55 protein-coding genes, 1 tRNA gene and 1 other RNA gene (1 of these 57 running past the window's edge) are annotated in these 57671 nt (G+C 37.9%); 6 read left to right on the top strand and 51 right to left on the bottom strand.

Translation table 11 applies throughout. The features are described from left to right. Together HU235_RS02955 and HU235_RS02950 are read left to right on the top strand one after the other, a co-directional pair. Positions 1–1630: the 3' portion of a class I SAM-dependent methyltransferase gene (locus HU235_RS02955; RefSeq protein WP_233452119.1), read on the top strand. Its footprint begins 464 nt before the window's first position; the window shows 1630 of its 2094 coding nt (coding positions 465–2094); its start codon lies off the left edge, out of view; its stop codon occupies positions 1628–1630. A gap of 76 nt (positions 1631–1706) precedes the next feature. Further along, positions 1707–2147 (top strand): hypothetical protein, encoded by a 441-nt coding sequence (locus tag HU235_RS02950; protein WP_233452118.1) that lies wholly within the window; start codon positions 1707–1709, stop codon positions 2145–2147. A 166-nt stretch (positions 2148–2313) separates the two neighbouring features. On the opposite strand, the gene HU235_RS02945 is transcribed toward HU235_RS02950, so the two are convergent. The 3 genes from HU235_RS02945 to HU235_RS02935 form a co-directional block, all read right to left on the bottom strand. Beyond that, positions 2314–2820 carry a CBO0543 family protein gene (locus HU235_RS02945; protein WP_174879287.1) on the bottom strand — a complete coding sequence of 169 codons (507 nt, stop codon included), beginning with the start codon at positions 2818–2820 and terminating at the stop codon, positions 2314–2316. A 192-nt stretch (positions 2821–3012) separates the two neighbouring features. Further along, positions 3013–4047, bottom strand: a complete 1035-nt coding sequence (locus tag HU235_RS02940; protein ID WP_174879286.1) for a DUF3231 family protein — start codon at positions 4045–4047, stop codon at positions 3013–3015. A 178-nt stretch (positions 4048–4225) separates the two neighbouring features. After that, positions 4226–4822, bottom strand: a complete 597-nt coding sequence (locus HU235_RS02935) for a CBO0543 family protein (protein ID WP_174879285.1) — start codon at positions 4820–4822, stop codon at positions 4226–4228. A 474-nt stretch (positions 4823–5296) separates the two neighbouring features. On the opposite strand from HU235_RS02935, the gene HU235_RS02930 reads away from it, so the two are divergent. Further along, the gene (locus HU235_RS02930) at positions 5297–6337 is read left to right on the top strand and encodes an NAD(P)-dependent alcohol dehydrogenase (protein WP_174879284.1); all 1041 of its coding nucleotides are present in this window, start codon (positions 5297–5299) and stop codon (positions 6335–6337) included. 353 nt (positions 6338–6690) lie between these two features. Here HU235_RS02930 and HU235_RS02925 read toward each other — a convergent pair whose 3' ends face one another. The 19 genes from HU235_RS02925 to HU235_RS02835 all read right to left on the bottom strand — a co-directional run bounded on the left by HU235_RS02925 (position 6691) and on the right by HU235_RS02835 (position 24328). Continuing rightward, the gene (locus HU235_RS02925; protein WP_095297204.1) at positions 6691–7440 is read right to left on the bottom strand and encodes an ABC transporter permease; all 750 of its coding nucleotides are present in this window, start codon (positions 7438–7440) and stop codon (positions 6691–6693) included. 1 nt (position 7441) lies between these two features. Continuing rightward, positions 7442–8203 (bottom strand): ABC transporter ATP-binding protein, encoded by a 762-nt coding sequence (locus HU235_RS02920; protein WP_174879283.1) that lies wholly within the window; start codon positions 8201–8203, stop codon positions 7442–7444. 166 nt (positions 8204–8369) lie between these two features. After that, the gene (locus HU235_RS02915) at positions 8370–8714 is read right to left on the bottom strand and encodes a DUF1048 domain-containing protein (RefSeq protein WP_095297200.1); all 345 of its coding nucleotides are present in this window, start codon (positions 8712–8714) and stop codon (positions 8370–8372) included. 72 nt (positions 8715–8786) lie between these two features. Then, positions 8787–9107 carry a PadR family transcriptional regulator gene (locus HU235_RS02910; RefSeq protein ID WP_095297199.1) on the bottom strand — a complete coding sequence of 107 codons (321 nt, stop codon included), beginning with the start codon at positions 9105–9107 and terminating at the stop codon, positions 8787–8789. 538 nt (positions 9108–9645) lie between these two features. Then, positions 9646–10008, bottom strand: a transfer-messenger RNA (tmRNA) gene (gene ssrA, locus HU235_RS02905). 148 nt (positions 10009–10156) lie between these two features. Continuing rightward, a complete protein-coding gene (smpB, locus tag HU235_RS02900; protein ID WP_095297197.1) occupies positions 10157–10627 on the bottom strand; it encodes an SsrA-binding protein SmpB in 471 nt (156 codons plus the stop codon). A 138-nt stretch (positions 10628–10765) separates the two neighbouring features. Then, the gene (gene rnr, locus HU235_RS02895) at positions 10766–13105 is read right to left on the bottom strand and encodes a ribonuclease R (RefSeq protein ID WP_095297195.1); all 2340 of its coding nucleotides are present in this window, start codon (positions 13103–13105) and stop codon (positions 10766–10768) included. 12 nt (positions 13106–13117) lie between these two features. Continuing rightward, positions 13118–13858 (bottom strand): alpha/beta hydrolase, encoded by a 741-nt coding sequence (locus HU235_RS02890; protein ID WP_174879282.1) that lies wholly within the window; start codon positions 13856–13858, stop codon positions 13118–13120. 267 nt (positions 13859–14125) lie between these two features. Continuing rightward, on the bottom strand, positions 14126–14359 hold the full coding sequence (gene secG / locus HU235_RS02885) for a preprotein translocase subunit SecG (RefSeq protein WP_095297191.1): 234 nt from the start codon (positions 14357–14359) through the stop codon (positions 14126–14128). 250 nt (positions 14360–14609) lie between these two features. Beyond that, positions 14610–15902 carry a phosphopyruvate hydratase gene (gene eno, locus HU235_RS02880; protein WP_095297188.1) on the bottom strand — a complete coding sequence of 431 codons (1293 nt, stop codon included), beginning with the start codon at positions 15900–15902 and terminating at the stop codon, positions 14610–14612. Between the two features lie 75 nt (positions 15903–15977). Beyond that, on the bottom strand, positions 15978–17513 hold the full coding sequence (gpmI, locus tag HU235_RS02875; RefSeq protein WP_145582091.1) for a 2,3-bisphosphoglycerate-independent phosphoglycerate mutase: 1536 nt from the start codon (positions 17511–17513) through the stop codon (positions 15978–15980). Next, complete coding sequence (gene tpiA, locus HU235_RS02870; RefSeq protein ID WP_095297184.1) at positions 17506–18267, bottom strand: triose-phosphate isomerase; 762 nt, start codon at positions 18265–18267, stop codon at positions 17506–17508. Before tpiA ends, gpmI begins: the two co-directional genes overlap by 8 nt. Before the next feature lie 100 nt (positions 18268–18367). Further along, a complete protein-coding gene (locus HU235_RS02865; protein WP_174879281.1) occupies positions 18368–19552 on the bottom strand; it encodes a phosphoglycerate kinase in 1185 nt (394 codons plus the stop codon). A gap of 160 nt (positions 19553–19712) precedes the next feature. After that, positions 19713–20720 carry a type I glyceraldehyde-3-phosphate dehydrogenase gene (gene gap / locus HU235_RS02860; protein WP_095297180.1) on the bottom strand — a complete coding sequence of 336 codons (1008 nt, stop codon included), beginning with the start codon at positions 20718–20720 and terminating at the stop codon, positions 19713–19715. Between the two features lie 120 nt (positions 20721–20840). Then, positions 20841–21860, bottom strand: a complete 1020-nt coding sequence (locus HU235_RS02855) for a sugar-binding transcriptional regulator (RefSeq protein ID WP_095297177.1) — start codon at positions 21858–21860, stop codon at positions 20841–20843. Positions 21861–22005: 145 nt separating this feature from the next. Then, positions 22006–22242, bottom strand: a complete 237-nt coding sequence (locus HU235_RS02850; RefSeq protein ID WP_095297281.1) for a glutaredoxin family protein — start codon at positions 22240–22242, stop codon at positions 22006–22008. 29 nt (positions 22243–22271) lie between these two features. Beyond that, positions 22272–23537 (bottom strand): RNA polymerase factor sigma-54, encoded by a 1266-nt coding sequence (rpoN, locus tag HU235_RS02845; protein ID WP_174879280.1) that lies wholly within the window; start codon positions 23535–23537, stop codon positions 22272–22274. A 338-nt stretch (positions 23538–23875) separates the two neighbouring features. Next, positions 23876–23951 (bottom strand) — tRNA-Arg (locus HU235_RS02840). 122 nt (positions 23952–24073) lie between these two features. Further along, positions 24074–24328, bottom strand: coding sequence for a hypothetical protein (locus HU235_RS02835; protein ID WP_095297173.1), 255 nt, complete (start codon positions 24326–24328; stop codon positions 24074–24076). A gap of 283 nt (positions 24329–24611) precedes the next feature. Between HU235_RS02835 and clpP the strand changes: the two genes are divergently transcribed. Further along, a complete protein-coding gene (gene clpP / locus HU235_RS02830) occupies positions 24612–25208 on the top strand; it encodes an ATP-dependent Clp endopeptidase proteolytic subunit ClpP (protein WP_095297171.1) in 597 nt (198 codons plus the stop codon). 111 nt (positions 25209–25319) lie between these two features. Here clpP and HU235_RS02825 read toward each other — a convergent pair whose 3' ends face one another. The 19 genes from HU235_RS02825 to hprK all read right to left on the bottom strand — a co-directional run bounded on the left by HU235_RS02825 (position 25320) and on the right by hprK (position 42891). Next, entirely contained in the window at positions 25320–25577 is a 258-nt protein-coding gene (locus HU235_RS02825) for an HPr family phosphocarrier protein (RefSeq protein ID WP_095297169.1), read from the bottom strand. A gap of 208 nt (positions 25578–25785) precedes the next feature. Continuing rightward, a complete protein-coding gene (gene whiA / locus HU235_RS02820; RefSeq protein WP_095297167.1) occupies positions 25786–26736 on the bottom strand; it encodes a DNA-binding protein WhiA in 951 nt (316 codons plus the stop codon). 30 nt (positions 26737–26766) lie between these two features. Beyond that, positions 26767–27735 (bottom strand): gluconeogenesis factor YvcK family protein, encoded by a 969-nt coding sequence (locus HU235_RS02815; protein ID WP_174879279.1) that lies wholly within the window; start codon positions 27733–27735, stop codon positions 26767–26769. A gap of 3 nt (positions 27736–27738) precedes the next feature. Beyond that, complete coding sequence (gene rapZ, locus HU235_RS02810) at positions 27739–28647, bottom strand: RNase adapter RapZ (RefSeq protein ID WP_095297163.1); 909 nt, start codon at positions 28645–28647, stop codon at positions 27739–27741. Positions 28648–28794: 147 nt separating this feature from the next. After that, positions 28795–29253, bottom strand: coding sequence for an 8-oxo-dGTP diphosphatase (locus HU235_RS02805; RefSeq protein WP_095297161.1), 459 nt, complete (start codon positions 29251–29253; stop codon positions 28795–28797). Between the two features lie 816 nt (positions 29254–30069). Then, positions 30070–31020 carry a thioredoxin-disulfide reductase gene (gene trxB / locus HU235_RS02800; RefSeq protein ID WP_095297159.1) on the bottom strand — a complete coding sequence of 317 codons (951 nt, stop codon included), beginning with the start codon at positions 31018–31020 and terminating at the stop codon, positions 30070–30072. A 172-nt stretch (positions 31021–31192) separates the two neighbouring features. Then, on the bottom strand, positions 31193–32653 hold the full coding sequence (locus HU235_RS02795) for a tetratricopeptide repeat protein (RefSeq protein ID WP_095297157.1): 1461 nt from the start codon (positions 32651–32653) through the stop codon (positions 31193–31195). A gap of 237 nt (positions 32654–32890) precedes the next feature. Then, positions 32891–33520: a bifunctional phosphoribosyl-AMP cyclohydrolase/phosphoribosyl-ATP diphosphatase HisIE gene (gene hisIE / locus HU235_RS02790; protein WP_174879278.1), complete on the bottom strand. Its 630-nt coding sequence runs from the start codon at positions 33518–33520 to the stop codon at positions 32891–32893. Then, positions 33517–34275 (bottom strand): imidazole glycerol phosphate synthase subunit HisF, encoded by a 759-nt coding sequence (gene hisF / locus HU235_RS02785; protein WP_174879277.1) that lies wholly within the window; start codon positions 34273–34275, stop codon positions 33517–33519. Before hisF ends, hisIE begins: the two co-directional genes overlap by 4 nt. A 32-nt stretch (positions 34276–34307) precedes the next feature. Beyond that, a complete protein-coding gene (gene hisH, locus HU235_RS02780; protein WP_095297152.1) occupies positions 34308–34931 on the bottom strand; it encodes an imidazole glycerol phosphate synthase subunit HisH in 624 nt (207 codons plus the stop codon). Further along, positions 34932–35519: an imidazoleglycerol-phosphate dehydratase HisB gene (gene hisB, locus HU235_RS02775; RefSeq protein ID WP_174879276.1), complete on the bottom strand. Its 588-nt coding sequence runs from the start codon at positions 35517–35519 to the stop codon at positions 34932–34934. A 13-nt stretch (positions 35520–35532) separates the two neighbouring features. Next, a complete protein-coding gene (hisD, locus tag HU235_RS02770) occupies positions 35533–36801 on the bottom strand; it encodes a histidinol dehydrogenase (protein ID WP_174879275.1) in 1269 nt (422 codons plus the stop codon). 1 nt (position 36802) lies between these two features. Then, a complete protein-coding gene (gene hisG / locus HU235_RS02765) occupies positions 36803–37435 on the bottom strand; it encodes an ATP phosphoribosyltransferase (protein WP_174879274.1) in 633 nt (210 codons plus the stop codon). After that, entirely contained in the window at positions 37436–38602 is a 1167-nt protein-coding gene (locus HU235_RS02760) for an ATP phosphoribosyltransferase regulatory subunit (protein WP_174879273.1), read from the bottom strand. Positions 38603–38830: 228 nt separating this feature from the next. Next, a complete protein-coding gene (locus HU235_RS02755) occupies positions 38831–39367 on the bottom strand; it encodes an acyltransferase (protein ID WP_095297143.1) in 537 nt (178 codons plus the stop codon). After that, on the bottom strand, positions 39367–40008 hold the full coding sequence (gene ppaX / locus HU235_RS02750; RefSeq protein ID WP_095297141.1) for a pyrophosphatase PpaX: 642 nt from the start codon (positions 40006–40008) through the stop codon (positions 39367–39369). The genes HU235_RS02755 and ppaX overlap by 1 nt, the downstream gene beginning before the upstream one ends. Beyond that, the gene (locus tag HU235_RS02745; protein ID WP_174879272.1) at positions 39998–40945 is read right to left on the bottom strand and encodes a nucleoside recognition domain-containing protein; all 948 of its coding nucleotides are present in this window, start codon (positions 40943–40945) and stop codon (positions 39998–40000) included. The genes ppaX and HU235_RS02745 overlap by 11 nt, the downstream gene beginning before the upstream one ends. Before the next feature lie 49 nt (positions 40946–40994). Beyond that, positions 40995–41813: a prolipoprotein diacylglyceryl transferase gene (gene lgt / locus HU235_RS02740; protein ID WP_145582075.1), complete on the bottom strand. Its 819-nt coding sequence runs from the start codon at positions 41811–41813 to the stop codon at positions 40995–40997. Positions 41814–41955: 142 nt separating this feature from the next. Continuing rightward, complete coding sequence (hprK, locus tag HU235_RS02735; RefSeq protein WP_095297136.1) at positions 41956–42891, bottom strand: HPr(Ser) kinase/phosphatase; 936 nt, start codon at positions 42889–42891, stop codon at positions 41956–41958. Between the two features lie 459 nt (positions 42892–43350). Between hprK and HU235_RS02730 the strand changes: the two genes are divergently transcribed. Together HU235_RS02730 and HU235_RS02725 are read left to right on the top strand one after the other, a co-directional pair. Next, positions 43351–44247: a macrolide 2'-phosphotransferase gene (locus HU235_RS02730; protein ID WP_174879271.1), complete on the top strand. Its 897-nt coding sequence runs from the start codon at positions 43351–43353 to the stop codon at positions 44245–44247. A 113-nt stretch (positions 44248–44360) separates the two neighbouring features. After that, positions 44361–45050 (top strand): N-acetylmuramoyl-L-alanine amidase, encoded by a 690-nt coding sequence (locus tag HU235_RS02725; protein WP_095297132.1) that lies wholly within the window; start codon positions 44361–44363, stop codon positions 45048–45050. A 38-nt stretch (positions 45051–45088) separates the two neighbouring features. Here HU235_RS02725 and HU235_RS02720 read toward each other — a convergent pair whose 3' ends face one another. The 10 genes from HU235_RS02720 to uvrB form a co-directional block, all read right to left on the bottom strand. After that, complete coding sequence (locus HU235_RS02720) at positions 45089–46573, bottom strand: metallophosphoesterase (RefSeq protein WP_174879270.1); 1485 nt, start codon at positions 46571–46573, stop codon at positions 45089–45091. A gap of 196 nt (positions 46574–46769) precedes the next feature. Continuing rightward, complete coding sequence (locus HU235_RS02715; protein ID WP_095297128.1) at positions 46770–47135, bottom strand: phage holin family protein; 366 nt, start codon at positions 47133–47135, stop codon at positions 46770–46772. After that, positions 47136–47333, bottom strand: a complete 198-nt coding sequence (locus tag HU235_RS02710; RefSeq protein WP_095297126.1) for a PspC domain-containing protein — start codon at positions 47331–47333, stop codon at positions 47136–47138. A 13-nt stretch (positions 47334–47346) separates the two neighbouring features. Next, positions 47347–48432 (bottom strand): DUF4097 family beta strand repeat-containing protein, encoded by a 1086-nt coding sequence (locus HU235_RS02705; RefSeq protein ID WP_174879269.1) that lies wholly within the window; start codon positions 48430–48432, stop codon positions 47347–47349. Positions 48433–48448: 16 nt separating this feature from the next. Beyond that, complete coding sequence (locus tag HU235_RS02700; RefSeq protein ID WP_095297279.1) at positions 48449–48775, bottom strand: DUF4870 domain-containing protein; 327 nt, start codon at positions 48773–48775, stop codon at positions 48449–48451. 83 nt (positions 48776–48858) lie between these two features. Beyond that, complete coding sequence (locus HU235_RS02695) at positions 48859–49050, bottom strand: aspartyl-phosphate phosphatase Spo0E family protein (protein ID WP_170944187.1); 192 nt, start codon at positions 49048–49050, stop codon at positions 48859–48861. 87 nt (positions 49051–49137) lie between these two features. Further along, positions 49138–51231 carry an SA1320 family protein gene (locus tag HU235_RS02690; protein WP_174879268.1) on the bottom strand — a complete coding sequence of 698 codons (2094 nt, stop codon included), beginning with the start codon at positions 51229–51231 and terminating at the stop codon, positions 49138–49140. Positions 51232–51250: 19 nt separating this feature from the next. Then, positions 51251–52192, bottom strand: coding sequence for a DUF1672 family protein (locus HU235_RS02685; protein ID WP_233452117.1), 942 nt, complete (start codon positions 52190–52192; stop codon positions 51251–51253). 304 nt (positions 52193–52496) lie between these two features. After that, complete coding sequence (uvrA, locus tag HU235_RS02680; RefSeq protein ID WP_095297118.1) at positions 52497–55370, bottom strand: excinuclease ABC subunit UvrA; 2874 nt, start codon at positions 55368–55370, stop codon at positions 52497–52499. Positions 55371–55377: 7 nt separating this feature from the next. Continuing rightward, entirely contained in the window at positions 55378–57360 is a 1983-nt protein-coding gene (gene uvrB / locus HU235_RS02675) for an excinuclease ABC subunit UvrB (RefSeq protein WP_174879267.1), read from the bottom strand. Between the last annotated feature and the right edge of the window lie 311 nt (positions 57361–57671).

Below are 57671 nucleotides of genomic sequence, written 5' to 3'. Positions count from 1 at the left end.
CCAGCAATTTTCACCGCTTATTGATTGGATTGAACACAATGAAAATTCTGCGCTCTGTAATATTGAACGAGTTCTTTTAAAGCTTAATCAATGTATTATTGAGGCTGTTTCAAAGGAATTATGGGCATCGATTCACTCTGAGGTAGAAGAGGTTATTTCGCTTATTGTAAAGAAAAAGCGGCATGCTGAACAAAGCTTCAACGATAGACTTAAGAGATTAAGAGAAAGCTCGATTAAAAACGGTGAGGATTTTAACGCTTTGTTTGATAGGCTATTAACGGGTGACAATGAATATACTATAACGTTAGCAAACTTCTTTAAGAAAACCGATTTATGGTATGTGGAATCTGCCTTACAGGACTTTACGTTTGAAGAGTTTCTTAAAATCTTTCTTTTCATCAACCAAAGGATTAATCCGCTATCATTGCAACAGGTTAGTTTTGAGCCATTGATGCGAGATATTTATTATGACTATAAAGGGAAAAAAGCAATTAATTTATATAAGAAGCGGATTATTGAATCTTATTTAGCGGAATTTTCCTTAGAGGAAATTGCAAAAGGAAAGGCTCCGGAAAACGAGCATGTGACATTGTCTGTTCTCCCTTTAGACCAGTTAGGGCAAATTGTCGGTGTTCAATTTACCTATTCTAAGGCAGGGCAGAAATTGATTGAATTTTGCCAGGAAGCAGAAAAATCACCGCTATATGAAAGAGCGATCATTATGCTGTATGACTTCTTTGGATTTAGAAAGGATGCGTTTGACAGGCTGCAAAATGAGCAAACGTATTTAACTGACATGAATAATGGCCAAGACGAAAAGAAAATCATTTCTGATTATGCTACAGGAAACTTAATGCTAGATATTGGGGCTGGCGGAGGCGTGATGCTCGATTTATTAACAGAGCACCATCCAGATGCAACGGTCGTAGGCATTGATGTCTCAACAAATGTCATTGAGGAATTGAATCGGAAAAAGATTCGTGAAAATAAAAGATGGCTAGTAAAACAAGCTGATGCATTAGATTTAAAAACATATTATAAACCTAATAGTGTCGATACGATTGTCTTTTCCTCAATTCTCCATGAGCTCTATTCATATATTCCGTATAATGGCCGCAAATTTAATCATGAGGTTGTCGTTCAGGCATTGAAAAGCTCATTTGAAGTATTAAGTCCTGGTGGGCGAATTATTATCCGCGATGGCATAATGACCGAACCGAAAGACGAAATGCGACTGCTTGAGTTTAAGGAGCCAAGTGGAATGGACTTTTTCAAACGGTATGTGAATGATTTTAAAGGGAGAAAGATTGAATACAAGGAAGTAGATAAAAGAACGATTCAACTTCCTGTTAACGATTTAATGGAATTTTGCTACACCTATACTTGGGGAGAAGAAGCCTACCCACACGAAGTTCAGGAGCAATTTGGCTATTTCACACCAACAGAATACAAACAGGCTATCACCCAAGCACTCGGAAAAAACGCAAGCATTATCAAGTTCGAGCACTACCTCCAAGAAGGCTACGAAGAATTTCTCTTGCCAAAAGTAAAAATAATGAACAAAGCCGGAGACATCGTTCGATTGCCTGATAGTACATGCTTTATTGTAATTGAAAAAATAAGAGATTGATGGTGGAAATTGGGGACAGTCCCCTCTTTCTATTTGGGGACTGTCCCCAACCTTTAAAATGAAGAGTAATTTTCAATTGTTAGTATCGTACTTAATTACCCTCCTTATTATCCTTTTTATGCCTAAACGATTAAACCGTCATGAGTTTTATTTTGCATTTCTTGCAGTCTCTTTTCATACGATTTTTGCTGACCTACTCTTCGCTGACATATTGGATTTGTATGACTTAATGAAACAAAATGGTCCATCTTTTTCAGATTTAATGGTCCAAATAACATTACCTTTTCTTTTTGGGATATTGTATTTGAACTTTATGCCGATTGAGAAAAAGAAATTTTTACTCTATTTAACTTTTTGGGTTGTTTTCTCAGTCCTCTACGAGCAGCTTTCACGATATTTCGGCTACATTGAATATAAAGGGTGGAAAATAGTTTATTCGATACTCTTCTATATATACGCATGCATCTTTATGCGTTGGCATTATATGTTCATTAAGGAGGCTCTAAATAAAAAGTAGAGTCATTTCTATTTAGCATTTTTTTGTTAGAGGTCATTGTTCAACTGAGTACTTGAGGATTCATGATAAATGCTTTAAATTATAATAGCGAAGGTTGGGATTAAAGCTTATTTGCGATTCCACAAATCATCTTTAATAAATTGTTCAAAGTGTATAAACTATACACTTATTTCATATCCGTCAATTTCACATCAAATATACTTAACAGCGCTCCTATAATGATGATTGATATAAGCCAAGCTAATAAAGGCCTTTTATGGTGAATCGGCAAAATAAAGAAAATGATTGCGGTAAATAAAACAGACCACCAAAAGTTCCACCCATTATGATATGTAATGAAGCCTAGCTTACTGTTAAAGTATTCAGCACTTATATAGATTCCAACCCATAATAAAAACCATAATAACCGTTTTAACCATCCATGAGGAAATCTCCCTAGATAAATTAATACCGTTGCAGAGTATGTTACGACCATAGCTAAAACCGTAATTGTTGTATGATTAGGTAAAACTAAATCATGAAATAACCACATCGTTTTTTTATAGAGGAGAAAATTATATAAAAAATCTCCAATGATAAAAAAAAGAATTGTCGAATAATACTTTTTCCAATTTCTCCAATCTCCCCATTTAAAACCCGCTATTATATAAAAAAAATTAATTAAAATATACATCGGATCAATCCTTTAAAATTAGTATTACTATACTCTATAGATTCCATGAAATTGTATCTATAAATGTCACAAGCTTATCATTAGGTCATTTTCATTAATGAAAATAGCCTTAATCCTCCTGCTTGGATTAACGCTATTTTTTCATTAAAACAAAGAGAATTTGCTACCAAATTATAAATAACACCCGAAGATCTAATCAGATGCTAATTTTTCTCTATCGACAGCTAACGGAGGTTGTTCAAACCAGCCGTTCTTAATCATAATTTTTGCTGCATCTTGGACGAAAGCAGAGTTTTTTATTAAAGCATTTGTATAGATTAGCCCAATATCATGCCGTCCATTTACAGCAAGTGCATTTCCAAACGTTCTTAATTTAATTGTGAACATATCCATTTTATGAAATAGCATAATCTTGTCCGAAAAAGGCGAAAAAGTAGATGAAGTGACTAAATCATCAAGAGAAGATGGTGATGGTAAATTTTCTTCATGAAGCTTTTTTATATAGTCATCGTTATTTTTTATGATAATGTCTTTTCCTCTTTCAAACAATTTGCGAATCGTTTGATCCTTTACTACTTGAGAAAATGCCATAATCAGTGCTTTACTCGTTGCATTATTTTCTAAAACATCGTATAGATGAGCAATTTCTAATGCGTGTAATGGTCGAACATGCCCAAAATATCCATTTAAAAAATCCTCATGAACAAATTCCCCCCTTTCAGGTACTGGAATCAATGGCGGCTTATTAATAAGACCTTTATTCATTAATATCTCTTTAATCTGTTCCATTAAATCCATTGTGGATTCCATACAATACCTAAAAAAATCTTGGACATCCTTTCTGAAGACTAACGGAATAGCTATATTATAAATACTCATTCCTGCCTTTGATGTATATTTTAAATAATGGACATAAAATTCATCTTGGAATAAACGAGGTGCACCTAAATTGACATCTTCTTCTGAAAACCCTTTAGGTATTGGGAAATTTTCTCTATTAAAAATATCAGTAGTTGTTTTTAGAAATTGTTCGCTTAATTTTAATGCATTTTCTAATAATGTTTTAATATCCTTATCCTCAACATGTTGTAGATAGTAGCTTATGATGCATTTTGCCATACTATTTCCCATGTATGTCGCCCAAAGCTTACCCATTTCAGCAGAGGTTAATTTTTCTGTTATTTCTGTCTTATTTGATCCTAATTTAATTGGTTTCATCATATCCATAGTAACTTCCTTCATCTCATTTTTTTATAGTATCATCCTTTCTTAAAATTTATATTCTCTTCATTAAAGGTATAGATGTTTTAATTGTATTTAAGTAATCTGCATAACTAAATAACGATCCTTCGGTACCTGAAGCATCGCTACTCTATTGTTAAAAAGTCATTTAGCCAATCTCAATTTATTTAAAGTATTTATGATAGAAACTCCATTTCTTTGTTTTAAGAAGCACTCCAAATACATCACTTATCCATTTTGCTATAAGCCCTACAGCAACATACCCCCAAAATAGCATTAAAAAGTTCTCATTACCCCCAAAACGAAATAAACCAAATCCTACCATAAGTGGTTTAACAAAAAAGGCAAAGGCCACACAGAGAAGCAGCATCCAAATATAATAATTCTTCTCTTTGTTAATCGTATATTGGTAAAGAAGAATATAGGCTACAGGAACAAATGAGGAATCAAGGGCAACACTAGCTGGAAGGGATGGAAGCATTTTATAAGGATATGTCCATAATCCCCTTAAGACTCCAAATGAATCGATAATAGCGAAGAATACATGAACACTGTATCCATAAAACCCTAGTTGGAACATTTTCCTTCTATCGATAAAGAGAATTAATAGTACTAAAGGAAGTAGAAACATCGCAAGGACAACCCAGAATTGCCAAGTAGATATATTAGAATAATCGTGCCAATAATTTATCCACCGATCGCTTTGTTCAATCTCTGCCTTTCTAAGCTGCTCAATTACTTTTATTTGGTCTCCGTCCACAATATTTCCTCCTGTTTTTGATAGTATTCATTTATTCTTGAACGTTTATTCCTATTTAAAGCGGAGGAAATCTATCTATTCAAACAATTAGATGTAATCTCTAAAATTCAATTTCAATTATTACTTTTTTCCTTTATAACCATTTTCCTATTATCATTTTAGAAATGGGGCTATAACGGGCATTAGCAATGAGCAAGAAATTAACAAGACAGTATCTGTTCTTGGAAGTTTCACCCTTCCACCCCCATTATAAAAGCCAGAAAATTGAAGCTTGTTTCGATACAATACAATGAGAAAAATTCAAAAAAATTCAAGCCAACCTCTTGACTTAGAGTTAACTATAAGGATTAACATTGTATTACAAGAGAAAAAAAGGGATAGAAATGACTAAAAGAAATACAACCTGAGGTTTTAAAGCTATCCCCTGTACAAACGCATTCTCTTGAAAGATATAAACTATAGGAGGTTTTATGAATGATAACTGCTAAAGCACGAGCTGTGGACGGACCAGACAAACCGTTTAGAGCTGCAGAAATTAAACGACGCGATCTTGATTCACATGATGTTCTGATTGAAATTAAATATGCCGGCATATGCCATTCTGATATTCACACTGCCCATGGAGAATGGGGTGCCGTAAACTATCCACTCGTACCTGGACATGAAATTGCAGGAATTGTCACAGAAATTGGTAAAGAGGTTACAAAGTACAAGGTCGGTGACCGAGTCGGGGTCGGATGTATGGTTGATTCCTGTGGTGAGTGCGAAAATTGCCGTAAAGGAGAAGAACAATATTGTCTTAAAGGAAATATCCCTACATACGCTGGTGTTGACAAATACGGCGAGCCTACTCAAGGTGGCTATTCTACCCACATTGTCGTAACAGAGGATTTCGTAGTTAGAATTCCAGATAGCATTGAGCTTGATGTCGCAGCACCATTACTTTGTGCAGGTATTACGACCTATTCGCCACTAAACCATTGGGGTGCTGGTCCAGGTAAGAAGGTAGCGGTCGTTGGTATGGGCGGTCTTGGTCATATGGCAGTCAAAATTGCCCATGCAATGGGTGCTGATGTCACTGTACTGTCACAATCATTGAAGAAAAAGGAGGATGGTTTGCAATTTGGCGCAAACAACTATTATGCCACAAGCGATCCAGAAACCTTCAAGAAACTTGCCGGAACTTTTGATTTAATTATTAACACGGTAAGTGCAAAGATTGACATCGATGCATATTTCTCATTACTCACTCTTGACGGAACACTTGTTAATGTCGGTGCTCCTGGCGAACCGTTGTCACTAAATGTAATGTCTCTCATCGGTCATCGCCGTTCATTTGCGGGGTCAATGATAGGAGGAATCCGTGAGACTCAGGAAATGTTAGACTTCTGTGCAAAACATAACATTACCCCTAAAATTGAAGTCATTTCGGCAGATCAAATTGACGAAGCTTACAAACGCGTGCTAGCTTCTGATGTGAAGTATCGATTCGTAATTGACACAAGTACAATGTAACCTTCGCAAATGATATTTTCTAATAGTCATTTTGAGGATGTCCAAATGCTTAGCTTTTGAGACATCCTTTTTATCTGTTTGCTGTAAACTTAAAAAGTCCAAGATCATTTCAGCACAATAATTTGTTAAGTTTTCCGATGAAAAGCCTACCATTAAAAAATTTAAAATTATCTCTTCCATTTCCTCTAAAATTGTTTCGTTACTTTTATTTAGTAAACCTCTTGTACCTATTTCTATTCATGATTTTTTTAACTTAAATCGAGCATATCTAACTTTAGTATTTTCCTTCAATTAAAAAACTATGAATCACATTCCAACTGACATGTAATCCATAGTTTCTTATGTTATAGACTTTATCCTAACTGGCGTTTAAAGACTTTACTTGCGAAGAAGTAAGCAATTATCATGATGCCGACGCACCAGACAAGAGCGATCCAGATACCATTGCCAACTGACCCTTCATACAAGAGAGCACGAATCGAGTTCACGATTGAAGTCACAGGCTGGTTCTCTGCGAACACACGGACAATTTTTGGCATCGTTTCTGTAGGGACAAATGCCGAACTGATAAACGGTAAGAAAATCAGCGGGTACGAGTAAGCTGTTGCCCCTTCCATAGACTTCGCTGTCAATCCAGGAATGACCGCTAACCATGTCAATGCCAGCGTAAACAGACCGAGTATCCCAGCTACAGCGAGCCAATCAAGGATATCCGCGCTAGAACGGAATCCCATCAAGAGTGCGACGAGGATAACCACTACAACCGTAAGCGCATTGGAAACAAGCGAGGTCAACACGTGAGCCCACAATACCGATGAGCGCTTAATAGGCATTGTAATGAAACGTGCCATCAGCCCGCTCTTTACATCATTAAACAGCCTCAGCGACGTGTATGCGACACCAGATGCGATAGCCATTAGCAATATTCCTGGCAATAAATAATTGACATAGTTATCTGTCCCTGTCTCGATTGCGCCGCCAAATACGTAGACAAATAGTAGCATCATCATAATCGGTGTAATCGCCACCGTAATAATTGTATCTGGGCTGCGCATGATATTGCGCATTAAACGTCCTAATAATACACCTGTTTTGCTTTTCATTTTATATCTCCTCCTTATTGCCGATAATTGCGAGAAAAATTTCTTCCAACGTCGGCTGCTTCTCGATATACTCCACTTTCGCCTGTGGGAACATCTTTTTGAGTTCAGTAAGTGTACCAGTCGTGATGATTTTTCCGCCATGCAGAATGGCGATACGATCCGCTAGTTGTTCCGCTTCCTCTAAGTACTGGGTCGTCAGCAAGATCGTTGTACCGCCGTCGGCAAGCTCCTTGACAGTATCCCAGACTTCAATCCGCGCTTCTGGGTCAAGCCCTGTCGTCGGTTCGTCGAGAAAAATGACTGATGGCGTCCCAATTAGACTCATGGCGATATCAAGCCGGCGCTTCATCCCGCCAGAATACTGGTCCGCTCTGCGGTTAGCCGCATCGGTAAGACTGAATCTTGCAAGCAGATTGTCGGCAACCTGAGCGGGATTAGAAACTCCCCGCAACTTGGCGATCATGATTAGGTTTTCTCGCCCGCTAAGCATGCCATCTAAAGCCGAAAACTGCCCTGTCAGGCTGATGCTCTGACGAACATGGTCCGGTTGACGCTGTACATCAAATCCGCTAATTCCTACTTCACCGCCATCGGGCTTCATCAACGTCGAAAGGATGTTGACCGTTGTCGTCTTGCCGGCTCCATTAGAGCCAAGGAGTGCGAAAATTTCGCCACGTCGCACCTCAAAATCTACTCCCTTTAAAACTTCCTTGTCTTTAAATGATTTTTTTAACCCTATTACAGAAATCACTGCATTACTCATGCTTTTTTCCTCCTTATAAATACGTAATTAGCTTGCTTATACTCCCCTATTTAGTCTCACTGATAATCTGTATTACTTAGTACTAGATTTAAAATATAACTGAATAACGAAGGTAGTAATACATTTGTAACCAGCTATTCAGTCAGTATTATCTATTGATTTTATTTCATTTATTTTTTCCCAAACGTTTCATGATGCTCTGATTCAAATCTTCACGATACTTTGCGACATACGTTTTAGCGTTTGCTACTAGTTCGTCAGCAAAGGCAGCCACATCGTCTCCGGTAATTTCTAGCACTTGTCTGCCTTCTGCCGCACCTGCCTCGAACAAATCGATTAGTTCATACTGCATGTGTAGCATATCCATCCCATTTCCAGATGAGAAATTCCACATGTAGTTTTGAATTTTTTTAAATACATACTGGTAATCCTCTGGAAGGGCTTCAACCCGTGCCATCATCATTTTGTACTCTTTTTTATCACCAATCATTTTTTTGAACATTTCCAACATATCATTTTTCCTCCTTTTTTTATTAAACTGAACAAGACACTCGATTAATATCTGACGGAATATCTTATGCAGTTAACTTGACTTCAAGACATTGATTTTTGATGATACATAATCCCATTTTTCCCAAAACAATTCAAGCTCCTTGCGGCCAGCCTCATTAAGTGTGTAAAACTTGCGAGGTGGTCCCATATCTGACGGTTTTTTTTCAATATTCACTAGTTTTTTCTTTTCTAATCGCACGAGGATTGTGTAAACCGTCCCTTCCACAACTTCGGTAAACCCAAGATCGTTCAGTCTGCGGGTAATCTCATAGCCATAGGTTTCATGGCGGCTGATGATTTCTAGAACGCAGCCTTCTAACGAACCCTTCAGCATTTCCGTTAAATTTTCCATATTCTGTGCCTCCTCTATTCTGTCTGACTTATATTCAGTATCACTTAGTACCGAGGAATATTTAATGAATAGCTTTTTCAAGATATCCCGCTATTAAGTATTGCTTACTACAAGTACATTGTATCACCGAGTAGCAAGAGTGTCAACTTGATATTCTAAAAAATTTTCAAAAACAGCTATAGCTGGTTTTCTTATTGAGCTTTTACAATTGAATACACTAATTGCTCTAACTCTCCTGTGAAATTTTCATTTCACTCATATTGATTAATGCAAAATATTCCTAAAACGTTTTGTATTTAGCAAAAGGGTTATTTGGTAGTAGCTCAAGCGGCAAAAGTTGAGTGGAATATGTCCGAGAAGTTGCGATAGATTTTTTCACTTTAACATCTTTCGTGTTACAAAGCATTGGGATTTGTCATTCTTAAAAATTATTTTGCACAGAAACATTTAATTGTATACGGAAAAAGCAACCCAATGGGAAAAACAAATAAATTGAGCTAAATATGCCTAAAATAAAAAAACCACCAAATTATGTATTTGGTGGAGACGGTGGGAATCGAACCCACGTCCAGAAATATCGCCACTTAAGCGTCTACGAGCGTAGTCGATATATTTGCGGATTCGCTAACTCTTATGCCTATCGACAGGCGTCGGAGCAGCTAGTCTGATTGGTCTCTTCCCTCATCCCCAGACGGAGGAATTAGGCGTAGTCCACTAAGAGTGAGTCCCTTACCCTACCACATGGACGATGGAGGGAGGAACAGCTAAGCAGTTATTAAGCTGCTAAAGCTAAGTTATTGTTAGATTTGCCAGTTATTATTGGCGTGACGTTTTTACGAAGACGATCCCTTCGGCCCGCAACCTAAGCTCGATCTACCCCTGTCGAATCCGTAACGTCCCCATGATAAGCCGTATATACCAGCTAGGGAATACGGGAGTAAAAAGAGTAAATAAGCTTAATTGCTTATGAAGTTTTTATGTTTGTAAGTGACTGTCTTACAAAATCTATTATAACAAACATGGACAAAAATGCAATTGTAAGGTTTTTCCTAATAATCTTTTTGACGTTCTCTAAAGGCACGTTCGATGTCACGTTTAGCTTCTTTTTTCTTTAAGTCCTCACGCTTATCGTATTTCTTTTTCCCTTTACCAAGACCGATTAATACCTTTGCATAACCGTTCTTAATATACATTTTTAATGGGACGAGTGTATAGCCTTCTTCCTTCGTTACCCCAATAAGTTTTGCTATTTCCTTTTTATGCAACAGCAATTTTCTAGTTCGTAACGGATCGTGATTATATCGGTTCCCTTGTTCATACGGACTAACGTGCATATTGTATAAGAATACTTCACCACGTTCAATTCGAGCATAGGAATCCTTTAAATTCGCGCGGCCATTACGAATTGATTTAATTTCAGTACCTTGAAGGACAATGCCAGCTTCATATGTTTCTTCAATTGCAAAATCATGATTCGCTTTTTTGTTTTGAGCGACGGTTTTTCCCATTCCTTTAGGCATTGTTATTCCTCCCTTCATTACGAAGTCTTGTGCGATAGCTTCTATTTTAACAAAAAATGGGCGGATACTCAATATTTATGCAATTTCTCAAATCACTAAACAAAGCTGACACTTATCTGTGCCAGCTTTGGATTCAAACTAACGCTTCTTCTTTTTCCGCTTCGCTTTTGGTGCGTTTTCAAAATGCTTTTTCTTCTTTTTCCGAGGTGGCCGTGTTGACCATTCCTCATTCTCAGAGGTCTTGCCACCGCCACGGCTTTTGCTTTGGCTTCCGTTACGTCCACCCTTGCCTGCGATAATCACCTTTTTTATTTCCTTCTCAGGTCGTCTTCTCGTACCCTTCATGCCAACTATTTCAAAATCAATCGAACGTTCATCCTTGTTGACATTCACAACGCGGACTGTAATTTCATCGCCAATTCTGTAGACATTACCTGTGCGTTCACCAATCATCGCGTAATGCTTTTCATCATAGCGATAATAATCGTCTGTCATATAGCTAACGTGGACTAGTCCCTCGATTGTATTAGGCAGCTCAACAAACATTCCGAAGTTTGTCACTGAACTGATCATTCCATCATATTCCTCACCAATTTTATCAAGCATGAATTCAGCCTTTTTCAGCTCATCTGTCTCACGCTCTGCTTCAACCGCTCTTCGTTCCATATTGGAAGCATGCTCAGCAATATTCGGAAGACTTTCTGCCCATTTTGAACGAGTTTCCTCATCAACCTTTCCTTCAATTAAATAAGTTCGAATTAAACGATGAACGATTAAGTCTGGATAACGGCGAATTGGTGATGTAAAATGCGTGTAAAATTCAGTTGATAATCCGAAGTGACCAAGACTTGCTGGGTCATATTTAGCTTGCTTCATTGAACGAAGCATCACCGTTGAAATTACCGTTTCCTCTGGTGTCCCTTGTACTTCCTCTAAAATATTTTGGAGGGCACGTGGATGAATGTCATTTGCCGTTCCTTTGACTGTATAGCCAAAATTCGTAATAAACTCAAGGAATCGTTGTAGCTTTTCCATATTCGGATCCTCATGGATACGATAAATAAATGGAACATTCATCCAATGGAAATGCTCGGCAACAGTTTCATTTGCAAGAAGCATAAATTCTTCAATAAGACGCTCAGCAACTGAACGTTCGCGAATGACAACATCATAAGGATTTCCTTCCTTATCAACTAATACCTTTGCTTCTTTAAAATCAAAGTCAATCGCTCCACGATTCATCCGTTTTGTGCGAAGAATTTGCGCAAGCTCTCCCATTTGCTCAAACATTGGGACAAGCGCTTCATACTTTTTCATAACCTCTTCATCACGATCTTCTAGGATTTTTCTCACATCTGAATAGGTCATTCTTTCTGTCGTTTTTATGACACTTTGGAAAATATCATGCTTTACGACAGTCCCAGTTTCATCAATTTCCATTTCACATGATAATGTTAAACGATCGACCTTAGGATTTAATGAACAAATGCCATTAGAAAGGCGATGTGGAATCATTGGAATAACACGGTCTACAAGATAGACACTTGTCCCACGCTCTAATGCTTCCCTGTCAATTGGTGAGTTTTCTGTCACATAGTGACTAACATCAGCAATGTGAACTCCTAGCTTATAGTGGCCATTTTCTAGTTTTTGTACGGTTACAGCATCATCTAAATCCTTTGCATCAGCGCCATCGATCGTTACAATGACTTCATTTCGCAAATCTCGACGTCCCTTTAAATCATCCTCATGAATTGTATCAGGTACATCATTTGCCTGCTGTAGCGCTTCTTCAGGAAAAAGTCCAGGTAGGCCATGCTTATGAATTACCGATAAGATATCAACACCTGGATCATTTTTATGACCTAAAATTTGAATAACTTCTCCTTCAGCACTCATACGTCCTTCTGGATATGTCGTTAGTTTCACAACAACTTTATGCCCTTCAATCGCACCATTTGCTGCATTTTTCGGGATGAAGATATCATTGATGATCTTTTTATCATCTGGAATGACAAATCCGAAGTTTTTACTTTCTGTATATGTCCCAACGACTTCCTTCACACCACGTTCGATAATCCGGATGACGGTTCCTTCCTGTCTTGAGCCTGACGTTTCCGCACTTACTCTAACAAGAACGGTATCTCCATGCATCGCTGTTTTCAGCTCAGTTGGTGGTATAAATACATCATCAAGACTCGGATCCTCCGGATCTAAAAACGCAAAGCCCTTCGCATGACCTATCAGCTTTCCTTTTAATAAGTTCATTTTCTCCGGTAAGCCGTAACGATTGCTTCTTGTTCTTACAACAAGCCCTTGGTCTTCCATCGCAACTAACGCTTTGACAAAATCTTTAAATTCCGCCGAATCTTCTATTCCGAAGGCTTCTTCAAGCTCCTGAACAGTTAACGGTTTATACGCTTCTTCCTTCATGAATGCAAGAAGCTTATCTATATGTACTTTAATTTCCGACTCCATTAAAATCCTCCTTTACCAGTTAAGTTTTTCTAAAAATTGATACACATCCTCGTGTAACAAGTCACGTTCCTTATCTAATGTAATAACATGGCCTGATTCCTCATACCACTTTAGTTCCTTTTGGATTGTTTCGACTTCATTATAAATAATATTTGCACTATCTGTATTAATCATGTGGTCATGTCGTGCTTGCGCTACAAATGTCGGTGCATAAATCATATCAACATTTTTCCGAACATCTGCAATAAGCTCCTGTAAAGCTTTTAATGTATTCATCGGAGTTTTTGCAAATTCCTTCATTTCTTCCTCGATTACTTCAGGTGATTTCCCTTCAAACTTCTTATAATTTCTCGCATAATCAAGGACACCTTGGTACATCACTTCTTCACTTTTGATGTACATCGGTGCACACATTGGAATAACCGCCTTTACAGGTACAGTGTAGCCTAATTTTAGCGAAAACACACCGCCTAATGATAAGCCACACACTGCAATTTGTTCAAACCCTAGATTTTTTAAATGCTCATAGCCTTCCATCACATCCTGCCACCAAACTTCCGGACCTGTATGAACTAGCTCCTCAGGTGGAACACCATGTCCTTTATATTGTGGGGCATGACAAGTATAGCCACGTTCATTTAAGAAGCGTGCAAGCATCCGAACGTCTGCTGTATTTCCTGTAAAGCCGTGTAATAATAATATTGCCTTTTCTCCGCCTTCAAATGTAAATGGTTTTGGTAAAACTCTTTTCATCACCTGTAACTCCTTTTACTAATTTCATTTAGTTTATCCTTTACATGCTTGGAATAGTCGATTTCGTATTATGTATCCTCTTATTATTTAAGCAAATGTTTTCCGGTTGTACCAAATTAATGCTTGAAAGATGCATGAAGCTCCCTTCTTAGCTTAATGAGAATTCTTCAACGCTTTAAGCAGCATATGACAATCGGAGCAAAACACATTCCCTGCTTCTTAGCTATTAAAAAAAGAGTCTGATACTTCAGACCCTTTGTTCGACCATTATCCAACGATATATGCTACTAGTATTGTTAATACAAAAAATAGCACAGCTAAAACAATCGTAATACGGTGTAAAATCAAATCAAGACCACGAGCCTTTTGTTTTCCAAAAAGCTGTTCTGCACCACCTGAGATGGCACCTGATAACCCAGCGCTTTTACCTGATTGTAATAAAACAACGGTAATGAGTGCAATTGAGACTAAAACAAGTAGGATAATTAATGCTGTATGCATGAAAAGACACCTCCTGATATACGCACAAGTAGATAGTTTAAATGTATCATAAATGGAAGAGCTTCACAATAGAAGTTTATTTTCCTAATGCGAATTCGCATGAACTTCAAAGAGAGTAAAATTAATTTTTGCGCATTTTTAATGGATCCATTGATTTGAACTATCAATTTATATCCTAACTGTTAAGAGCTCTTATTTACGCATAAAAAAACGGAACTACTTTAAGCAGTTCCGTTTTTCATATCTCAACTTATTTTTTTAAGTTATAGAAAGTTTTGATGCCATCATATTTTGCAGAATCAGCCAATTGATCTTCGATGCGAAGAAGTTGGTTGTATTTTGCAACACGGTCTGTACGTGATGGAGCACCAGTTTTGATTTGACCAGCGTTTGTTGCTACAGCGATGTCAGCGATTGTGCTGTCTTCAGTTTCACCAGAGCGGTGAGAGATAACTGCTGTGTAGCCAGCGCGTTTTGCCATTTCGATTGCATCGAAAGTTTCAGTAAGTGTACCGATTTGGTTCACTTTGATTAGGATTGAATTACCAATTCCTTTTTCGATACCTTCAGAAAGTTTCTTAGTGTTTGTAACGAATAAGTCGTCACCAACAAGTTGAACCTTTCCACCAATACGTTCAGTTAATAATTTATGACCTTCCCAGTCGTTTTCATCTAAACCGTCTTCGATAGAGATGATTGGGTATTTGTTCGCCATTTCTTCATACCAGTCAACCATTTCAGCAGATGTTTTAACAACACCTTCACCTGAAAGATGGTATTTACCGTCTTCTTTGTTATAGAACTCAGAAGATGCAGCATCCATTGCAAGCATAACTTGTTCGCCTGGCTTGTAACCAGCTTTTTCGATTGCTTCGATGATTGTTTGGAAAGCTTCTTCGTTTGATCCTAGGTTAGGAGCGAAACCACCTTCATCACCTACAGCAGTGTTAAGACCTTTTTCTTTAAGAACTGATTTTAAAGTATGGAAAATTTCTGCTCCCATACGTAGTGCTTCACGGAAGTTTTCAGCACCAACAGGCATGATCATGAATTCTTGGATATCAACGTTGTTATCCGCATGCTCTCCACCGTTTACGATGTTCATCATTGGAACTGGTAGAGTTTTTGAGTTGAATCCACCAAGGTATTGATATAAAGGAACTTGTAGGTAATCTGCAGCTGCACGAGCACATGCGATTGAAACACCAAGAATTGCGTTTGCACCTAATTTTCCTTTGTTTTCTGTACCGTCAAGCTCGATTAAAGCTTGGTCAATTGCGTTTTGTTCTGTTACTTCGAAACCGATTAATTCTGGAGCGATTAATTCGTTAACGTTTTTAACAGCAGTTAAAACACCTTTTCCTAAATAACGGCTTTTGTCACCGTCACGAAGCTCAACTGCTTCATATTCACCAGTTGATGCACCAGATGGTACTAATGCGCGACCAAATGCGCCTGATTCAGTGTGTACTTCAACTTCAACTGTTGGGTTACCGCGAGAGTCTAATACTTCACGAGCATATACGTCTACAATGTATGGCATATTGTTTAATCTCCTTTTTTATTATAAATTTTTGTTTTTTCTGCATTCGGCGGCCGACCGTTTGCTTTGTTTCAATTACTTTTTAATAAGTGATGTTCCAGTCATTTCAACTGGTTTTTCAACATTTAGTAAATCTAGCATTGTTGGTGCTAAATCTCCTAAAATTCCGCCGTCACGAAGGGTAACGCCCTCTTCTGTTACGATGACAGGAACAGGGTTTGTTGTATGAGCTGTCATTGGCTCACCTTCTAATGTGACAACTTCATCAGAGTTACCATGGTCAGCTGTAATAATGGCTTTACCGCCTTTCGCAAGTATCGCATCTACAACCTTTCCAAGGCATTCATCAACTGTTTCGATTGCTTTAATCGTTGGCTCGAGCATTCCCGAGTGTCCAACCATATCTGGATTAGCAAAGTTTAGAAGGATTGCATCAAACTTGTCTGAAGCAATTGCTTCAAGTAACGCGTCCGTTACTTCATAAGCGCTCATTTCAGGCTTCAAGTCATAAGTTGCAACCTTTGGTGAATCGATAAGGATTCGCTCTTCACCAGGGAATTTTTCTTCACGTCCACCACTCATGAAGAATGTAACGTGAGGATACTTTTCCGTTTCCGCAATACGAAGTTGAGTTAAGTTATTTTGTGATAATACCTCACCAATTGTATTATCTAAGTTTGTTGGCTTAAACGCAACATATCCGTTTACTGTTTCACTAAAATGTGTAAGACAAACGAAATGCAAATGTTTTGGATGTTTTTCACCACGGTCAAATGAACGGAAATCTTCATTTGTAAACGTGTTTGAAATTTGAATTGCTCTATCAGGACGGAAATTATAGAAAATAACCGCATCGTTATCACTGATTGTAGCAACTGGTGATCCGTCTTCTTTTGTAATAACAGAAGGAAGAACGAATTCATCGTAGATACCGTTGTTATAAGAGTCTTCCACACATTCCAGTGCTGTTTTGTATGAAGGACCTTCACCGTATACCATTGCACGGTATGACTTTTCTACACGATCCCAGCGCTTATCACGGTCCATAGAGTAATAACGGCCTGATAATGTCGCAATTTCACCGACACCATATTCTTTGATTTTTTCTTGAAGCTCATTCAAATAAATTTTCGCAGTTTTTGGACCTACATCACGGCCATCAAGGAAGCCATGGATATAGACATTTTCTACACCCTCTTTTGCAGCAAGGCGAAGAAGGGCATATAAATGATGAATATGACTATGTACTCCACCATCTGATAGTAAGCCAAAAATATGAAGGTTTGTCCCATTTTGCTTCACATGGTTAATAGCAGCTGTGAACGTTTCATTCTTTTCGAATTCACCTTCACGGATTGCCACGTTTACACGAGTTAAGCTTTGATAGACAACGCGTCCTGCTCCAATATTTAAATGACCTACTTCTGAGTTCCCCATTTGACCTTCTGGAAGTCCTACCGCTTCACCAGATGCTGTTAATTGTGCATGTGGATATTGATTCCAATAACGGTCAAAGTTAGGTTTTTTCGCTTGTGCAACAGCGTTACCTTTCACTTCGTCACGACAAGCAAATCCATCAAGGATAATTAATGCTACAGGTGATTTACTCATTGTTACTAGCCTCCAAAAGCTGAAGGAAGGATTGTGCTTCTAAGCTTGCGCCACCAACTAATGCACCATCGATATCAGATTGTGCCATATATTCTTTGATGTTTTCAGGTTTTACACTTCCACCGTATTGAATACGAACAGCCTCAGCAACATCACTTGAAAATTGTTCAGCAACAACTTTACGGATGTGTGCACAAACTTCATTCGCATCTTCAGCTGATGAAGATTTTCCAGTTCCAATTGCCCAAATTGGTTCATAAGCGATAACAGTTTGCTTCACTTGGTCATCAGATAACCCTTGAAGTGCTTTTTTCACTTGGTCACCAACTAGCTCATTTGTTTTACCTGCTTCGCGCTCTTCAAGCGTTTCACCACAGCAAACAATTGGAGTTAATCCGTGTTTAAATGCAGCTAATGTCTTTTTGTTTACAGTTTCATCTGTTTCAGCAAACATTTCGCGACGCTCAGAGTGTCCTAAAATAACATAGCTAACATCTAAATCCTTTAATGCTACTGGACTGATTTCTCCAGTAAATGCACCACTTTCCTCGAAATGCATGTTTTGTGCACCGATTTTTAGGTCACTGCCTTTCACTTGTTGTACAAGGCTTTCTAAAAATAGTGCAGGCGCACATACAACAGAGTCAACATGATCTGCGTTTGGTACTAGACCTTTTACTTCTTCAACAAAGCTTTTCGCTTCAGAAGCAACTTTGTTCATTTTCCAGTTACCAGCAATAATTGGTTTTCTCATGTTTACACCTTCCTTTTCATATGAAATTGCAGAATGAGAATAAGATGTCGCGACTAATCTTACTTTTCCTTTCCTGCAATTTCATCATAACATAATTATCTTATTTATCGTTTAATGCAACGACACCTGGAAGCTCTTTTCCTTCCATGAACTCAAGAGAAGCTCCACCACCAGTAGAAATATGGCTCATCTTATCTGCTAAACCAAATTTTTCTACAGCAGCAGCTGAATCTCCTCCTCCAATGACAGAGTATGTACCTTCTGCCTCAGCAAGCGCTTCTGCAACAGCTTTTGTACCATTTGCAAATGCATCAAGTTCAAATACACCCATTGGTCCGTTCCAAATAACTAATTTTGATTTTTTAATAACATCTGCGTAAATTTCGCGAGTTTTTGGACCTGCATCAAGACCTTCCCAATCATTTGGAATGCTATCTACTGGAACAACTTTGATGTTTGCATCGTTTGAGAAATCATCCGCAACAACAACATCAACTGGCATATAGAAATTAACGCCTTTTTCCTTCGCTTGTTCAAGGAATGATTTAGCTAAATCAATTTTATCTTCTTCAAGAAGTGATTTACCAACATCATGTCCAAGAGATTTGATGAACGTATATGCTAGTCCACCACCAATGATTAAGTTATCAACTTTATCAAGAAGGTTTTGGATAACACCGATTTTGTCTTTTACTTTCGCTCCACCGATAATTGCAGTGAATGGACGTTCTGGATTTGAAAGAGCCTTTCCTAATACTTCAAGCTCTTTTTCCATTAAGAAGCCTGCAACAGCTGGAATATGCTTTGCAATTCCTTCAGTTGAAGCATGTGCACGGTGTGCAGCACCAAATGCATCATTTACATAAATATCAGCTAAATCAGCAAATGCTTTTGCAAGCTCAGGATCGTTCTTTTCTTCACCTGGATAGAAACGAACGTTTTCTAATAGAAGAATGCCACCCTCTTCAAGCTTAGCAATCTCAGCCTTAACAGTGTCGCCATATGCTTCATCTGTTTTCACAACGTTTTTACCTGAAAGAGCTTGTAGTTTTTCAGCAACTGCATTTAAGCGCAATTCTTCAACAACTTCACCTTTCGGACGTCCTAAATGGCTAGCTAAAACAACCTTTGCACCTTGCTCTGTAAGGTACTCAATTGTTGGTAAAGCTGCACGAATACGTGTATCATCTGTCACTTGTCCATCCTTCATCGGTACGTTAAAATCAACGCGACAAAAGACGACTTTTCCTTTTACATCAATGTCTTTCACTGATTTTTTATTCATGAAAAGCCCTCCATTTTATCAATGCTCTAAAAGCGCCTTTTTCTTCGTAGACTTGCCTAAGCAGCTAGACACCTTCACATGTTCTTTTTTCCTTTAGTTCGAAACAAAACAAGGAAAGGGGATGGTCCCCTTTCCCCATTTTCTTACTTATTTATAAGAATTAAAGTCCTTTTGAAGCGATGTAAGCAGCTAAGTCAACTACACGGTTAGAGTAACCAGTTTCGTTATCGTACCAAGAGATAACTTTAACCATTTTACCTTCCATAACCATTGTTGATAAAGCATCGATTGTAGAAGAGTTTGTGTTACCGTTGTAGTCACCAGATACTAGTGGCTCTTCGCTGTAACCAAGAACTCCTTGTAAATCGCCTTCTGCTGCTTCTTTAAGAGCTGCGTTTACTTCTTCAACAGTTACTTCTTTGTCTAACTCAGCAACTAAGTCAACTAAAGAAACGTTTGGAGTTGGAACACGAACTGCTCCACCATTTAATTTACCTTTTAATTCAGGTAATACTAGAGATACCGCTTTAGCAGCACCAGTTGAAGTTGGAATCATGTTTTCAGCTGCTGCACGAGCACGACGGTAGTCTTTATGTGGTAAATCTAAGATTTGTTGGTCATTTGTGTATGAGTGAATAGTAGTCATCATACCACGGTTGATACCGAATTTATCGTTTAATACTTTAGCAAATGGAGCTAAGCAGTTAGTAGTACAAGATGCATTAGAAATTACATCGTGGCTAGCTGCATCGTATTTATCTTCGTTAACACCCATAACGATTGTGATATCTTCGTCACTTGCTGGTGCAGAGATGATAACTTTTTTAGCGCCTGCTTCTAAGTGTTTTGCAGCGTCAGCACGTTTTGTGAAGAATCCAGTAGATTCAACAACGATTTCAACGCCTTGTGCACCCCATGATAATTTCGCTGGGTCACGCTCAGCAGAAACTGTGATTGTTTTTCCGTCAACAACTAGGTTGTTTCCGTCAACAGAAACCTCTGCATCTAATTTTCCGTGTACAGAATCATATTTTAAAAGATGAGCTAACATGTTAGCATCTGTTAAGTCGTTAACTGCAACAACCTCAACGTTAGGATTTTTTAAAGCTGCACGGAATACATTACGACCAATACGACCAAAACCATTAATACCAACTTTTACTGCCATGTTTAATTTCCTCCTTTAAATTTGTTCAAACATATATTTACATTTGAACGCTTTATTACTTAGTGTGTTCATTTTTCTGGAAAAATTACATAAGAAATGAACGTTTATAATTAGGGATGATTAATCCCTTATTAACGCGTTTGCTGCACCTTCATCTGTAATAAGGACAGATGCTAATGCTTGTTTCATATAGGCTTTAATTGCTTTTGCCTTTGAAGCTCCTCCTGCTACTGCAATAACATTTGGCATCTCTTCAATGTCGTCTAGCTGGATCCCTACTGTTTGAACTTTATGTACGATTTTTCCCTCTTGGTCAAAGTAATAGCCAAATGCTTCAGCAACTGCATTGCCCGCTTCAATTTTACGAAAATCCTTCTCAGGAGTTCTGCGACGTTCCGCCATTGTTTTAGCGTCTCCTATTCCATGAATAACCATACTTGAGGATTTCATCATCGTTAAAAGCTCTTTAATTGAGGGCTCCTCAATAATTGATTGATAAGCTTCCATACTAAGCTGATCAGGTACATGCAGGAGCCTATAATTCCCGCTAGCACGCTCGGCCATCTTAGCACAGATTGTGTTTGCTTGATTTTCCACTGTCTCACCTAATCCACCACGCGCCGGAACAAAGAGAATTTCACGATTTTTACTATCTGGAGTCATCATTTCGGCTACTGCAGCAAGGGTTGTGCCTCCAGTAACAGCGATAATATTATCACTGCTTAATCGCTTTTTAATGCATGAAACACACGCTCTTCCCATATCCTTTTTGACCCATGGAGAATGATCACTATCTCCAGAAACAACAATGACCTTTTCTAGCTTAAACTTTTCTTTAAGTGTTGATTCAAGAACCGTTAAACCTAAAACATCCTTCATCATTTCCTCGAGAGACTTTAATAGTGATTTCCCGTCCTTTGTTAAGCTCATCCCAGAGACTTGAATATCAATTAATTTTTGATCCTTCAAAAATTGAACTTCATTTCTAAGAATTCGTTCGCTTAAACCGAGACTTGTAGAGAGACTTCTGCGTCCAATCGGCTGCATCAATCGAATGTATTGTAAAATTTGATAGCGTTTTTGCATAACCTCCAAAAGATCAGGCAATAATTTTTTTTGTACTTCTATTAATGATATCATTATTTGCTATCCCTTTCTGAGTCGACATGGACTTAATTGGTCCCGCTATGACTTATTATGTCCCGCCTGCTCAAAAAAAAATCTCCCCTGCTACATCTTTATTTTAACAGGGTAAAAATGCATATTCAAGGAATGTTTGACGAGTTTATGAAAGTAAACGCTTTCTTATTAAATCTTTTTCTAAAATCCCATATGATGCGATTTCATTGTCGATTTTTACGACAGGAATCATAATTTGATAAAGCTCTAAAAGCTCATCATCTTTATAAATATCGACAACTTCATAGTCAAAAGGAATTTCCTTTTGAAGCTCCTTTACTAAAGCAAGTCCCTTCTCACATAAAGAACAGTTTTCTTTCGAATAGAAGATCACTTTTTTCATAGGTTCTTTTCCACATCCCTTTCTTGTCTTCAACTAAATTGTCTTCGGATTGCTGCTGAAGGAATTCGCAATAGTTCACGATATTTTGTAACAGTTCTTCTTGAAATCACAATCCCATACCTGTCTTTTAGCTCATTAGCGATGCTTTGATCTGAGTATGGTCGTCGCTTATCCTCCTCATCAATGAGCTCCTTTAGCCTTTCTTTAACAGAAGCTGTCGAGATTTCACTATTTACAAGCTTCCCAGAAAAAAAGGATTTCATTGGCACCAATCCGTATGGTGTTCGAATATATTTATCTTTAACAGCTCGGCTAACGGTTGACTCATGAATGTTGAGGATTTCCGCTACTTCCTTTAATTTTAACGGCTTTAAGAATAATTTTCCATTCAGAAAATAATCTGCTTGTTTATCAAGGATGACCTCCATTACATTCATCATTGTCTCTTTTCTGTGCTGTAATGCGTTTAGCAGCCACCTTGCTTCTATACGTTTTTCTTTAATATAGTCTTCTATATCTTTATCTTTACATTTATTTAAGAACGGATTAAGCGTTAGTTGTGGAAGCAGTTCATCATGAAAAATAAGCTGTAAATGGCCATGATGTTTATTAACTGTAAAATCAGGTGTTATATAAGAGGATAGATTGGATTCGAAGGAAGCCCCTGGTCTTGGGTTTAGCGTTTGAATAAGTAGGGAGATTTCTTGAATTATATGAATCGGCTCGTTTAATTTTGCTGATAAGCTTCTCCATGATTTTTCGGCAAAGCAATGAAAATGATGGAAAATGACGGTTTCAGCTAATTCGTTACGTGGTGATAACCTCTTAAGCTGAAGTAGAATACACTCTTGTAAAGTACGTGCCCCAACTCCAGGAGGATCTAACGATTGCAGCAATTCGAGACTTTTTTCAAGAGCAGCTTGTTCTATTTTATTTTCTTCGGCAAGTAATTCTATATCAACAACTAGATAGCCATTTTGATCAAGATTTTCAATAAGATATTCGACATCTGCTCTTTTAGATAATGGATAATCGATTAATTGCTCACGTAAATAGTCTTTTAAGCTGTTTCTTTCCACTATCGTATTTTCAAACGTTTGCATATTTTTCGGTAACCTTTCAATCGTTCTAATCGGCACATCTAATAGTTCAAGGACTGGGTTTTCTAACGAAAGCTCTTGTACATATTCATAAAGCTCGACGGTTGAATATTGTAATAACGTAATTGCCTGCTGCAGTTCCTTTGTCATTTTCACTGACAAGATCGGCACTTGCTTATTTTCCATTTTCATCATTTTAGCCCCTCCTTTTTTTCAGTTTATCAACGATTTCTCAAAAGGTTCCACCTGCTTATTGAATAAAAAAGCTGGAGAAATTTCTTTTATTATATGAATATGTTGAGTTGAAAAGGAGATACCGAACGAAGATGAATTTGTTTTACATGCTAAAGGGTATTGTTAAGCTTCCGTGATGCTCCTGCCTAGAGAAGCATGTCAAAGGGAGCTCCTACTTAATGTGGAGCCCGGACGCCAGAGGAAAGCGAACGCCACATAAGGAAACAAACAAGCAAAATTTAACACTCTTACATAAAAAAATAGCAAGAGCTGAGATGTCTCAACCCTTGCTATTTTGACGCGCTCGGAGGGATTCGAACCCCCGGCAGACGTGGTACCGGAAACCACCGCTCTATCCAACTGAGCTACGAGCGCATATTAAATTAGTCAGCCAAATTATTATACGACATATTAGGTCCAAATTTCAATAGTAGAATTTGGATTCATTTAACTTCCCCCGAGTAACCAAAATTTTTTGGTCAATCAGGGGGCTATTATCATTCTGAACGGGATGGCTTTGATGCTTGAAAAAAGCGAATAAAATAGGCTAGCCCTATTAACATGAAACCATCTCTAACAGGATATAAAATATCTTGTAAGATTTCAGTAATTCGAATTGGAGCCGGACTTTCTCCCTCTGGTACATATTGTGTTTTGTTTAAATCCATTGTTGTATCAATATTACAGATTGCTCCGACAATGATAACAACCCACCCCACAATAATGAGGATTTTTGTAATGTTTCTTTCCATTTCGTTTCTCCTTTATGTATGATGAAAATTATGGAAGTAAAATTCCATTTTTCATCTTAACATACAAATGAAGTTTTCTGTTTGAAAAAACAAAAAAATGGCAAATATAATCACATGTTCTGTTTTTTACTACATATATTTATTGAGTAGCTATCTTTTCAAACGTTTTTATGCTTTTCGTTTGACCTTTATTGACCTTAGTTGTATGATGGAAATACATAGGAATAAACACTTGAAAGTACTTAGCGTACAATCTTTCTGATAATGAAGGAGGAATATTTAAATGAATTTAATCCCTACAGTTATTGAGCAAACAAATCGTGGTGAGCGTGCATATGACATTTATTCACGTCTACTAAAGGACCGCATCATTATGCTAGGCAGCGGTATCGATGACAATGTTGCTAACTCAATTGTATCTCAATTACTATTCTTAGAAGCAGAAGATCCAGAAAAGGATATTTCTATTTACATTAACAGCCCTGGTGGTTCAATTACAGCAGGTATGGCGATTTATGACACTATTCAATATATTAAACCAAGCGTGTCCACAATTTGTATTGGAATGGCTGCATCAATGGGTGCTTTCTTACTTGCTGCAGGTGAAAAAGGAAAACGTTATGCATTACCTAATAGTGAAGTAATGATTCATCAACCATTAGGTGGCGCACAAGGTCAAGCAACTGAAATTGAAATTGCCGCAAAACGCATTCTTTTCTTACGTGATAAGTTAAACAATATTTTATCTGAACGTACTGGTCAGCCTCTAGAAGTTATCGAGCGTGATACAGAGCGTGATAATTTCATGACTGCTGAGCGTGCCTTAGAATATGGTTTAATTGACAAAGTTTTAACTCGTAATGAATTAAACAATAAATAATTTAGCAAAAGGTTGTCTCATAACGGTTTTGACCGTTTTAGACAACCTTTTTTATTTTTCGATCAAATAAATAAGCACACCGTTATATACGATGTGCCCTTTTTATACATATTATCCTTCTTGTTGTACAAACTTCACTAATGCTTCGACTGCTTCTTGCTCATCATTACCTTCTGCAATCAGCGTAATAACAGCGTCTTTGCTAATCGCTAAGCTCATTAAGCCCATTATACTTTTTGCATTTACTTTTTTTCCATCTTTTTCTAAAAATATGTCTGATGCAAAGCGATTTGCCTCTTGAACAAATAATGCAGCAGGACGTGCTTGTAAACCTGATTTAAGGTGAACCTCTACTTGTTTTTCAACCATAGCTATCTCCTCTTTTCATCTATTTATTTAGCACTGTTAACTTGTTTGCCCATTTCCACACAAGGTGTTCATCTCTCGCTTGTAAGGTCTAGGGAACGAATTGGCGTATTTCACCTTTTCGTTTCCCGTGACACATTTATTTATCTAGAAGTCTCACACCATACGCTACATTCAGCAACATTCAACAATAAGCTGTTTTATAAACTTTTTACTTCAATGATACTGGTTGACCCAATCGTAGCTGCTCAGCAATTTGGTCTAGTTTTCGTAATCGATGATTAATCCCCGATTTACTAATAGTACCACTCGAGACCATTTCTCCAAGTTCTTTAAGCGTTACATCTTGGTATTCGACACGAAGCTTGGCAATTTCACGAAGCTTATCTGGCAACGAATCAATCCCAATTTGCTCATCAATATATCGAATGTTTTCAACTTGGCGCAAAGCTGCACCAATCGTTTTATTTAAATTTGCAGTTTCACAATTTACTAATCGATTGACTGAATTTCTCATATCACGAACAATTCTAACGTCCTCAAAACGCAATAACGCTTGATGTGCACCGATAATATTTAAAAACTCAGTAATCTTTTCTGCTTCCTTTAAGTAGGTAATGAATCCTTTCTTTCTTTCCAATGTCTTACTGTTTAAATCAAAGGTATTCATTAACTCACATAACGAATCATTATGTTCTTTATATAGAGAGAAAATTTCAAGATGGTAGGAAGATGTTTCCGGGTTGTTAACAGAGCCACCTGCTAGAAAAGCTCCCCTAATATAAGAACGTTTGCAACATTTCTTTTTTACTAATGAACTAGAAATATTTCTTACAATCGAAAAGCCTTCTTCTAAAATATTTAAATCCTCTAATATTTCTTTTGCGTCTTCCACTAAACGAACAATATAAACATTGTTCTTTTTTAATCTCATTTTTTTTCGCACTAGCAATTCAACAGATACATGATATTGCTTTTTAATTAATGTATAAATTCGCCTTGCTATCGCTGCATTTTCTGTTTGAATATCTACCATAATCACTCGGTTTGAAAAGGAGAGTGATCCATTCATACGGATGAGTGCAGATAGTTCAGCCTTTATACAGCAAGGCTTAAGTTCTAGGTTTGTTAGTTCTTTTTTTGTTTCAGATGCAAATGACAACCTCTGCACCCCCCATTCTTACCACATTTATTACGATAATTCCTGCTGAAGGATTCCATATAATAGCTTAGCCACTTTATTCGTATCATGTCTAATGACACTATTGTCATAGCAGACAATATTATCTGTAATGACTTCGAGCCCTAGCCTTTTCAGCGCCTCAATATCATAGTGAACAGGCTTGGCAAGCTCTTCCTCATATAATAATTTAATATGATCCGGAATTTCCTCTTCATTAACAAGAATTGTATTAATAAATGTGCATTTCATATGATCATATAATGCTTTCACATGGTCACTTGCTGAGAAATTCAACGTTTCCCCAGCCTGTGTCATAACATTACAAATGTAAACCTTTTTTGCTTTTGCCTTACAAACCTCTTCTCCAATTTTCGGAACAAGTAGATTCGGTAATATACTTGTATATAAACTACCTGGTCCGATAACAATTAAATCGGCTTTACGGATGACCTCAATTGTTTCTGGAAGTGGTTCAATATTTTGTGGAGAAAGAAAAACTCGTTTTATTTTCTTACCAGAGAAGGGTATTTTTGATTCTCCTGAGACAATTGTACCATCTTCCATTTCTGCATTTAAGATAACGCTCATGTTTGCAGCAGGTAAAACCTTACCACGAACATTTAAAACTGTGCTCATTTCTTTTATTGCATGGACAAAATCACCGGTAATCGTCGTCATTGCTGCTAAAATTAAATTCCCTAATGAATGTCCTGTCAAGTTATTGCCTTTATTGAAGCGATGTTGAAAGAGCTCTTCAACGAGTGGCTCAACATCTGACAAAGCTGCTAACACATTGCGAATATCACCTGGAGGAGGAATATTTAATTCATCGCGGAGTCTGCCAGAACTCCCGCCATCATCAGCAACAGTGACGATAGCCGTTATATCGACAGGGAACTGCTTTAATCCTCTTAATAGTACAGATAAGCCAGTTCCACCGCCTATAATAACAACCTTTGGCAATTGTTCAGTTCCCATTTTTTAATGATTCTTTCGCTTCTCAATATCCCTGTGGGAAACTTGAGTATGATATTCCTGTTTAAAATGGTTCGCAATGTATTCTGCTAATGTAACTGAGCGATGCTGTCCTCCCGTACATCCAATCGCAATCACAATTTGACTTTTTCCTTCTCGCTTGTAATAAGGCAGCATAAAGGTAAGCAAATCGATTAGTTTTTCTAAAAACTTTTGCGTCTCACTCCATTTTAGCACATAAGACGATACTTCCTCTTGTAAACCAGTTAATGGTCTCATGCTGTCAATATAATGCGGATTCGGTAGGAATCGTACATCAAACATTAAATCAGCATCAATTGGTACACCATACTTAAAGCCAAACGATGTGACATTTACTGTAAAAGTATGCTCCACACTTGAAGAGAACTGCTTGAGAATTTTTTCTCTTAATTCCCGAGGCTTTAAGCTCGATGTATCATAAATAAGCTGTGCTCTTCCTTTAAGCTCCTCTAAAAGCTCGCGTTCAAGACCGATCCCCTCAAGCGGCAGTCCTTTCGAAGCTAACGGATGAGAACGTCTTGTTTCCTTATATCTTGTCACAAGTGTTGCATCATTAGCATCAAGGAACAGAATTTGCGGGGTTAACCAAGTGCTTTCAGATAAATCATCAAGCGCTTGGAAAAGGGAGTCAAAAAACTCACGACCGCGCAAATCCATGACAAGAGCAACCTTGTTCATTTTTGAGCCTGACTCCTTCATCAATTCTAAAAATTTTGGAAGAAGCGTTGGAGGTAAATTGTCGACGCAAAAATACCCTAAGTCTTCAAAGCTTTGAATTGCTACCGTCTTACCTGCTCCTGACATTCCTGTAATAATAACCATTTGTATTTCTTGTGGTGTTGTAGACTGTTCGATATTTGTTTCATTAGACATGTCTAGTTCCTCCTTTCTACTCGTAACCACTCATCTGAATGAGAATGTTTTAGTGTCCGATTCTAATTCCTAACTTTATTATCGCTTAAACATCCATCGATTTCCATATGATGAACAAATAATTTCTTGAATTTTCAACATCCATCTTTATTGAGGATCGAGTCGATAGGAGATGAGTTCATAATCAGGTGTATACGTAAAGGTCCCGTACAGCATTCCCGTGCCTTTCATTACATAATCGAGTATATGATAATCGCCAGGAGCCATCGGCAATGCTTTAACATCCTCTTTCGGATGCCATTTAATTGTTCCTTCTTCTGATTCATGTACATTCGTTCCTTGAAAATCCGTAGCTAGGAAAGTAAACATCATCCATTCAGATACAATGTCTTTCCCATCCTGAATGAGGAAGGTAAAAACTCCCTTTAATTGAGGGTTTCTAATGTATATGCCTGTTTCTTCACGATATTCTCGTGTAACAGTATCTTTAATTGATTCACCTAGCTCCATCTTACCGCCTGGAGCTACCCACCAGCCTCTTCTTGGCTTTTGAAGGAGAAGAACGTTGTCTCCATCCATTAAGACACAATTCGTTACGCGCTGCATCTTGATTCACCTCGTTTTTGTACTTATCAGAAAGCTCAAGGCACAACCAAAAGCAGACGTTGTAAAGCTTACTGTCACTTCGTTAGCCTTGTTCTTATTATTCTGTTTTAGTAATTTTTACTTGCCCTTATTCCGTTAAACTGGCAGTAATACTTGAAGCGGAATTTCGCCAAGAACACGAAGATAAGTCTCGCTTCATTATACTATTTATACGTATTCTTCACAATTAATGGAGCCTTGTTCGTTGGTATTTATGTAGTATATTAAGAAAAATTGAATCATTGGGTCTAGTTTAAGTATGTAGCTTAATATGGCTGTGCGAGCCACTTTCGCTTTTCTTATTGTCTAGCTCCAGTGCCTAGCCCCTCGAGGTCATAACACAAATCAGAATTGAAGGTAAAGTGCACCTTCTATTCTGATTCGTCTTATGCTTGTCGGGGCTTAGCAAGGCACTTCCGCTTTTCTTATTGTCTAGCTCCAGCGCCTAGCCCCTCGAGGTCATAACCCAAATCAGATTTGAAGGTAAAGTACACCTTCTATTCTAATTTGTCTATGCTTGTCGGGCTAATCAAGGCATTTCCGCTTTTCTAAATATATACGAATCATGTAGGAATCTGTTTCACTTTTTTTTGAGGAAAATTGAACAGATTGTGGACAAAAAAAGGGAGCATAGGAAAGGGCGCCTATGCTCTAAAATAAGTCTATTTATAAAAGGGGGTCAATTACTATTTATATAGTAACTCATAATTGTTTCATCCATGTTACAGGAGAGTTAAAACAGAATTACGAATGTGTAAAATTATCTTCCACCAAGATTTACTTAGCAACTTTTAGCTTTTCTGCTAGCTCTTCAACATAATGCTGAGCGCTTTGAGCTGCGATACTACCATCACCAGTTGCTGTTACGATTTGACGAAGCATTTTTTCACGAATGTCCCCAGCCGCAAAGATCCCTTTTACTTTTGTTTCCATCCGTTCATTTGTTTCAATGTAGCCATTTTCATTTGTAATCCCAAGACTCTCAAATGGTTTAGAAAGAGGTACCATTCCAATGTAAATAAAGACACCATCTGTTTTAAACTCTCGCTCTTCTCCATTTACTGTATTGACTAATGTTACCTTTCCAACTTTTCCATCTTGATCATGAATTTCTTTAACTGTATGATTCCAGATAAAATCGATCTTTTCGTTATCAAATGCACGTTGTTGAAGAATTTTTTGTGCACGTAATTCATCACGTCGGTGTACAATTGTTACCTTTGAAGCGAAACGAGTTAAATAAACTCCTTCCTCAACTGCAGAATCCCCGCCACCAACAACGACTAATTCCTTACCTTTGAAAAAGGCACCGTCACATACTGCACAATATGAGACACCACGGCCTCCTAATTCCTTTTCACCTGGTACACCGATTTTTTTATACTCTGCACCAGTTGTAATGATAACTGCTCTCGCTTTATATTCTTTCTTTCCAGCGATGACAGTTTTATATTCTTCACCATCGATAATTTCTTGAATATCGCCATATGCATATTCAGCACCGAATTTTTTCGCATGCTCGAACATTTTTGTTGATAGCTCAGGTCCTAATATATGATCAAAACCAGGGTAGTTTTCCACTTCTTCTGTGTTAGCCATTTGTCCACCTGGAATTCCACGTTCAATCATTAGAGTTGATAGGTTCGCACGTGATGTATAAACAGCTGCTGTCATCCCCGCTGGACCAGCACCTGCAATAATCACGTCATAGATTTTTTCTTCTGACACGATTGTTCACTCCTCATCAAGTTGTTTACTTTGATTATCTGCTACTTTAAAACATATATCCTATCTTTTACTTATTTTCGTATATTCATCGTATAAAATATTTGCGATATATGCTAATTTTTTGCTCATCATCAAGTTTTATTGATATTTATTAATCGTATAAAAGGAAAATTTATACCTTTGCAGTCTCCGTATCTTGTTGGATTTCTCTTACGATTTTTACATATTTCCCAACAGTTGAAACAGATATTCCATACAAATGTGCGATTCCCGATTGACTGATTGCTTCATGTTGTTCCTGATACCACACATAGTGAAGAGCAGATGCCCAGCCTAAAACATTTTTCAATGAAAAATCCATATTATAAGCCTTTAGTAAAACGTGAAAGGAAAACATAACTAATTCATTATCTTTTCCATTTTGAAATAAGGCATTTGTTATTTGATAAATCAGTCCTGCACTTTTCTTTCCGTCGGTGTTCTCAGATAAAACTGCTTCTAAGAAATCTTGCTCAATTTGTGATTGTAGTCGGTTAGCTTTGAAATCAGCTAACTTATTTGTTTGCATTGCCATAAAAATCGCATACAAACGTTCTTCTAAAGAAAGGCTCGCAGCATTTAATTGATGAAGATTATCTTTCGTATTCCAAGGCTCTAAGCCGATTTTACTTTTATTTTCTTTTATCACTCGCTCCCACATCTGCTCTGCAAATGCTATATGACCAGTAAAATACGCTGAATAGGATAACCAATAATAAAACGTATCATCCCCTTCAAAGCCTTGCTTGTAGAGAGAACGCAACCATTTGTAAGCAATCGGATAATACCCGACGAGAGCAAATGTTGCGCCAAGCTTATAACGATGTTCGTAAAGAAGTGGGTGCACGTTCGCTAACATATTTGCAATTTGTTCAACCTTCTCATCCTGGCGTTCATAATAATAAAAAACTAATAAATTACAATACGCATGGAGATTACCAGGATTTTGTTCAAGAACTGTTTGCAAATATTCCTTCGCCTTTTCCACTTCTCCAACATAAAAATAAGCAAGTGATAAATTATTATGAGCTGACCAAAATTCAGGGTATTCTTTCACTATTTCTTCAAGAAGAAGAATCGCCTCTTCAAATTGACTATTTTCCAATAGTGATTTTGCGGCATCCTGCTTAAGAATAAGATCGTCTGGATCTTTTAAAAAAGGCTCCTCATCATCACCTTCCATCGTTAGAAGGTCAATTAGGTCCTCGTTTTCCTCAAAAAATTCACCAAATGGTGCTAGTTTTGCATATTCAGTTGCACATTTATATGCTTCCTGAAATAACCCAAGATGTGCGAAATTATTCGCCATAAAGTAATGACATTCCGTCATGTCCTTGTCAACTTCATCAAGTATATATGAAAGCAATTCATTTGATTGGCTATACTTTCCCATATCGGTATAAATTGTCGCTAATTGGGAAAGCTTTACTGAGTCCCTCGGATCTAAATCCACAGCCTTTTCGAAATATTTGCTCGCCTTTTGATAATTTTGTTCTCGATAAGCCTTTAGGCCTTTATTATAGTAATATTGTCCATCTTGGAGAAACGGGACAACCTGTGCTTTTTGTTGTTTTTTGCTCAATTGTTTTCCCACTGAAATCCTCCATTTCATTCATTTCACCGTAGGTTAGTATACCATAAGAAAGAGTGTAGAAATAGAGGTTTTTAAAAGTAATGGGTGAAAGTGGAAAGAGGTTTCTTTTTTGAAAGTATTCGCTCACGAAATGAAAGGATTTGCCCTCGATATGAAAGTAATCATCGATTAATGAAAGGATTTCCTGAAATTTAAAAGTATTTGTACACAGAAAAAAAGACCCATATAAAATGAGTCCTATTTCTTCCCAACATGTCTTTCTTCAAGTACCTTTAACACATCATCAAGAGGAAGCCTTTGCTCCCGTAGCAGTACCAATAAGTGGAACAATAAGTCTGCAACCTCCCATTTGAGTTCATCGTGGTCTCTGTTTTTAGAAGCAATAATAACTTCTGCTGTTTCTTCCCCGACCTTTTTCAGGATTTTATCGACACCTTCGTTGAATAAATAGGTTGTATAAGCACCTTCCGGACGTTCTGCCTCACGTTCTGCAATGACCTTTTCTAAAGTGTTAAAGATGGCAAACCGATCTTGGAGTGTTGAAGCAGCTTGACCATCTATAGTTTTATTAAAGCATGTATATTCACCTGTGTGACATGCTGGTCCAGCAGGCTCAACAAGGACTAAAATGGCGTCCTCGTCACAGTCATAGCGTAGCTCGACAACTTTTTGAGTATTTCCTGAAGTTGCCCCTTTATGCCAGAGCTCCTGTCTCGAACGACTATAAAACCATGTTTCCTTTGTCGCAATCGTCTTTTTTAATGACTCTTCATTCATGTATGCTAATGTCAATACTTCCTTACTAGTTGCATCCTGTACGATTGCTGGAACGAGTCCACTTTGATCGAATTTAATTTGCTCAATCATCGTACGTTCACCCCCCGCTTTTCTAAATAGTCTTTTACTTCTTTCACTGATGTTTCTTTATAGTGGAAGATAGATGCCGCTAATGCTGCGTCAGCTTTCCCTTCATTGAAGGCTGCTAAAAAATGCTCTGCACTTCCAGCACCACCTGAGGCGATCACCGGAACAGAAACCGCTTCGCTAACAGCTTTATTAAGAGCTAAATTAAATCCATTCTTTTCACCGTCACTGTCCATGCTCGTTAATAAAATTTCCCCTGCACCACGTTTAACAGCTTCACGAGCCCAATCGACAACTTCCCATTCCGTTTCCTTTCTGCCACCATGTGTATACACCCGCCAGCTACCTAGAGATTCATCATATTTCGCATCAATTGCGACCACGATACATTGGGAGCCAAAAAAGCCTGCACCTTCTGTAATGAGATTTGGATTTAATACTGCTGCTGTGTTTAATGAAACTTTATCAGCACCTGCGCGAAGGATTTTTTTCATATCCTCTAATGAGTTAATTCCACCGCCAACTGTGAAAGGAATGGCTAGTTGTGCTGCAACCTGCTCGACAACATCAACCATCGTTTTTCGGCCTTCATGAGATGCGGAAATATCAAGGAAGACAAGCTCATCTGCACCTTCCTGATCATAGAATTTTGCTAGTTCAACAGGATCGCCTGCATCTCTTAAGCCTAAAAACTGAATCCCTTTTACGACACGTCCTTCCTTCACATCTAAGCAAGGGATAATTCGTTTTGTTATCATCGGTCATATCCTCTCTTCCTATGATTCTATCATCAAGCTTCCTTCACAATTTGAACGAAATTCTTTAAAATCGCTAAGCCTAGCTCACTACTTTTTTCCGGATGAAATTGAGTACCGAAAACATTTCCTCTGCCAACAACAGCCGGGACATCGACTCCATATTCCGCTGTTGCTAACAATGTATCAGCAGCGTCTGTTTCAACGTAATAAGAATGAACGAAATATGCATAGCCTTTCTCAATTCCTGATAACAAACGATTTTCATTTCTGATGTCAAGCTCATTCCAGCCCATATGCGGGACCTTTAGCGTTATCCCGTTTGTATTCTCTGGAATTTTCACTACTTTACCAGGTAGGAGTGATAAACCGTTAGCTAGTCCATTTTCCTCGCTTTCTTCAAATAAAAGCTGCATCCCAAGGCAAATTCCAAGCAGCGGCTTCCCGTTTGCTGCAATTTTTTGAATGAAGGACGTTAACCCTGTTTCATTTAAAATCGCCATTGCATCCTTAAATGAACCGACACCGGGTAAAATATATCCGTCTGCTTTTTCCAGCTCAGCTTCCTCACTTGAAATAAAGTAATCTACATCCATCCGCTCTAACGCTTTGCTGACACTGTACAGATTCCCCATTCCGTAATCAATAATCGCGATCATTTACAACATTCCTTTCGTAGAAGGAACCCCCTTAATACGCGGGTCCACGGTTGTCGCCTCATCTAACGCTCTACCTAATGCTTTAAATACCGCTTCAATCATATGGTGTGTATTATGACCATAATGAATGATGACATGGAGATTCATGCGCGCTTCTAGAGCAAGCTTCCATAAAAATTCGTGAACATTCTCAGTATCAAATGTCCCGACCTTTTGATTTGGGAATTCCCCTCTAAACTCAAGATGTGGACGATTGCTTAAATCAACGACTACTTGAGCTAATGCTTCATCCATTGGAACAAAAGCATTACCGTAACGCTTAATTCCTTTTTTATCGCCGAGCGCTTCACGCAAAGCGTTTCCTAAGCAAATACCAATATCCTCTGTCGTATGGTGATCATCGATTTCCACATCACCATCTGCATCAACTGTTAAATCAAATTGCCCGTGTTTTGTAAATAGATCTAGCATATGGTCCATAAAAGGAACATCTGTCTTTAATGATGATTGACCTTCCCCATCGATATTAAAAGATAGAGAGATTTTTGTTTCATTCGTTTTTCGATCAATTGATGCCGTTCTTGCCATTAAAATTGCCCCCTTATTTTAATCGTTCCTCGACTGCACGTGCGTGAGCTTCCAAGCCTTCAAGACGAGCAAGCTTAGCCACCTTCGCAAAGTTCTTTTCAAATGATTGCTTACTATATTGGATAATGCTAGATTTTTTCATAAAATCATCGACATTTAACGGACTTGAAAACCGTGCTGTTCCATTTGTTGGAAGCACATGATTCGGCCCAGCAAAATAGTCACCAATTGGTTCAGAGCTATAACGTCCTAAGAAAATGGCTCCAGCATGTTTAATCCCAGGTAAACAGGCTAATGGATTTTCCGTTATTACTTCAAGATGCTCAGGTGCAAGCTCATTTACAACTGCTATTGCCGTTTCAAGATCATCTGTAACATAGATATGTCCATACGCTTCAACAGACGCTTTAGCAATTTCCTCTCTTGGTAGCAATGCAACTTGTTTTTCAACCTCAGCCTTTACCTTTTCCGCTTGATCCATTGAGGTTGTCACAAGAATACTTGATGAGTTTTTATCATGCTCTGCCTGTGATAATAAGTCTGCAGCAATTTCATTAGCGCGAGCTGTTTCATCGCTTAACACAACAATTTCACTTGGACCAGCAATCATGTCGATATCGACAATACCAAACACTTCTCGTTTCGCAAGAGCTACATAAATATTTCCCGGCCCCATAATTTTGTCCACAGAAGCGATTGTTTCAGTTCCATAAGCTAATGCAGCTATCGCTTGAGCGCCACCTACTTTATAGATTTCTGCTACTCCAAGCTCTTTCGCAGCAACCAATACTCCAGCTGGCAATGTCCCTTTTCCGTTTGGAGGAGATGTGATAACGATTCTTTTAACTCCAGCTACTTGCGCCGGGATAACGTTCATTAATACAGAGGAGGGGTATGCTGCTGTTCCGCCTGGTACGTATACGCCAACTGCATCCAATGGCGTCATTTTTTGTCCTAGCATCGTACCATCATCATCATAGCTAAACCATGATTCACGTTTTTGTTTTTCATGGAAGGAGCGAATATTTGCCGCTGCCTCACGGATGATGTCAACAAGCTCTTTATCTAGCTCTCTATAAGCTTCAGTAAATTCCTCATCTGTAACGAGCAAGCTTGAAAGTGATACTTGATCAAATTTTTTAGTGTAAGCAAAAAGCGCTTTGTCGCCATCGTTGCGAACGGTAGCGATGATGTCTTGGACGTCCTTTCGCTGCTGCTCAGTTCCAGTATCGATCGTCCTTCTTAAAGATACTTTTTTATCGGTAATTCGAGTGATTTTCATCTCACAAGCCTCCAATTACTTTTGATAGACGTTCTACTAATTTATCAATTGGCTCATCCTTCATCCGATAGCTAACTGGATTTACGATTAACCGTGAAGTGATATGGCAAATACGTTCTAATTCAACAAGTCCATTCTCTTTTAGCGTTTGTCCTGTTGAAACGATATCGACAATACGGTCTGCTAAGCCAATTAACGGGGCAAGCTCAATCGAACCATTTAACTTAATGATTTCAACCTGCTCCCCTTGTTCACGAAAATAGCTTGATGCAACCTTCGGATATTTCGTTGCAATTTTCGGGGCAACATCTGAAATTTTCCCATCAGGAAGACCTGCGACAGCTAAATAGCATTCGCTAATTTTCAAATCTAGTACCTCGTAGACATCACCATCTTCTTCTAGCATTACATCTTTTCCCGCAATGCCGACATCTGCAACCCCATGTTCTACATAAGTCACTACATCCATCGGCTTCGCTAAAATAAACCGGATGTTTTCTTTTGGTACATCTAAAATCAGCTTTCTTGATTCATCAAATTCAGGTGGGAGCTGATAGCCAGCTTTGCGGAGCATATCGGCTGCTTCTTCAAAAATTCTCCCTTTTGGCATCGCAATTGTTAATACATTCGCCATTTACAGCTCCTCCTTTCGTGAACCGATAAAATATGCAACCTCTTCAAACTGTTTAGTAAAAGCGTCGACATCCTTAATACCTGTGATCTCCTGCATCACAACGCGCTTGTTGCCTTCACGTAGCTCATTTGTATAGGAAATCGCCTCAATACGACGTTCCTGACTGTAAATGACGCATTGCAATTGCGGCGTTTCCTCGATGTTTAATGCCTCGATAAGTCGATCAATATGAAGACCGAAGCCTGTAGCTGGTGCGGCGCGATTGAATTTTTCAAACAAATGATCATAGCGTCCGCCACTACCAATTAAGAAGCCAACATTTTCTGCATAAACCTCAAATAAAATTCCCGTATAGTAGCTCATATGACTGACAATATTTAAATCAAGCTTTAAATAGTCTGTTACACCAAAGGCTTCTAAATTTGTCCATAGCTTGTTGATTTCCTCTAATGAGAGTGTTGCTTCCTCTGATGAGACAAGCTCTTTAGCAGCTTCCACTTTATCGATTCCACCGCGCAATGTTAATAATGCAAGCAGACGCTCTTTATCAATAGAGGATAATGGTAATCCCTTTACATGCTCACGATAGCCGACATAATTTTTTTCATATAAGAAACGGCGTAGTACATCTGCACGCTCTTGGTTTCCAAGCACTTCCTTAAATAAAGCATTTGCATAGCCTATATGTCCGATTGCGATTTTGAAATGCTCTAAACCTGCTTCCTTTAATGTTGAAACCATTAAGGAAATCACTTCTGCATCGGCACTCGTCGTTCCGTCACCAATTAATTCAACACCAACCTGTTCAAATTCGGCTGGTCGCCCCCCTTCACGCTGTTGGGCACGATAAACGTTTGCAGAGTATGCAAGTCTTAATGGATAAAGATTATTGTAAAGCTTAGAAGCTGCTACACGGGCAATTGGTGCTGTCATATCCGGTCTTAGCACCAATGTATGTCCTTGTTGATCAAGTAATTTAAAAAGCTGTTGATCCAAAATAGCAGATTGAACACCAACTGTTTCGTAATATTCCAATGTTGGTGTTTCAATAAATTGAAAGCCCCACTGCTCAATGATCTTCGTCATCGCTTGACGCGTTCTCTTTTTGACCTCGTATAATTTTGGTAATGTATCAACCATTCCAAGTGGTTTCTCAAACATAAACATGCTCCGGTACCCCCATCATTGAATACTTAGTATTTTCCGAAATCCTTTACTTCGCTAATATGCTAATATATTACCAAAGTGAAGAATCTATTTCAAGCAAAAAGTCATTTTTCCCCATAATTATTTAGGGAATATTCTGTCTCTTTTAGCTATAAGCTGTTTACTGTTTCTTAAATACTCTATCGACAAAACTCTTGGCAAACGGTAAAAAAGGCTGTCACGATAGGATTATCCCCTATTCGGAACAGCCTCTTGTCCGATTTCTCGTTTTTCACGCTCTTCTTTTGTATAGATTAATTTCATTGGGTTTCCCCCTACGAACGAGCCAGCTGGGACGTCTTTATGTACGAGTGTTCCAGCAGAGACAATCGCCCCATCCCCAATATGGACCCCTGGTAGAATCGTAGAGTTTGCACCGATCATCACTTCATTCCCAATATGGACCTCTCCTAATCGGTACTCCTTAATTAAATACTCATGAGCAAGAATTGTTGTATTATAGCCGATTACTGTATTCTTCCCAACTGATATCTTTTCAGGAAACATGACATCAAGCATAACCATTAATGCAAACGATGCTTGCTCTCCAACCTTCATCCGTAAAAATGTCCGATACATCCAATTTTTCAACGATAAAAATGGCGTGTATCTGGCAAGCTGAATCACAATAAAATTACGAACAACCTTCCAAAATGGCACAGTTTTATATACATGCCATAATGAATTAGCACCTTCAACAGGAAACCTTGTCGTTCTCCGTGACATTATTCCACTCCAACGATAGCGAGTAAATCACTCATTTTATCTAATACGTAATCAGGTTGGAAGCTTTCAATATAGTCTCTTCCTTTTATGCTCCAGGCAACACCAGCTGTTTTTGTGCCAGCATTTTTACCTGCGCCAATATCATGGTGGTTGTCCCCGACCATTATTGCTTCCTCAGGCTTCGCATCAAGCTGTTCAAGCGCCTTGAATATCGGCTCAGGATTTGGCTTTGCATGCTCAACATCATCTAACGTGACAACAACATCAAAAAATTGATCTAATTTTGTAAGCTTTAATCCCATATTGACAGTTGTTCGGATTTTTGTTGTGACAATTCCTAACTTAAATCCTTTTTCCTTCAGAGTTTGAATCGTTTCAAAAACCGTTTCAAATTCGGTGACAAGCTTATCATGCTGTTCATGATTAAACTTACGATAAACTTCAACCATTTCTTCCATCTTCTCAGGGTTAATGCTCTCAAATGTTTCGTAAAGAGTTGGACCAATAAACGGAAAAACATCCTCACGCTTATATTTGTCCGGATAATATTTGTTAAGAGTGTGGAGAAAAGATTCAATGATTAATTCGTTTGTATTAATTAACGTTCCATCTAAATCAAATAAAAGTGTATTAATTTTCATAAGTTGCTTCCTTTCTAAGCGATACTTCCTCAACCTTCCGCCAAATAGCAGCAATTATCATCGTTAAAACAATTGCAACGGCTAATCGAATGATTAACAACGGAAGAACAGGGATGCCGAGTGGGATGAATATCAGTGTATCTTCTACAACTGCATGACATGAAACTAGGAAGATGAACGCTAGTGTTAAATCCTTATAGCTAACATTATCCTCCTTAACAGCTTGAATCATGACCCCTGCTCCGAAGGCTAAGCCTATTGTAAGACCTGCTACCAATGTCATTGACGTATTTTCTTTCATTCCGAGCATTTTCGTGACAGGAGCCATCCACCTTGTAAATGTCTTTAAAAGTCCTAAGTCTTTTAAAAATTGAATAACAAGCATTAATGGGATGACAATAAGGGCAAGCTGGAGAACACCTAGACAAGCCTTTTGTAAGCTAAAGCCAATTATTTCAAGCCATTTATCTGGTGTAACGTTTTGCTTCGAAGTAAATCCGTATTGAGCAAGTTCGTTCCCACCATGCCAGACAAGGTTTACAACGATAGCCGAGCTAAAGGCAAGTCCAAGTCTAACAATGAGGATAATCCAAAGTTTCATACCAACCTTTGCAGCAACTGACGACTCAATTAATAAATTATGAGAAAAGGATAGCATTAACGCTAAAATAAATACTTCCTTTACTGTTAAATCGAGTGATAAAATTGCACCAATCCCTGCATAAAGATTTAGAAAGTTCCCAATGACAAGGGGAATGGCTGCCTCACCTGATAAGCCGAAGATCCCCATAATCGGTGTAATGAGCTTTGCTAACCATGGCAACACAGGTGTATGCTGTAGAACACTCACAAACAATGTAATTGGAAAAATCACTTTACTTAACGTCCAGGTTGTCTGGATACCAGATTGAAGGCCATTTTTAAAGCTATTCTTCACAGGCAACCTCTCCTCTTGCTGTAAAATTACTAATAGATAAATATTTTTCTTATTGACTTACATCTAAGTACCGTTCCTTTGAATAGCCTTTTACACGTCGGAAAATCATGATCCCAACAGCTATTAAGATTAGTACAATCGAAATGACTTGAGCAATTCGAAGTGAATCTGTCAGCATTAAACTATCTGTACGCATCCCTTCAATAAAGAAGCGGCCGACAGAATACCAGATGATATAGGTTAAGAATAACTCCCCACGTCTAAAGTTCGCTCTTCTTAATAAAATTAAAAGGATAAATCCAACAAAGTTCCATATTGATTCATATAAAAAGGTTGGATGGTAGTATTCGCCATTAATATACATTTGATTAACAATAAAATCAGGTAAATGTAAGCCTTCTAAAAACTCTCTCGTTACCGCATCACCATGAGCCTCTTGATTCATGAAGTTCCCCCAGCGGCCAATTGCCTGTCCGAGAATAATCGATGGAGCTGCAATATCTGCTAGCTTCCAGAATGACAATTTTTTCACCCGTGCATAAATCGCCCCTGTAATAAAGGCTGCGATTAATCCACCATGTATCGCAAGTCCGCCATTCCAAATCTTAATAATGTCTCCCGGATTATGATAATAATAATCCCACTGAAAAATAACATAATAGAGTCTTGCCCCGATAATAGCAGCCGGGATAGCAAATAAAACAAGATCAACAAACGTATCTTTATGTAAGCCTCGTCGCGTTCCTTCACGAACAGCAAGCCACAATCCAAGCAACGCACCAACACCAATTATTACCCCATACCAATGAATTTGAATCGGACCTAAATCAAGAAATATCGGGTTCAATGGTTTTATGCTTTCTTCCATTTCATCATCTCCCTATCGTTTACTAGTCTGTGTCATAGCCCAAATGGCCTTCCATCTATATAGACTTCAACCAAGATTTCATGCTCATTATGTATTTTATCTTTCATAATGAATAGAGCCGAAATAGCTCGGCCCTATTCTTTTACTCCTCTTCGCGATCTCCATCCTCAATAACGCCAGCTAGTTTATTTGTAAACTGCTCAGCTGCATTGACACCCATTCGTTTTAATCGATGATTCATTGCTGCAACCTCAATAATGACTGATAGGTTTCTTCCCGGACGAACAGGAACTGTTAATTTCGTAACATCTGTATCAATAATTCTCATTTTCTCTTCTTCTAAGCCGAGTCGATCATACTGTTTATTTTGATCCCATAGCTCAAGATTTATGACAAGTGTAATTCGTTTAAAGCTCCGAACAGCACCTGCACCAAATAATGTCATGACATTAATGATTCCTAAGCCACGAATCTCTAATAAATGCTCAATAAGCTCTGGAGCACTTCCGATTAATGTATCTTGATCTTCTTGTCTTATTTCAACACAATCATCCGCAACAAGTCGATGTCCACGTTTTACAAGCTCTAACGCAGTTTCACTCTTACCGACACCGCTTTTCCCGATAATAAGCACGCCAACTCCATAAATATCAACTAATACACCATGAACAGCTGTCGTTGGAGCTAGCTTCCCTTCAAGGAAATTAGTTAAATGACTAGATAATCTAGTTGTCTTCATAGGTGAACGCAATACTGGGACACCTTTGCGATTCGATGCATCAACTAATTCTTCAGGCGCTTCCATTTCTCTCGTAAGAATAATTGCAGGAGTAATATCTGTACAAAGCTCGTCCATACGGTGTTTTCTTTCTTGTGGTGTTAATTGTAAAAAGAAGGAAAGCTCAGTTTTCCCTAGCAATTGTACTCGTTCTTTTGGATAATATGTAAAAAAACCCGCCATTTCTATACCAGGTCGTGAAATATCACTCGTTACAATTGGCCGATTAATTCCTTCTTCTCCACTGATAACTTCAAATTTAAATTTATCAATTAAATCCTTTGTCCGAACTGTAGGCACGGTTTATCCTCCTTTTTTAATAAGGTCTCATTTTCCCCTTATCATTGTATTCCTGTATTTTTCTAGTAAGAAGACTCATTTTATATTTTAGCATTTGTCTATCGGTTTCCAAAATATAAATTGCTTTATTCAAAATAAATTACAAAAATTACCCACGATCTCTTTTATTTATGTTACCATTAAAGCACTTATAATGAACGGAGGGATCCTGATGATTGTTAACCAACCTTTAAAAAACGGTAACTAAATACGTTTTGACTCTGTTTTCCTTCAGAGAACTTGGATTGGTCTAACTATCATCAGAAACCTTATTATAGATAAAAATGACGAAGGGATAGGACAAATCTATCCTCTTTTTTATGCCCATATATAGACACTTCACGATACCAATCCATAGCCTTTAGACAAAAGACAGCAGTCATTTAAAAAGGAAAGATAATCTTAAAAGGAAGTGATTGCATGAACAAGGATCAGGTTATTGAAATTGCAAGAAAATATCAATTAAATGTCGTAGCGGAGTCAATTGTCTTTAACGAATCTGGATTAGATTTTCTCGTTGCCTATGCAAAAGATCATCATGGTGACGAATGGGTATTAAGACTTCCGAGACGTATGGATGTCATGCAGCGGACAATAATAGAGAAGAAGGTTCTCGATCTTGTCCAAGATGATGTCCCATTTGAAACACCAAATTGGTCAATATATGAAAAGGATATTATTGCATATAAAAAATTATCAGGCGTACCTGCAGGGACAATTGATCCAAGCATTCAAAATTATGTTTGGGAAATCAATCATGAAAATGTCCCAGAGCAATATCACAAAACACTCGCAAATGTATTAGCAGCATTGCACACGATGCCAAAAGGAAAAGCACGAGAGGCTGGTCTTCTTATTCAAACAGCAGAAGAAGCAAGAACTTCTATGATCGAACGGATGGAAAAGGTGAAGTCTACATTTGGCGTCAGTCAATCGCTATGGGATCGCTGGCAAGCATGGGTAAAAAATGATGAAATATGGCCAAAGGAAACAGGTCTAATTCACGGTGATGTTCATGCAGGTCATACATTAATTGATAAACATGCAAACGTTACTGGTTTAATCGATTGGACCGAAGCAAAAGTGACAGATGTTGCAAATGACTTTGTCTTTGAATATCGCGCATTTGGAGAAAACGCTCTTGAGAAGGTTCTGCATTATTACAAAGAGGCTGGAGGAATATACTGGCCAAGGATGAAGGAGCATATCATCGAGCTTAATGCAGCCTATCCAGTTGCGATTGCAGAATTTGCGCTCACCTCAGGATTAGAGGAATACATGGAAATGGCGAAGGAAACATTAGGAGTAAATAAATAGGTGATGAAGCGCATGTGGTCAATGAATGATCACATGCGTTTTTTTATATTTCTCCGCTACTTTCATTAAATAACTCCCTATATAAAAGATGAAAAATGAAAGGAGTGAATGAAATGAAAATAATGATTGATGCAGGACACGGCTATGAAACACCTGGAAAACGTACCGTTGATGGGATGAGGGAATATGAATTTAATCGTGCAGTTGCCAATGAAATGAAGAAGCTTTTACATCGTTATTCTGGTGTGACAACTCTTTTTTCCCATTCAGATAAGCAAGATGTACCGCTTTATGAACGGACAAAAAAGGCGAATCAAGCCAATGTTGATTTATTTGTTTCCATCCATGCAAACGCCCATGGGAATGGGAAGGAATGGACATCAGCCTCTGGGATTGAAACATATGTACACTCAAGCAAACCAAAAACGGCATTCGCACTTGCTAAAATCGTCCAAGCTGAGCTAATTAAGGAGACAAAACGTAAAGATCGCGGTGTAAAAACAGCAAGCTTCCATGTTTTAAAAGAGACAAAAATGACAGCAATTTTATGTGAATGTGGATTTATGACAAATAAGGTCGAAGCACAATTGCTTAAGGAGCAAGCCTATCGACATGCTTGTGCAACTGGAATAGTCAATGCGATTGTAACTTTCTATAAGCTAGTAGAAGGGAAAGGGGCTCAGCATACTGACACCCAAAAGCTATATAAGGTTCAAGTAGGCGCCTTTTCTGAAAAGGAAAATGCAGAAAAGCTTGTAAACGAGCTAAAAGGAAAAGGATATCAAGCATTCATCTCAAACTAGCAGGAGAGAGGCTGTCTAAAATGTTACAGCCTCTCCTTTCATTTTTTATTTACAACGTTATCCTTCCCAATTTTCCGATACAGCTTCACGTCAAAGTAAGATGAAGCAATCATTTTCTCTGACTTTGTTACATCAATATCCATTGTAAATTGGTCCTTTTTTGGATATTCATTAGGACTGTAATAAAAATATTGATCCAAATATGGTGAGTATGTCTGTACATCAATCGAATTTGTTTCCTCATCAATATGAAGGAGGCGTATAAACCCACCCCCACCTTGTGGCGCTTTCTGATAATCTGCTAATAGCTGGTACACCTTCCGATCGGTGATACCGTCGAGATTATCATCTACCTCATCAACTAGCATTTCACTTCCATGATAATGACCTGATAAAACAGCGACGACATTTCGATTAGGCACAACGACCTTTTCAAAAAGCTCATTCCCTTTTCGGCTTCTCTCCCCGTCTTTTTCAAGATATTCATGAAAGGCTAAAATTGCAGTCCGATCAGCATAACGTCGTAATACGTTATTCATCCATATGATATCTTCCTTTTTCACTTTCCAGCCCATATATAAGAATAGATACTCTTTTCCATTCACAGAAACGAGGTCATAGTGACCACGATTGTTTTCATAAGCCTCACCGTAATATCGCTTTCTTTGAAATCGTTCCTGACCAAAATACTCCTTATATTTTTTAAAATCACTTCCAACATCATGATTCCCAGGTAATACTCCGTATGGAATTTTTGCGACATCCAACGTATTTAAATACGTACTCGCTCGCTGCCATTGTTTTTCATCATTCCCTTTATGAACAATATCCCCTGTATGAAAGACATACTCTATCTTCATTTCTTCTTTATTTTGCGCAATCCATTCTGTAACGGATTTGAACACAGATGGATAATTTTGTGCATAATATTGTGTATCAGACATCCAAACAAAGGAATAATCATACTTCTTTGTCGGAATGATGATCTGATCCTGAACAAGAATACTTAGCCTTTGATGGTGAAGATAATCACGTGCACTAACCGCTGCTTGAATGGTTACCTCATTCTTTCCAGCAATTGTATCTGCAAGCTCGACCCACTTTTTCTTCATATGATTCCAGCCAAACATCGTAATTTTTCTCCCTGGCAATGATTTCCCTTGCCAACTTACGCTTAAACGATCAGTAGGTTTCGCTTCTTCTTTAATCAAAACATCAAAGCGATGGTACGGATATTTTGATAAGGATTTCGTTTTCGTCCCTTCACTATTTCCTTTTGTAAGTGAACGATATTGATTGTCAGAAAATTCTTTTTCACCCTCAGGCTTAAAGTGAATTGGGGGTTCTGTTTTCGAAAGATTTTCACTAATTTTTATTTTATCGAAAGCGGAAGAATACTCATCAACTTGAAAATAATCTGGAATTATTGAGGATTTCGTTGCATAAATAAAAAAATTTGTTGAAAAAAGCGAAGTAAAAAGAAGCATGATATTCGTTATGATTACTAATAAAGGATATTTCATACTCATCACCTATCATTAGTATGAGCAGGAACGGTTGTTTTTACTAAATAAATAAGAATCTGTCAACTTATACGGATAATTTGTCATCTTTTTTAAAAAATCTCTCAACTTTACTATAAAATCTGTCAACTTTTCATTATAATCTGTCATTCGACATCATTAGACATAATGAAAAAGCGGGAGCCTAACCCCCGCTTTATTTATCCTTTTGTAAAGGCTCAATAATTGCCTTTTGGATCATTAGATTCAGTAATGCCATCACGATAGCAGCCAAAATTGCGGCACCAAATCCATCGATATTAAAGGCATCTCCCATTAAACCTTCTGTTATCATTAATGTTATCGCATTAATGATAAAGAGGAAAAACCCTAATGTTAGAACCGTAACAGGTAAGGTTAACAAAATGAGAAATGGCTTAACGAGAACATTTAACACAGATAATATAAAGCTCGCACCAATAGCAGCCCATATTCCACTTAAATAAAACGAGTCAAAGTAGCCGGCGACAACAATTAAAATGAGGGCATTAACAAGAATGCTGATTAACCATCTTTTTAACATCTATCTAACATCCGATTCTTCCGGGACAATAAAGACACATGCTAAGTAAATGAGAATCAGCGGGAAAAATCCTGTTGGAAACAATAAAATAATAAACGCGATTCTCAATATTGATGGATCAATGCCAACCATTTTAGACAAGCCACCGAGTACACCTGACAGTTTTCTGTCTGTACGAGACCGGTATAATTTTTTCAACGTCATATCATCCTTACGTATTTTTTATTGAAATCGAACCAACCTTTGAGTCTGCAAATACCGATAAGGTTGTTTCCTCCGCTGTACGGAACTTTAACTCTTTTTGGATTGTATCATTTTTCTCATGAATAATCTCCGCATCCTTTACATGTGCTGCAAGTGTGCCGAGATTTGATCGCAATTCACCTATTACTCTACATTGTTCTGGTGTATAAATATCGATCGTTCCCGTTGTTGTTTTTGCATAAATGGATTCACATGCTGGGTCTGTTAACGTTAGCTGCAAATTACCGTTAAAGCTTTGTGCATCAAGCTTATTAGTTGAACCAGTAAATTGGATAAGCCCAGTTATTGACTCAGCCTCTACGTTGTCAAAGTTTGATTGACTAAGCTTAATCTGACCATTTGCTGTTTCAAATTCGCCTTTTTTCCCGTTAACACCCGAGAATGAAACGACTCCATTCGCCGTCTTTGCTTTCAAGTTGTCTACTTTTAAATCTTCCCCTCTTATTGGCCCATTAAACAGCTTGATTTTGATTTGTTCATATGTTTGCTCAGGGATAAAGATTCTAACATTGATTTTCATCGTTTTTTTCTCGGTATGGAAAATAAGACGATTCCCTTCAATGACACATTCCACTTCACGTAAAAATTGCTCTCTTGCTTGTTCATTATTTTCTACTCGATACAGCTTTGCATCACATTCAATACGAACATCACTTTCATTCCATGGTTGAATATTTATACTACCATTTGGAATATTGATATCTATATCGTGAAACTCAACATGTTGTAGCTGATAAATATGATGGACATCAATTGATTTTCCAAAATTTAAATCAAGATCAATATCCTTAACCTTTTTGACAGCAGTATCAACCCAATCCATAAGCTTAGCCCCTAATGAGGATTGCTTGTCATGAAATTGCTTTTCCTTATTTTCATACTCCCCACCAATGACCTCTGTAGATAGAGCAGAAATCTTCTCTTTCTGTACCTGATGTTCACTTTCTAATGCTTCAATTAATGTTAAGGCTTCCGTAGCTGATAGCTTTCCCTCTTCAACTAATTTTAAAATTCGTTGTCTTTGTTCCTTCATTACGATCTCCTCACAATCATGATAAAGTTGTTAAAAGCTTAATTCCTTTTACAATATTCCAAATCACAACAATTAGATTAATAATACCAATGAGTAAAAAGCCACCAATAACTAATGAAAACATAGCTGCTTCTGATATATATGAAAGTCCACTATAAATAATCATCCCTATCAAGCTGATTACTGATAGAAAAGGGATAATATGCGAAACCAATGCTTTTTTTGCATGTGATTTTACATCAGTATGATCAACAATAAAGTAAATAGCGATCGGCAATAGAAATGGTGCAAAAAACACACTAAAATAATTTAGCGATGCGATTACTTTATTCTGCTTATCCATTGTTCCTTCACTCTCCTTATATTTTAATACGAAAGACAGTAGGAGGAGGTTTCATTTTTAAAAACAAAAAAACCCACAAATATTTATGATGTGGGTTTTACCTTACATATTCTTTTTCCTTCACATTGAGCTTCATTATAAAGGTTAATTAATTCATCCAAAATCATGCTTAAGCGCATCGCTTCTTTTGAGCGGTATCCATAATCCTTACTAACCTGAAACAACTTCATCCTTGTTGGCTCAATCAATGCCATTTGGAGATATTCTCTTTCCATCTCAAACCCCTTCAAAATTTCTTCCATTTTATTGTAAAGATTATTCCTAATAAGGTCAATTCATTTGATAAATTTTGTATATACATGTCAATTTATGGTACAGCGATTTACTTGGTCATAAAGCTTTGTCATATTGGTTAAAATACCTTCTGACAATTCGCTAAGGACATCAATTGATTCCGACTTATTATATCTTAATTGCTTTACAATATCCTTAAACAGTAATTCCATATCATCTAAGACGGCCATTGCTGCTAAATTATAAAGATGGATATGATGATAGTTCGTCTGACTAAACAACGCACTATCTACATATGGTCTAAAATTATGTGCCAATGTCGAAAAGTTAACGATGAGACGTCCGATACCATCATGAATCCCTTCAATTGTTAACCTCAGCTCATCAAGTGGAGCTAATGCACCATTGACAAAGCCTTTTATTTTATCGTCGTAATCTGTAAACAGGCTAATCAACTTACCTGGAAGATTTCCATGTAACAATGAAACAGTTAACCCTTTCACAGACGAGATGAGAGCTTGAAGCGCTGATTCAATTAAAGATAGAATAAGTTTAATGCCTGTTAAAAGTGGAAATAGCTTAATGTGTATTTTTTGTATGAAAACGGCATATACAATATCTAAATGCAATTCCTTAAATTTCATTCCTTCCTGAAGATAAGGAGATTCCTCTATTGTAAACACCTTTGAAGATTGAGCAGTAGATGTAGTTGTTCCAGGTGAGTGACCATTTTTTATTGCGTGAGAAATCGCTTGATCAGCTTGCGCAAATTTATTTGCTGTACTCGTTACTTCCTTAGCAAAATCAGTGACTTGCTCAAGTACAGTTTCCTTATTTTTCATAATAATGCCATAGTGAGCACGAAGCTCCCCAACAACAGCGTCAGCCCACGAGTTTGTCCCGCCAACAAATAATTCTGTGATTCCTTCAGAAATAATCGATTGAAGCGTATTAGATAATTGACTAACATTCGCTTTTAACTCATCCAAATGATTTCGCGCTGTTCCAAAAATGGATTCGACACTTATATTTTGATTAAAGACATGCTCAAGTAATTCTACAGGCGGAGAATTCAAAATAGCATTTAATGATAGACACTTTGATTCCGCTTTATTCAGCAAAGTATGGAGAAAATCAATTTCTAAGATTAAGAGATTTTCAACTGATGTAAGTCCCATTAATAATCGATCGCCTGCTAATTGGTCAAATAGATCCTCAAAAATATCCTGAAGCTTATGAACTCGTTCATAAAACTGATTACTTTCTTCCTCAACGATTTCATTGGAATTCTCTAGATAACCCCCAGATCTGGAAATCTTCACCGCTACATCTTCAGACAATGCATTTGCGAGCATATCAAGATTTCCTTTGTCCATGACAATTTTCCGTGAGCTCCCCCCACCATGAAGCGACTCACCTGTCCAAATACTTGTGATGACATGAGAATCTGCATCAACGTAAATAACGTCATCACCTACTTGATAATACTGCCGACCATCGTCTTCACGTAAATAGCCTGTATGGTTCGTTGACAGCTTATCAAATTCGGGAATTCCGTTATTAATACGATACTGAACACCAGGAATTCGGTTACCTAATCCTAGTGATTTTTCTGTCGTTGTCAAAACATCGTATGCACTTAAATAGTTCGTAATATTATTAAATTCCTGTGATTCATCGATCATACCATCTGGCAAGATTGCAGGGTTTAATGTTACTGCTTTAACGTCTGGATGTTCCACTGCGACTGAATTCGTTAGACCACCTCCGAGTGAATTACCAGTGATGGAAGAGATTTCCCCAAACTTTTCTTCCATTTCATTAAAGTAATCACGTGCAGCTGTGATTTGGTCTGGTGTTAGTTTACTTAGGAGTTGTGCGTCTGTGATGAGGTCCTGCTTGCCGTTCTCTGCTGTTGCGTCTGTGCCGACGTAGATGATGGTGTATTCATTGGTGTACGTGTTTTTTACAGTTAATGCATCAAGTCCTGTTTTATCCCTATAAATTGTATCTACTACTTTATACTCCTTATTGTTTACTATAAAGGTGTCATCCTTAGGTGGATATAAATAAGCTTGATAACCAGCTAGTTCTACTAAATCCGTATCTAATGTGTACTTAATAGTATTATTTACTTCTTGATTTTTTACAATATCACTCAATTCTATCACCTCACCGCCACTATTCTCTGACTATATAATTAGGATCGATTATTTCTAAAGAGTTATCTTTAATACCTATCGCTGTCAATTTATCAATAAGATTATCGTTAAGTGTTACACTATATGAGCCTTTTGGTATATTTTGCAATACCTCTATATCCTTGCATAATTGATTAAAAATTTCTTCGCTAGGCTGCTCATTTTTTTCACTCATGTATAATTGAACACTAATTGTTAATCTTTTCGGTTCAAAATTACTACTTTCGAATACTTCTTTTAATTCATTTATATCTATATTAGGGTTTTCCATATAAGTTTTATAAAGTTTCTCCAACGCCACATCATGGATAGAAGTTGAAATGAAATAGTATGGGGTCATGAACCCAACTCCCCCTACATTCTCCAGTGACTCAGTAGTTCTACCTATCACCTCTCCTTTACTCACTAATTCTTCAATGTAATTGTCTAATTGAGCAAATTCTTCTTTGAAAATTTGGTAATATAACCCTCCTTTTATTGCATCCTCTACTTGCCCCTCTTGGGTAAATACTCTATCCAACTTGACCTCATTATTTTTTTTATCAATCGGCACAACTGCATATGTATAAAAGTGAGGCACCCCCACTGATTCAACAAATACTGTTGCCGCATCCTGCGAACCTACAACATTATGTACCTTCACTTCTGTTTTATAAGTATCGATAAAAAACTTTTGCACCGCTTCTGAAATTTCTTCTTTGTGGTCTTTGGCGATTTTATCTGTTTCTTCCCCATTACGTGGCATGTACCCTTCACCTGTATAGTCCTGGACACTTACATATCTTTCATCTTGATTATCCTTTTCAGTTGTTTCCGTTGAATTAGAATTTGTATTTTCTTTTGAATTTTCCACGCTTACACAACCTCCCAATAGTAGCATTGTGCTAATGCTGCCTATGACCAGTTTCTTTGTATGTTTCAAATCGAGTCCTCCTTGTTGGAACGAACTTTAAGTTTGCTTCCTGATTTCCCTTTCATATTGTATAGGATAAAAATTGGTTTTTCATTGGATATTAAACAATTATTGTAAATTAGAGTTAAAAACAGGATAAACGTATTAGATTGTTGTTGTTAGTAGTGACATTTTTACTAAGTGGAGTTTTTTGAGGAAGTACATTTGTTTGTTCTCTCATTTGCATGATATTGAAAAAATTTTTTATTATGTTTTGCTCAAAGTACAGTTACGAGCATTAAGAAAAGAGCACCTAATTAGATGCTCTCCTCTTCTACTGCACAATTTCTTCTTTTTCCTTAATCAACTTCTTCATCCGTTCGCGGTCACGTTCAATGACAGGACGTAAGTATTTCCCTGTGTAGGATTGTTCAGTTTTCATAATGACTTCTGGTGTGCCGACCGCAACGATGGTTCCACCTTTGTCTCCACCTTCTGGTCCAAGGTCGACGAGGTAGTCAGCTGTTTTGATAACATCTAAATTATGCTCGATGACGAGGACAGTGTCGCCATTTTCGACGAGTCGTTGGAGAACCTTCAATAGTCGAGCAATATCGTCTACATGGAGACCAGTTGTTGGCTCATCAAGGATATACATTGTTTTCCCATTCGAGCGTCTGTGCAATTCTGATGCAAGCTTCACCCGTTGTGCTTCTCCACCCGATAACGTTGTTGCTGGCTGTCCTAATGTAATATAACCTAGGCCGACATCTAAAATCGTTTGCAGCTTTCGTTTGATTTTTGGGTGATTTTCGAAAAAGCTAACAGCATCTTCTACAGTCATATCAAGGATATCTGAGATATTTTTACCTTTATAGGTTACCTCAAGTGTTTCCCGATTGTATCGTTTTCCATGACAGACCTCACATGGCACATACACGTCTGGAAGGAAGTGCATTTCGATTTTAATAATTCCATCGCCGCGACATGCTTCACAACGGCCACCCTTCACATTAAAGCTAAAACGGCCTTTTTTATAGCCACGTACCTTTGCTTCATTTGTTGCCGCAAATACATCACGAATATCATCAAATACACCAGTGTACGTTGCTGGGTTTGATCGTGGTGTCCGTCCAATTGGAGATTGGTCGATATCGATAACCTTCTCTAAATGGTCTATCCCTTTAATTTCTTTAAACTCTCCAGGCTTTGCTTTTGCACGATGAAGCTTTTGTGCCAGAGATTTATGAAGAATTTCATTTACTAGCGTACTCTTTCCAGACCCGGAAACTCCTGTTACAGCAATAAACATTCCTAATGGAAGCTTTACGCTAACATTCTTCAAATTGTTTTCCTTTGCCCCTTTTATTTCTATAAATCGGCCATCTGGCTTTCTACGCTCAATCGGAAGTGGAATAAATTTCTTCCCTGATAAATATTGCCCAGTTATTGAGTTTTCATTTGCAATTACTTCTTCGGGTGTTCCTGCTGCAATAACCTGACCACCATGAACACCAGCACCTGGACCAATATCTATCAAATAGTCGGCTGCAATCATTGTATCCTCATCATGCTCAACAACGATTAATGTGTTTCCAATGTCACGCATACTTTTCATCGTTTCAATGAGGCGATCATTATCTCTTTGGTGCAAACCAATTGACGGCTCATCTAATATGTATAGCACACCTGTTAAGCGCGAGCCTATTTGCGTAGCTAAGCGAATCCGTTGTGCTTCTCCGCCAGATAATGTACCTGCTGCACGACTTAATGTTAAATATTCGAGTCCGACATTATTTAAAAATCCTAATCTCTCACTAATTTCTTTTAAAATCAAGTTTGAAATTTGCATTTCCTTTTCAGAAAGTGAAAGTCCTCTGAAAAATGCTAGCGACTCTTGGACAGATAGCTTTGTAATTTCACCAATATGCTTTCCGTCAATTAATACAGCTAATGTTTCCTTCTTTAAACGATACCCTTTACATGTTGGGCAGTTTTTTTCAGCCATATATTTTTCCATTTGTTCACGAATATAATCAGAGGTCGTTTCCTTATAGCGTCGCTCAACATTCCGAATAACGCCTTCAAATTGAATATAGTTTTCTCTAACTTGTCCAAAGTCATTTTCATAGCGGAAATAAATTTCTTCCCCATCACTGCCGAAAAGAACTTTATCCAATAAATGTTTTGGAATGTCCTTTACAGGTGTATCCATATCGATCCCGTAATGATTACATACCGCTTCTAATAATTGTGGATAGTATTGAGAGCTAGTCGGTTCCCATGGAGCAATCGCACCTTGATGAAGGGTTAGCTCTTTATTAGGGATCACTAAATCTAAATCAACCTCTAGCTTTATTCCAAGACCGTCACATTCAGGGCAGGCACCGAATGGGCTATTAAAGGAAAACATTCTTGGTTCAAGCTCACCGATCGAAAAGCCACATTGTGGACATGCATGATGCTCACTAAATAACAGCTCCTCCTCACCGATGACATCTATGATAACCTTACCTTCACCTAGCTGTAGAGCTGATTCAAGCGAGTCTGCTAATCGGGAGGAAATTCCCTCCTTAACGACAATACGGTCAATAACAACCTCAATCGAATGCTTTTTATTTTTTTCTAATTCAATCTCATCTGAAAGCTCGAGCATTTCTCCATCAACCCGGACGCGGACGTAGCCTTGTTTTTTAATATCCTCGAACACTTTAACATGTGCGCCCTTTCGTCCTGAGATGACAGGGGCAAGAATTTGTATTTTTGTTCGTTCTGGGTACTCTAAAATACGGTCAACCATTTGTTCTATTGTTTGTGATGAGATTTCGATCCCATGATTTGGACATGTCGGATGTCCGACTCTCGCGTAGAGCAAGCGTAAATAATCATATACTTCTGTAACAGTTCCAACGGTCGAACGTGGATTTCGACTCGTTGTCTTTTGATCAATTGAGATCGCTGGTGATAGCCCTTCGATCGAATCGACATCTGGTTTATCCATTTGTCCAAGAAATTGACGGGCATATGCAGAAAGTGACTCTACATAGCGACGTTGTCCTTCCGCATAAATCGTGTCAAATGCTAGTGAGGACTTACCTGATCCAGATAAACCCGTTAGAACAACGAGTTTATCTCTTGGAATTGTAATATCAACATTTTTTAAATTATGGGCACGTGCTCCCTTTACAACGATATGTTCCATTGCCATAATCGTTTCACCCTTCCGCTTTAAGCTCTAAAATTAAATCACGAAGCTCGGCAGCACGTTCGAAGTTCAATGCCTTTGCCGCTTCCTTCATTTCTGCTTCCATATCGGAAATAACTTTTTCGCGTTCCTTTTTCGGTAATTTTGTGATTGTTTTTGATACAGATGTTTTGTATTCTTCCTGGTCCTCTGCTGCCATTGTTGCCCGGATCGCCTCGCGGATTTCCTTTTGAATCGTTTGTGGCGTTATTCCATGCTTCTTATTATAGGCCTCCTGAATTTCACGGCGACGCTTTGTTTCATTAATCGCCAATTCCATTGAGTTCGTTATTTTATCAGCGTACATAATGACATGACCGTTTGCATTACGTGCAGCACGCCCAATCGTTTGAATTAGCGAGCGCTCTGAACGTAGGAAGCCCTCTTTGTCTGCATCTAAAATCGCTACTAGCGATACCTCTGGGATGTCTAGTCCTTCCCTTAACAAGTTAATACCTATAAGAACATCATATTTTCCAAGCCGAAGCTCGCGAATAATCTCAATCCGTTCTAATGTTTTGATTTCTGAATGAAGATAATTAACTTTAATCCCGATTTCTTTTAAATAATCGGTCAGATCTTCAGACATCTTTTTCGTTAACGTTGTAATGAGAACACGTTCATTCTTCTCAACTCTTGCTTGTATTTCTCCAATTAAATCATCAATCTGACCTTCAATTGGTCGAACATCTATTGTTGGGTCAAGCAACCCTGTAGGTCGAATGATTTGCTCAATCATCTTCGGTGTATGCTCAATTTCATATGGGCCTGGTGTTGCTGATACGAAGACGATATTTTTTATATGCTTTTCAAACTCTTCAAATCGAAGCGGACGGTTATCCAGGGCAGATGGTAGACGAAAACCATGATCAACCAACACTTGCTTCCGCGCCTGGTCCCCATTATACATCCCGCGAATTTGTGGAATTGTCACATGGGATTCATCAACGACAATCAAAAAATCCTCTGGAAAGAAATCGAGCAATGTATATGGAGTTGAACCTGCAGGACGAAGTGTTAAATGTCTTGAGTAGTTTTCAATTCCTGAACAGAATCCCATTTCACGCATCATTTCCAAATCATAATTAGTCCGCTGTTCAAGGCGCTGCGCTTCAAGAAGCTTGCCGTTTTCACGCATTTTTGCTAATTGCTCCTCAAGCTCTGCTTCGATATTTTTAATCGCCTTTTGCATCTTTTCCTCGCGTGTAACGAAGTGAGATGCCGGGAATATCGCAACATGCTCGCGCTCACCTAAAATCTCACCAGTTAACGCATCAACCTCGCGAATCCGATCAATTTCATCACCGAAAAACTCGACGCGAATACATTGCTCGTCTTTAGATACAGGGAAAATCTCGACAACATCACCGCGAACACGGAACGTTCCTCTGCGAAAATCAATGTCATTGCGCTCGTATTGAACATCAACCATTTTTCTTAATAATTGATTCCGCTCAATCTCCATTCCTGTACGTAATGAAACAACGAGCTCCTTATATTCCTCTGGTGAACCGAGACCATAAATACACGATACACTGGCAATAATGATGACATCCTTCCGTTCAAATAACGCTGATGTCGCTGAGTGACGCAGCTTATCGATTTCATCATTAATGCTAGCATCCTTTTCAATAAACGTATCTGTTTGCGGAACATAAGCTTCCGGCTGATAGTAGTCATAGTAACTTACAAAATACTCAACTGCATTGTTAGGAAAAAATTCTTTAAACTCACTATATAGCTGTCCAGCTAATGTTTTGTTATGTGCAATAACCAAAGTTGGTTTGTTTACTTCTTTTATAAGGTTGGAAACCGTAAATGTTTTACCCGTTCCCGTAGCCCCTAATAATGTTTGGAATCGTTTCCCCTCGTTGATTCCTTCAACTAATGACTGAATTGCTGTAGGTTGGTCACCCTGTGGCTTGTATTTCGAGACTAGTTCAAATTGATCCACACAAAAGCCTCCATTCAGAAAGTTTCAATAGTAATAGTTTACCACATTTTGTAGAAAAATCACCAAAAATACGAACTTTAGTTCGCATTAAATTCATGTTTCAGCTTTAAGTCTGTTAAATCTATGTATTCAGCTTGATTCATCCTTGAAATCTGTCAAGTTTGCCAATAAATTTGTCAACTTTTTTGAAAAATCAACCGACTTTTTATAGTTATTTGTCAACTTCTAATAAAAATCTGTCAAACTCGAAAAAAACAAAGAAAAAGAGCACCACATGGGTAGCTCTTTATAAGTATTGCTATATTTTTAAT

It is taken from the genome of Metabacillus niabensis, from assembly GCF_902829255.1.
In the GTDB taxonomy this organism is placed as follows: domain Bacteria; phylum Bacillota; class Bacilli; order Bacillales; family Bacillaceae; genus Metabacillus; species Metabacillus niabensis.
This window is presented reverse-complemented; position numbering and strand designations above follow the sequence as displayed.

Excerpts from the sequence above, each read along its gene's own strand:
- HU235_RS02720 (WP_174879270.1), bottom strand. The coding sequence starts at position 46,573 with ATGAAATATCCTTTATTAGTAATCATAACGAATATCATGCTTCTTTTT.
- ppaX (WP_095297141.1), bottom strand. The coding sequence starts at position 40,008 with ATGAAAATTAATACACTTTTATTTGATTTAGATGGAACGTTAATTAAT.
- HU235_RS02835 (WP_095297173.1), bottom strand. The coding sequence starts at position 24,328 with ATGGAAAGAAACATTACAAAAATCCTCATTATTGTGGGGTGGGTTGTT.
- HU235_RS02825 (WP_095297169.1), bottom strand. The coding sequence starts at position 25,577 with ATGGTTGAAAAACAAGTAGAGGTTCACCTTAAATCAGGTTTACAAGCA.
- HU235_RS02805 (WP_095297161.1), bottom strand. The coding sequence starts at position 29,253 with ATGCAGCGCGTAACGAATTGTGTCTTAATGGATGGAGACAACGTTCTT.
- HU235_RS02725 (WP_095297132.1), top strand. The coding sequence starts at position 44,361 with ATGAAAATAATGATTGATGCAGGACACGGCTATGAAACACCTGGAAAA.
- HU235_RS02850 (WP_095297281.1), bottom strand. The coding sequence starts at position 22,242 with ATGAAAAAAGTGATCTTCTATTCGAAAGAAAACTGTTCTTTATGTGAG.
- HU235_RS02700 (WP_095297279.1), bottom strand. The coding sequence starts at position 48,775 with ATGGATAAGCAGAATAAAGTAATCGCATCGCTAAATTATTTTAGTGTG.
- HU235_RS02715 (WP_095297128.1), bottom strand. The coding sequence starts at position 47,135 with ATGTTAAAAAGATGGTTAATCAGCATTCTTGTTAATGCCCTCATTTTA.
- hisD (WP_174879275.1), bottom strand. The coding sequence starts at position 36,801 with ATGAAAATCACTCGAATTACCGATAAAAAAGTATCTTTAAGAAGGACG.
- gpmI (WP_145582091.1), bottom strand. The coding sequence starts at position 17,513 with ATGAGTAAATCACCTGTAGCATTAATTATCCTTGATGGATTTGCTTGT.
- smpB (WP_095297197.1), bottom strand. The coding sequence starts at position 10,627 with ATGCCTAAAGGAATGGGAAAAACCGTCGCTCAAAACAAAAAAGCGAAT.
- rnr (WP_095297195.1), bottom strand. The coding sequence starts at position 13,105 with ATGGAGTCGGAAATTAAAGTACATATAGATAAGCTTCTTGCATTCATG.
- HU235_RS02890 (WP_174879282.1), bottom strand. The coding sequence starts at position 13,858 with ATGAAAAGAGTTTTACCAAAACCATTTACATTTGAAGGCGGAGAAAAG.
- HU235_RS02945 (WP_174879287.1), bottom strand. The coding sequence starts at position 2,820 with ATGTATATTTTAATTAATTTTTTTTATATAATAGCGGGTTTTAAATGG.
- HU235_RS02730 (WP_174879271.1), top strand. The coding sequence starts at position 43,351 with ATGAACAAGGATCAGGTTATTGAAATTGCAAGAAAATATCAATTAAAT.
- HU235_RS02705 (WP_174879269.1), bottom strand. The coding sequence starts at position 48,432 with ATGAAGGAACAAAGACAACGAATTTTAAAATTAGTTGAAGAGGGAAAG.
- HU235_RS02755 (WP_095297143.1), bottom strand. The coding sequence starts at position 39,367 with ATGTCACGGAGAACGACAAGGTTTCCTGTTGAAGGTGCTAATTCATTA.
- rpoN (WP_174879280.1), bottom strand. The coding sequence starts at position 23,537 with ATGATGAAAATGGAAAATAAGCAAGTGCCGATCTTGTCAGTGAAAATG.
- clpP (WP_095297171.1), top strand. The coding sequence starts at position 24,612 with ATGAATTTAATCCCTACAGTTATTGAGCAAACAAATCGTGGTGAGCGT.
- HU235_RS02695 (WP_170944187.1), bottom strand. The coding sequence starts at position 49,050 with ATGGAAAGAGAATATCTCCAAATGGCATTGATTGAGCCAACAAGGATG.
- hisH (WP_095297152.1), bottom strand. The coding sequence starts at position 34,931 with ATGATCGCGATTATTGATTACGGAATGGGGAATCTGTACAGTGTCAGC.
- HU235_RS02940 (WP_174879286.1), bottom strand. The coding sequence starts at position 4,047 with ATGGATATGATGAAACCAATTAAATTAGGATCAAATAAGACAGAAATA.
- HU235_RS02865 (WP_174879281.1), bottom strand. The coding sequence starts at position 19,552 with ATGAATAAAAAATCAGTGAAAGACATTGATGTAAAAGGAAAAGTCGTC.
- rapZ (WP_095297163.1), bottom strand. The coding sequence starts at position 28,647 with ATGTCTAATGAAACAAATATCGAACAGTCTACAACACCACAAGAAATA.
- gap (WP_095297180.1), bottom strand. The coding sequence starts at position 20,720 with ATGGCAGTAAAAGTTGGTATTAATGGTTTTGGTCGTATTGGTCGTAAT.
- secG (WP_095297191.1), bottom strand. The coding sequence starts at position 14,359 with ATGCATACAGCATTAATTATCCTACTTGTTTTAGTCTCAATTGCACTC.
- hisG (WP_174879274.1), bottom strand. The coding sequence starts at position 37,435 with ATGGCGAATGTATTAACAATTGCGATGCCAAAAGGGAGAATTTTTGAA.
- lgt (WP_145582075.1), bottom strand. The coding sequence starts at position 41,813 with ATGGAAGAAAGCATAAAACCATTGAACCCGATATTTCTTGATTTAGGT.
- eno (WP_095297188.1), bottom strand. The coding sequence starts at position 15,902 with ATGCCATACATTGTAGACGTATATGCTCGTGAAGTATTAGACTCTCGC.
- uvrA (WP_095297118.1), bottom strand. The coding sequence starts at position 55,370 with ATGGCAATGGAACATATCGTTGTAAAGGGAGCACGTGCCCATAATTTA.
- hisIE (WP_174879278.1), bottom strand. The coding sequence starts at position 33,520 with ATGATTGAGCAAATTAAATTCGATCAAAGTGGACTCGTTCCAGCAATC.
- tpiA (WP_095297184.1), bottom strand. The coding sequence starts at position 18,267 with ATGAGAAAACCAATTATTGCTGGTAACTGGAAAATGAACAAAGTTGCT.
- HU235_RS02920 (WP_174879283.1), bottom strand. The coding sequence starts at position 8,203 with ATGAGTAATGCAGTGATTTCTGTAATAGGGTTAAAAAAATCATTTAAA.
- HU235_RS02930 (WP_174879284.1), top strand. The coding sequence starts at position 5,297 with ATGATAACTGCTAAAGCACGAGCTGTGGACGGACCAGACAAACCGTTT.
- HU235_RS02760 (WP_174879273.1), bottom strand. The coding sequence starts at position 38,602 with ATGTTTATGTTTGAGAAACCACTTGGAATGGTTGATACATTACCAAAA.
- hisB (WP_174879276.1), bottom strand. The coding sequence starts at position 35,519 with ATGGCAAGAACGGCATCAATTGATCGAAAAACGAATGAAACAAAAATC.
- HU235_RS02915 (WP_095297200.1), bottom strand. The coding sequence starts at position 8,714 with ATGTTGGAAATGTTCAAAAAAATGATTGGTGATAAAAAAGAGTACAAA.
- HU235_RS02910 (WP_095297199.1), bottom strand. The coding sequence starts at position 9,107 with ATGGAAAATTTAACGGAAATGCTGAAGGGTTCGTTAGAAGGCTGCGTT.
- HU235_RS02815 (WP_174879279.1), bottom strand. The coding sequence starts at position 27,735 with ATGGGAACTGAACAATTGCCAAAGGTTGTTATTATAGGCGGTGGAACT.
- HU235_RS02855 (WP_095297177.1), bottom strand. The coding sequence starts at position 21,860 with ATGATATCATTAATAGAAGTACAAAAAAAATTATTGCCTGATCTTTTG.
- HU235_RS02925 (WP_095297204.1), bottom strand. The coding sequence starts at position 7,440 with ATGAAAAGCAAAACAGGTGTATTATTAGGACGTTTAATGCGCAATATC.
- hisF (WP_174879277.1), bottom strand. The coding sequence starts at position 34,275 with ATGATAACAAAACGAATTATCCCTTGCTTAGATGTGAAGGAAGGACGT.